At 70.9% G+C, this 57,263-nt stretch carries 54 protein-coding genes and 1 pseudogene (2 of these 55 only partly in view); 22 read left to right on the top strand and 33 right to left on the bottom strand.

Features of this window, described 5'->3' with window-relative positions; all coding sequences use genetic code 11:
* The 5 genes and pseudogenes from narI to KZ829_RS08180 form a co-directional block, all read left to right on the top strand.
* Positions 1-527, top strand: the 3' portion of a protein-coding gene (gene narI / locus KZ829_RS08160; protein ID WP_220143221.1) for a respiratory nitrate reductase subunit gamma. Its footprint begins 277 nt before the window's first position; only the last 527 of its 804 coding nucleotides appear in the window; the start codon falls outside the window, past its left edge; the stop codon is at positions 525-527.
* Positions 527-685, top strand: a pseudogene (locus tag KZ829_RS08165) (carboxymuconolactone decarboxylase family protein); the annotation flags it as partial. The gene narI and the pseudogene KZ829_RS08165, both read left to right, overlap by 1 nt.
* A complete protein-coding gene (locus tag KZ829_RS08170; protein WP_220143222.1) occupies positions 682-1,269 on the top strand; it encodes a class I SAM-dependent methyltransferase in 588 nt (195 codons plus the stop codon). The pseudogene KZ829_RS08165 and the gene KZ829_RS08170, both read left to right, overlap by 4 nt.
* 113 nt (positions 1,270-1,382) lie before the next feature.
* Positions 1,383-2,576: an MFS transporter gene (locus KZ829_RS08175; protein WP_220143223.1), complete on the top strand. Its 1,194-nt coding sequence runs from the start codon at positions 1,383-1,385 to the stop codon at positions 2,574-2,576.
* Positions 2,577-2,785: 209 nt separating this feature from the next.
* Entirely contained in the window at positions 2,786-5,626 is a 2,841-nt protein-coding gene (locus KZ829_RS08180; protein WP_220143224.1) for an RCC1 domain-containing protein, read from the top strand.
* Between the two features lie 93 nt (positions 5,627-5,719).
* On the opposite strand, the gene KZ829_RS08185 is transcribed toward KZ829_RS08180, so the two are convergent.
* Positions 5,720-6,634 (bottom strand): aminoglycoside phosphotransferase family protein, encoded by a 915-nt coding sequence (locus KZ829_RS08185; RefSeq protein WP_220143225.1) that lies wholly within the window; start codon positions 6,632-6,634, stop codon positions 5,720-5,722.
* Between the two features lie 373 nt (positions 6,635-7,007).
* Here KZ829_RS08185 and KZ829_RS08190 point away from each other — a divergent pair, with 373 nt between their 5' ends.
* The 3 genes from KZ829_RS08190 to KZ829_RS08200 are packed head-to-tail and all read left to right on the top strand — an operon-like array spanning position 7,008 to position 9,975.
* The gene (locus KZ829_RS08190; protein ID WP_220143226.1) at positions 7,008-8,105 is read left to right on the top strand and encodes a radical SAM protein; all 1,098 of its coding nucleotides are present in this window, start codon (positions 7,008-7,010) and stop codon (positions 8,103-8,105) included.
* Between the two features lie 44 nt (positions 8,106-8,149).
* The gene (locus tag KZ829_RS08195) at positions 8,150-9,268 is read left to right on the top strand and encodes a serine/threonine protein kinase (protein ID WP_220143227.1); all 1,119 of its coding nucleotides are present in this window, start codon (positions 8,150-8,152) and stop codon (positions 9,266-9,268) included.
* A complete protein-coding gene (locus KZ829_RS08200) occupies positions 9,268-9,975 on the top strand; it encodes an HAD family hydrolase (RefSeq protein WP_220143228.1) in 708 nt (235 codons plus the stop codon). The genes KZ829_RS08195 and KZ829_RS08200 overlap by 1 nt, the downstream gene beginning before the upstream one ends.
* A 2-nt stretch (positions 9,976-9,977) precedes the next feature.
* On the opposite strand, the gene KZ829_RS08205 is transcribed toward KZ829_RS08200, so the two are convergent.
* Complete coding sequence (locus KZ829_RS08205) at positions 9,978-11,297, bottom strand: N,N-dimethylformamidase beta subunit family domain-containing protein (protein WP_220143229.1); 1,320 nt, start codon at positions 11,295-11,297, stop codon at positions 9,978-9,980.
* Positions 11,298-11,409: 112 nt separating this feature from the next.
* On the opposite strand from KZ829_RS08205, the gene KZ829_RS08210 reads away from it, so the two are divergent.
* From KZ829_RS08210 to KZ829_RS08230, 5 genes are read left to right on the top strand one after another with little or no spacing between them, the layout of a single operon-like run.
* A complete protein-coding gene (locus KZ829_RS08210) occupies positions 11,410-12,219 on the top strand; it encodes a class I SAM-dependent methyltransferase (RefSeq protein WP_220143230.1) in 810 nt (269 codons plus the stop codon).
* Entirely contained in the window at positions 12,216-13,001 is a 786-nt protein-coding gene (locus tag KZ829_RS08215; protein ID WP_220143231.1) for a glycosyltransferase family 2 protein, read from the top strand. Before KZ829_RS08210 ends, KZ829_RS08215 begins: the two co-directional genes overlap by 4 nt.
* A complete protein-coding gene (locus KZ829_RS08220; RefSeq protein WP_220143232.1) occupies positions 12,998-13,723 on the top strand; it encodes a hypothetical protein in 726 nt (241 codons plus the stop codon). Before KZ829_RS08215 ends, KZ829_RS08220 begins: the two co-directional genes overlap by 4 nt.
* Positions 13,720-15,651: an NAD-dependent epimerase/dehydratase family protein gene (locus KZ829_RS08225; RefSeq protein WP_220143233.1), complete on the top strand. Its 1,932-nt coding sequence runs from the start codon at positions 13,720-13,722 to the stop codon at positions 15,649-15,651. Before KZ829_RS08220 ends, KZ829_RS08225 begins: the two co-directional genes overlap by 4 nt.
* Positions 15,624-17,180 (top strand): hypothetical protein, encoded by a 1,557-nt coding sequence (locus KZ829_RS08230; protein ID WP_220143234.1) that lies wholly within the window; start codon positions 15,624-15,626, stop codon positions 17,178-17,180. The genes KZ829_RS08225 and KZ829_RS08230 overlap by 28 nt, the downstream gene beginning before the upstream one ends.
* Here KZ829_RS08230 and KZ829_RS08235 read toward each other — a convergent pair.
* The 8 genes from KZ829_RS08235 to KZ829_RS08270 all read right to left on the bottom strand — a co-directional run bounded on the left by KZ829_RS08235 (position 17,114) and on the right by KZ829_RS08270 (position 23,437).
* Positions 17,114-18,022 (bottom strand): mevalonate kinase family protein, encoded by a 909-nt coding sequence (locus KZ829_RS08235; protein ID WP_220143235.1) that lies wholly within the window; start codon positions 18,020-18,022, stop codon positions 17,114-17,116. The genes KZ829_RS08230 and KZ829_RS08235 overlap by 67 nt on opposite strands.
* A complete protein-coding gene (locus KZ829_RS08240) occupies positions 18,019-18,894 on the bottom strand; it encodes a glycosyltransferase family 2 protein (protein ID WP_220143236.1) in 876 nt (291 codons plus the stop codon). The genes KZ829_RS08235 and KZ829_RS08240 overlap by 4 nt, the downstream gene beginning before the upstream one ends.
* A 64-nt stretch (positions 18,895-18,958) precedes the next feature.
* Positions 18,959-19,576, bottom strand: a complete 618-nt coding sequence (locus KZ829_RS08245; RefSeq protein ID WP_220143237.1) for a DUF6518 family protein — start codon at positions 19,574-19,576, stop codon at positions 18,959-18,961.
* Between the two features lie 124 nt (positions 19,577-19,700).
* The gene (locus KZ829_RS08250; protein WP_220143238.1) at positions 19,701-20,318 is read right to left on the bottom strand and encodes a 4Fe-4S single cluster domain-containing protein; all 618 of its coding nucleotides are present in this window, start codon (positions 20,316-20,318) and stop codon (positions 19,701-19,703) included.
* Positions 20,311-21,177, bottom strand: coding sequence for a ComEA family DNA-binding protein (locus tag KZ829_RS08255; protein WP_504739910.1), 867 nt, complete (start codon positions 21,175-21,177; stop codon positions 20,311-20,313). Before KZ829_RS08255 ends, KZ829_RS08250 begins: the two co-directional genes overlap by 8 nt.
* Positions 21,158-21,373, bottom strand: coding sequence for a DUF2997 domain-containing protein (locus KZ829_RS08260; protein ID WP_220143240.1), 216 nt, complete (start codon positions 21,371-21,373; stop codon positions 21,158-21,160). The genes KZ829_RS08255 and KZ829_RS08260 overlap by 20 nt, the downstream gene beginning before the upstream one ends.
* Positions 21,370-21,810 (bottom strand): hypothetical protein, encoded by a 441-nt coding sequence (locus tag KZ829_RS08265; RefSeq protein WP_308285385.1) that lies wholly within the window; start codon positions 21,808-21,810, stop codon positions 21,370-21,372. Before KZ829_RS08265 ends, KZ829_RS08260 begins: the two co-directional genes overlap by 4 nt.
* Before the next feature lie 40 nt (positions 21,811-21,850).
* Positions 21,851-23,437, bottom strand: coding sequence for a Ycf46 family AAA ATPase (locus KZ829_RS08270; RefSeq protein WP_220143322.1), 1,587 nt, complete (start codon positions 23,435-23,437; stop codon positions 21,851-21,853).
* A gap of 37 nt (positions 23,438-23,474) precedes the next feature.
* Between KZ829_RS08270 and KZ829_RS08275 the strand changes: the two genes are divergently transcribed.
* Positions 23,475-24,008: a GrpB family protein gene (locus KZ829_RS08275; protein WP_220143242.1), complete on the top strand. Its 534-nt coding sequence runs from the start codon at positions 23,475-23,477 to the stop codon at positions 24,006-24,008.
* Here KZ829_RS08275 and KZ829_RS08280 read toward each other — a convergent pair.
* The 4 genes from KZ829_RS08280 to KZ829_RS08295 all read right to left on the bottom strand — a co-directional run bounded on the left by KZ829_RS08280 (position 23,995) and on the right by KZ829_RS08295 (position 27,393).
* Positions 23,995-24,717 (bottom strand): nucleotidyltransferase domain-containing protein, encoded by a 723-nt coding sequence (locus KZ829_RS08280; protein ID WP_220143243.1) that lies wholly within the window; start codon positions 24,715-24,717, stop codon positions 23,995-23,997. The genes KZ829_RS08275 and KZ829_RS08280 overlap by 14 nt on opposite strands.
* 240 nt (positions 24,718-24,957) lie before the next feature.
* Positions 24,958-25,560 (bottom strand): hypothetical protein, encoded by a 603-nt coding sequence (locus KZ829_RS08285; RefSeq protein ID WP_220143244.1) that lies wholly within the window; start codon positions 25,558-25,560, stop codon positions 24,958-24,960.
* Between the two features lie 23 nt (positions 25,561-25,583).
* Positions 25,584-25,820 carry a hypothetical protein gene (locus tag KZ829_RS08290; RefSeq protein ID WP_220143245.1) on the bottom strand — a complete coding sequence of 79 codons (237 nt, stop codon included), beginning with the start codon at positions 25,818-25,820 and terminating at the stop codon, positions 25,584-25,586.
* Positions 25,821-25,842: 22 nt separating this feature from the next.
* A complete protein-coding gene (locus KZ829_RS08295) occupies positions 25,843-27,393 on the bottom strand; it encodes a DUF2079 domain-containing protein (RefSeq protein WP_220143246.1) in 1,551 nt (516 codons plus the stop codon).
* 170 nt (positions 27,394-27,563) lie between these two features.
* Here KZ829_RS08295 and KZ829_RS08300 point away from each other — a divergent pair, with 170 nt between their 5' ends.
* The gene (locus KZ829_RS08300; RefSeq protein ID WP_220143247.1) at positions 27,564-27,938 is read left to right on the top strand and encodes a DUF2203 domain-containing protein; all 375 of its coding nucleotides are present in this window, start codon (positions 27,564-27,566) and stop codon (positions 27,936-27,938) included.
* Between the two features lie 6 nt (positions 27,939-27,944).
* On the opposite strand, the gene KZ829_RS08305 is transcribed toward KZ829_RS08300, so the two are convergent.
* A complete protein-coding gene (locus tag KZ829_RS08305) occupies positions 27,945-30,500 on the bottom strand; it encodes a tetratricopeptide repeat protein (protein WP_220143248.1) in 2,556 nt (851 codons plus the stop codon).
* A 303-nt stretch (positions 30,501-30,803) separates the two neighbouring features.
* Positions 30,804-31,565 carry a carbon-nitrogen hydrolase family protein gene (locus KZ829_RS08310; RefSeq protein ID WP_220143316.1) on the bottom strand — a complete coding sequence of 254 codons (762 nt, stop codon included), beginning with the start codon at positions 31,563-31,565 and terminating at the stop codon, positions 30,804-30,806.
* 143 nt (positions 31,566-31,708) lie between these two features.
* Here KZ829_RS08310 and KZ829_RS08315 point away from each other — a divergent pair, with 143 nt between their 5' ends.
* Positions 31,709-32,626 carry an ADP-ribosylation family protein gene (locus tag KZ829_RS08315; RefSeq protein WP_220143249.1) on the top strand — a complete coding sequence of 306 codons (918 nt, stop codon included), beginning with the start codon at positions 31,709-31,711 and terminating at the stop codon, positions 32,624-32,626.
* A gap of 99 nt (positions 32,627-32,725) precedes the next feature.
* Here KZ829_RS08315 and KZ829_RS08320 read toward each other — a convergent pair whose 3' ends face one another.
* From KZ829_RS08320 to KZ829_RS08330, 3 genes are all read right to left on the bottom strand, one after another.
* Entirely contained in the window at positions 32,726-33,370 is a 645-nt protein-coding gene (locus KZ829_RS08320) for a ThuA domain-containing protein (protein ID WP_220143250.1), read from the bottom strand.
* Positions 33,371-33,530: 160 nt separating this feature from the next.
* Positions 33,531-34,553 (bottom strand): zinc-dependent alcohol dehydrogenase, encoded by a 1,023-nt coding sequence (locus KZ829_RS08325; protein WP_246635231.1) that lies wholly within the window; start codon positions 34,551-34,553, stop codon positions 33,531-33,533.
* 98 nt (positions 34,554-34,651) lie between these two features.
* Positions 34,652-35,794 (bottom strand): MFS transporter, encoded by a 1,143-nt coding sequence (locus KZ829_RS08330; RefSeq protein ID WP_220143251.1) that lies wholly within the window; start codon positions 35,792-35,794, stop codon positions 34,652-34,654.
* Here KZ829_RS08330 and KZ829_RS08335 point away from each other — a divergent pair.
* Together KZ829_RS08335 and KZ829_RS08340 are read left to right on the top strand one after the other, a co-directional pair.
* Positions 35,793-35,969, top strand: a complete 177-nt coding sequence (locus KZ829_RS08335; protein ID WP_220143252.1) for a hypothetical protein — start codon at positions 35,793-35,795, stop codon at positions 35,967-35,969. The genes KZ829_RS08330 and KZ829_RS08335 overlap by 2 nt on opposite strands.
* 70 nt (positions 35,970-36,039) lie before the next feature.
* Entirely contained in the window at positions 36,040-38,628 is a 2,589-nt protein-coding gene (locus KZ829_RS08340; RefSeq protein ID WP_220143253.1) for a tetratricopeptide repeat protein, read from the top strand.
* A 241-nt stretch (positions 38,629-38,869) separates the two neighbouring features.
* Here the strand turns inward: KZ829_RS08340 and KZ829_RS08345 are convergent, their stop codons facing one another.
* On the bottom strand, positions 38,870-39,697 hold the full coding sequence (locus KZ829_RS08345; RefSeq protein ID WP_220143254.1) for a helix-turn-helix transcriptional regulator: 828 nt from the start codon (positions 39,695-39,697) through the stop codon (positions 38,870-38,872).
* A gap of 104 nt (positions 39,698-39,801) precedes the next feature.
* Between KZ829_RS08345 and KZ829_RS08350 the strand changes: the two genes are divergently transcribed.
* Positions 39,802-40,662: an NAD(P)H-binding protein gene (locus tag KZ829_RS08350; protein WP_220143255.1), complete on the top strand. Its 861-nt coding sequence runs from the start codon at positions 39,802-39,804 to the stop codon at positions 40,660-40,662.
* 6 nt (positions 40,663-40,668) lie between these two features.
* On the opposite strand, the gene KZ829_RS08355 is transcribed toward KZ829_RS08350, so the two are convergent.
* Positions 40,669-41,064: a hypothetical protein gene (locus tag KZ829_RS08355; RefSeq protein WP_220143256.1), complete on the bottom strand. Its 396-nt coding sequence runs from the start codon at positions 41,062-41,064 to the stop codon at positions 40,669-40,671.
* 31 nt (positions 41,065-41,095) lie between these two features.
* Positions 41,096-43,105 carry a DUF8224 domain-containing phage-derived protein gene (locus tag KZ829_RS08360; protein ID WP_220143318.1) on the bottom strand — a complete coding sequence of 670 codons (2,010 nt, stop codon included), beginning with the start codon at positions 43,103-43,105 and terminating at the stop codon, positions 41,096-41,098.
* A 307-nt stretch (positions 43,106-43,412) separates the two neighbouring features.
* Here KZ829_RS08360 and KZ829_RS08365 point away from each other — a divergent pair, with 307 nt between their 5' ends.
* A complete protein-coding gene (locus tag KZ829_RS08365) occupies positions 43,413-44,105 on the top strand; it encodes an Ltp family lipoprotein (RefSeq protein WP_220143257.1) in 693 nt (230 codons plus the stop codon).
* Between the two features lie 155 nt (positions 44,106-44,260).
* On the opposite strand, the gene KZ829_RS08370 is transcribed toward KZ829_RS08365, so the two are convergent.
* From KZ829_RS08370 to KZ829_RS08395, 6 genes are all read right to left on the bottom strand, one after another.
* Positions 44,261-45,337 carry an FAD-dependent monooxygenase gene (locus tag KZ829_RS08370; RefSeq protein ID WP_220143258.1) on the bottom strand — a complete coding sequence of 359 codons (1,077 nt, stop codon included), beginning with the start codon at positions 45,335-45,337 and terminating at the stop codon, positions 44,261-44,263.
* A gap of 216 nt (positions 45,338-45,553) precedes the next feature.
* Positions 45,554-46,591 carry a glycoside hydrolase family 26 protein gene (locus KZ829_RS08375; protein WP_246635232.1) on the bottom strand — a complete coding sequence of 346 codons (1,038 nt, stop codon included), beginning with the start codon at positions 46,589-46,591 and terminating at the stop codon, positions 45,554-45,556.
* 195 nt (positions 46,592-46,786) lie between these two features.
* Positions 46,787-47,980, bottom strand: coding sequence for an ABC transporter permease (locus KZ829_RS08380; protein ID WP_220143259.1), 1,194 nt, complete (start codon positions 47,978-47,980; stop codon positions 46,787-46,789).
* Complete coding sequence (locus KZ829_RS08385; RefSeq protein ID WP_220143260.1) at positions 47,977-48,633, bottom strand: ABC transporter ATP-binding protein; 657 nt, start codon at positions 48,631-48,633, stop codon at positions 47,977-47,979. The genes KZ829_RS08380 and KZ829_RS08385 overlap by 4 nt, the downstream gene beginning before the upstream one ends.
* Positions 48,630-49,664 (bottom strand): peptidoglycan-binding protein, encoded by a 1,035-nt coding sequence (locus KZ829_RS08390; protein WP_220143261.1) that lies wholly within the window; start codon positions 49,662-49,664, stop codon positions 48,630-48,632. The genes KZ829_RS08385 and KZ829_RS08390 overlap by 4 nt, the downstream gene beginning before the upstream one ends.
* Positions 49,661-50,209, bottom strand: coding sequence for a hypothetical protein (locus KZ829_RS08395; protein WP_220143262.1), 549 nt, complete (start codon positions 50,207-50,209; stop codon positions 49,661-49,663). The genes KZ829_RS08390 and KZ829_RS08395 overlap by 4 nt, the downstream gene beginning before the upstream one ends.
* Positions 50,210-50,317: 108 nt before the next feature.
* On the opposite strand from KZ829_RS08395, the gene KZ829_RS08400 reads away from it, so the two are divergent.
* On the top strand, positions 50,318-50,974 hold the full coding sequence (locus KZ829_RS08400) for a response regulator transcription factor (protein WP_188122252.1): 657 nt from the start codon (positions 50,318-50,320) through the stop codon (positions 50,972-50,974).
* Entirely contained in the window at positions 50,971-52,206 is a 1,236-nt protein-coding gene (locus tag KZ829_RS08405; RefSeq protein WP_220143263.1) for a sensor histidine kinase, read from the top strand. The genes KZ829_RS08400 and KZ829_RS08405 overlap by 4 nt, the downstream gene beginning before the upstream one ends.
* 14 nt (positions 52,207-52,220) lie before the next feature.
* Here the strand turns inward: KZ829_RS08405 and KZ829_RS08410 are convergent, their stop codons facing one another.
* From KZ829_RS08410 to KZ829_RS08430, 5 genes are all read right to left on the bottom strand, one after another.
* The gene (locus KZ829_RS08410) at positions 52,221-53,195 is read right to left on the bottom strand and encodes a tachylectin-related carbohydrate-binding protein (protein WP_220143264.1); all 975 of its coding nucleotides are present in this window, start codon (positions 53,193-53,195) and stop codon (positions 52,221-52,223) included.
* Between the two features lie 107 nt (positions 53,196-53,302).
* The gene (locus tag KZ829_RS08415; protein WP_220143265.1) at positions 53,303-54,343 is read right to left on the bottom strand and encodes a helix-turn-helix domain-containing protein; all 1,041 of its coding nucleotides are present in this window, start codon (positions 54,341-54,343) and stop codon (positions 53,303-53,305) included.
* A 161-nt stretch (positions 54,344-54,504) separates the two neighbouring features.
* A complete protein-coding gene (locus tag KZ829_RS08420) occupies positions 54,505-56,310 on the bottom strand; it encodes a choline/carnitine O-acyltransferase (RefSeq protein WP_220143266.1) in 1,806 nt (601 codons plus the stop codon).
* A gap of 22 nt (positions 56,311-56,332) precedes the next feature.
* Positions 56,333-57,184: a class I SAM-dependent methyltransferase gene (locus KZ829_RS08425; RefSeq protein WP_220143267.1), complete on the bottom strand. Its 852-nt coding sequence runs from the start codon at positions 57,182-57,184 to the stop codon at positions 56,333-56,335.
* 17 nt (positions 57,185-57,201) lie between these two features.
* Positions 57,202-57,263: the 3' portion of a HalD/BesD family halogenase gene (locus tag KZ829_RS08430; RefSeq protein ID WP_220143268.1), read on the bottom strand. 781 nt of this gene lie beyond the right edge of the window; only the last 62 of its 843 coding nucleotides appear in the window; the start codon falls outside the window, past its right edge; its stop codon occupies positions 57,202-57,204.

Raw genomic sequence — 57,263 nt, forward strand, 5'->3', positions numbered from 1 at the left:
TGATCACCGGCGTGATGCTGGTCGCCGGCCTGTCGCTGCTGATCGCCCGGCGGTTCGTCAGTGGCCGGATCCGGCGGGTCACCACGACCATGGACAAGGTGCTGTACGCGGCGCTTGCCGCCATGGTCGTGCTCGGGATGAGCGGGACCGTCGTGATCAACCTGTTCGGCGAGGGCTACGACTACCGGGAGACACTCGCTGTCTGGTTCCGGCAGATCTTCTACCTCCAGCCCGACCCGTCACTGATGGCCGACGCGCCACTGGTGTTCCAGCTGCACGCCATCGGCGGGTTCCTGTTCCTGGCCATGTGGCCGTTCACCCGGCTCGTGCACGTCTGGTCGGCGCCGCTGGCCTACCTGTGGCGGCCGTACGTCGTCTACCGCGGCCGCCGGGGTCCCGCCCCCGCGCCGCAGCCCGCCCCGTCGGTGGTCCGGACCGTTTCCACCGCCCGCCCGTCGGCCCAGCCGTCCGTCCGGCCTGCCGTTCAGCCTTCCGATCGGCCGGATCGTCCTACCGTGAAAGCATGAGCGAGGACGCGGTACGCTCCACCGTTCGCAAGGCACCACAGCACGGCGCGAGCCTCGACGAGGTCCGCGCCGTCGCGCTTGCCGCCGTCACCACCCGCGGCTTCCCCGCCGCGATCGCCGCCCTCGGCCGGATAGAAGAGGTAGCAACCGCGCCATGACCAGCACCGACAACCTCTGGCTGCGGAAGATCGCGGAGAACCCGGGCCACTCCCGGTGGTACATCGACCGGTTCCGCGAGATGGCGGCCCGCGGCGACGACCTGGCCGGCGAGGCCCGCATGATCGACGCCATGGTGCCGCGCGGCGCCCGGATCCTGGACGCAGGCTGCGGCACCGGCCGGGTCGGCGGCCACCTCGCCGCGTCCGGCCACGACGTCACCGGCGTCGACCTGGACCCGGAACTGATCGCCGAAGCGCAGGCGCAGCATCCCGGCCCCCGCTGGCAGGTCGGCGACCTCAGCGAACTCGACCTCCCGGACCGGTACGACGTGATCGTCTGCGCCGGCAACGTGATGACGTTCGCCGGCCCGTCCAGCCGGGTGGAGATCCTGCGCCGCTTCAGCGCCCACCTGGCCGACGGCGGCCGGGCCGTGATCGGCTTCGGGGCCGGGCGCGGCTACGAGTTCGACGAGTTCCTCGCCGACGCGGCCACCGCCGGCCTCACCCCCGATCTGCTGCTGGGCACCTGGGACCTCCGGCCCTTCGGCCCGGGCTCCGACTTCCTGGTCGCCGTGCTCCGCTGAGCTGACGGTCCCGGGGATCAGGGCCCCCTGTGAACGGGTCCAAGGTCCCTGTCCGGCGTGGTTACGGACCGGAAGTCTGGTGTTGTCGGAACACCGGACAATGGAGTTGGATCATGAGCGCACCCCAGGCCCGCCACCGCTCGGCAGGGCTGATGCTCGCCCTGGCGACGATCGGCTTCGCCGTCAACTTCTGGGCCTGGGCGCTGCTCAGCCCCCTCGCCACCAAGTTCCAGGCGGCGCTCGACCTCACCCCCTTCCAGCAGGCGCTGCTGGTGGCCGTACCGGTCGTGGTCGGCTCCGTCGGCCGCATCCCGGTCGGCGCGCTCACCGACCGCTACGGCGGCCGGATCATGTTCCCGCTGATCTCCCTGACCACCATCGTCCCGGTCCTCTACCTGGGCCTGTTCGGCCACGACGCCCTCGTCTCGCTCCTGGTCGGCGGCTTCTTCCTGGGCATCGGCGGCACCGCCTTCGCGGTCGGCGTCCCGTTCGTCAACGCCTGGTTCCCGCCGTCCCGCCGCGGCTTCGCGGTCGGCGTCTTCGGCGTCGGCATGGGCGGCACCGCGATCAGCGCCCTCACCACCGTCAAGCTGGTCGACGCCAACGGCACCGCCACCCCGTTCGTCATCACCGCCACCGTCCTGGCCGTCTACGCCGGCGTCTCCTGGCTGGTGCTGCGCGACGCCCCCGACCGGGTGGTCCCCACCACCTCCCTGGGCGCCCGCCTCGGCTCGGCCCTGCGCCTGCGCGTCACCTGGCAGGCCTCCGCCCTGTACGCGGTCGCCTTCGGCGGGTACGTCGCCTTCTCGGTCTACCTGCCCGCATACCTGAAGACCGCCTACGGCCTCACCCAGGCCGACGCCGCGAACCGGATGGCCGGCTTCGTCCTCCTCGCGGTCGTGATGCGCCCCGTCGGCGGCTGGCTCTCCGACCGGGTCGCCCCCAGCCGCGTCCTGGCCGTCTCCCTGGGCGTCGTCGTGGCCGGCGCGATCGTGCAGTCCTTCACCCCCGGCCTGGCCCCGCTCGGCACCATCGCCTTCCTGATGATGGCCGCCGCCCTCGGCGCCGGCTCCGGCGCCACCTTCGCCCTGGTCGCCCAGCTGGCCCCGGCCAACCAGGTCGGCGCGGTCACCGGCATCGTCGGCGCGGCCGGCGGCCTCGGCGGCTTCATCCCGCCGCTGCTCATGGGCGCCATCTACGGCCACTTCCAGTCGTACGCCCTCGGCCTGGCCCTGCTCGGCGTCGTCGCCACGGCGGCCCTCCTCCTCGACGTCCTCTCGGTAGGCCGCCGCCCCATCCCCGCCTGAGACCCTCCCCACGACCCGCCACCCACTACGCACGGGTGGCGGGTCGTTTTCGTCTGCCTCTGTCCGGGGCCGCGGCAACGGGGTTGCTCCCGGACGTGTACCGGGAAGGCGCCGGACCGCGGACATCGTGGGTGCATCCCCCTGGGGGCATCTTTCGCGGTGTCTCCGTCACGCGCTCACATCCCGTGTTCAGGTTGAGGTGGCCATCGATGTCGCATCGTCCCGGTCGGTTCGGATTCCGCATCTCTCAGGTGCTGGGATCGGCGGTGGCCGTCACCCTGCTCGGAACGGCGGCAGCCCCGGCCGCGGCGGTGTTCGCTTCCGCCCAGGACGCCGGTGGGACAGCGCCGGGGCGTTACATCGTGATGCTGCGCCGCGACCGGGCCTTTGCGCAGGGTGTCTCCGGGGCGGCCCGCGCGCTGGCGGGCGGCCGGGTCGACCGGGTGTTCGGCGCGGGCACGCCGGGCTTCACCGCCTCGCTGTCGGCAAGTCAGGCACGCCGGCTCGCGGCGGACCCGTCGGTGGCGGTCGTGGAGCGCGACCGGCGCGTCCGGCTTTCGGCGACCCAGCGCAAAGCGCCGTGGTCGCTCGACCGGATCGACGCACGATCGTCGAAACTGTCCGGCACCTACACGCCGTCGAGCGGCGGAGCCGGCGTGCGGGCGTACGTCATCGACACAGGTATCCGGACCTCGCACCGCGAGTTCGGCGGACGGGCGAGTTCCGGCTACGACTTCGTCGACGACGACGCGAACGCCGCCGACTGTGACGGCCACGGCACGCACGTGGCGGGCAGCATCGGCGGGGCCCGGTACGGCGTCGCCAAGAGCGCCCGCCTGGTCTCCGTCCGGGTGCTCGACTGCGAGGGCAGCGGCTGGAACAGCGACGTCGTCGCCGGCATCGACTGGGTGACCGAGAACGCGATCCATCCGGCAGTGGCGAACATGAGCCTGGGCGGCTCCTACAGCGCCGCCATCGACGCCGCGGTCAAGAACTCCATCGACAGCGGCATCACCTACGTCGTCGCCGCGGGCAATGAGGACGAGAACGCCTGCTACGGCAGCCCGTCCGGGCTGAAGCCCGCCATCACGGTCGCCGCGACCGACTACCGTGACCGGCGAGCGTCCTTCTCCGACTACGGCAGCTGCGTCGACATCTTCGCGCCCGGGGTCGACATCACGTCAGCGGGCGTGTACAGCAACACGGCGACCGCCACCAAGAGCGGTACCTCCATGGCTTCCCCGCACGTCGCGGGGGCCGCCGCGCTGCTGCTCGCCGCGAACCCCGGGCTGTCGCCGGGGGCGGTCCGGGACGCGCTGGTCCGGCAGGCCACGACGGGCAAGGTACGCGACACCGTCGGTTCGCCCAACCGGCTGCTCTACGTGCCCGCCCCGCCCAAGAAGGCGGTCATCGCCACCAAGACGCTTCCGGCGGCCGCTACCGGTCGTCCCTACCAGGCACGGTTGAAGCTCACCGCGGGCCGCCGGGGCAGCTGGAAGCTGGCGTCCGGGACGCTGCCCGCGGGGCTGCGGCTCTCGGCGAGCGGATTGATCTCCGGCACGCCCACCGCGGTCGGCAGCCGGCGCTTCAAAGTCCGGTTCACCGACTACGTGCCGCAGCACACCGACCGCCAGATGGCCCTCACCGTGGTCGATGGCCCGCCGGTCATCGCCACCCGCTCACTGCCGGCCGCGGAACTCGACACCGCCTACCGTGCACAGCTGGCCACATCGGACAAACGCGCCGGCACCTGGTCGGTCGCCGCCGGCACCCTGCCGACCGGCCTGTCACTGAGCACCGCCGGGCTGATCACCGGCACCGCAACAGAAGCGGGCACCACCACCATCACCGTGCGGTTCACCGACACCAAACGCCGGACCACGACCGCGAACCTCACGCTCAAGGTCGAAGCTCCTGACCCGGGACCTACACCTGGACCCAGCGCGCAGCTCGTGCAGGTGACTGCCGGCGAGGACCACACGTGTGGGCTGGACAGCGACGCCAAGACCTACTGCTGGGGCGCCGGCTACTACGGTCAGCTGGGCAACGGCGACACCGCGGACCATCCGACTCCAGTGCCGGTCACCACCCCGGACGGGGTGAGCTTCACGCAGCTCACCGCCGGCTGGTACCACACGTGCGGGCTGGGCAGCGACACCACAACTTACTGCTGGGGCAGCGGCTGGGACGGCAAGCTGGGTAACGGCGGCACGGAGGACCAGTTGACTCCGGTGCCGGTGCTCGCCCCGGGCGGGGTGAGCTTCACCCAGCTGACCGCCGGTATCAGTCACACGTGCGGGCTGGGCAGCGACACCACAACCTACTGCTGGGGCGCCGGCGACTACGGTCAGCTGGGCAACGGCGGCACGGAGGACCAGTTGACTTCGGTGCCGGTGGCCGCCCCGGGCGGAGTGAGCTTCACCCAGCTCACCGCCGGCGCCAACCACACATGCGGGCTGGGCAGCGACACCACAACCTACTGCTGGGGCCTCGGCCGGTGGGGTCCGCTGGGTAACGGCGGCACGGAGGACCAGTTGACTCCGGTGGCGGTGGCCGCCCCCAACGGGGTGAGCTTCACCTATCTCACCGCTGGCACCGACCACACGTGCGGGCTGGGCAGCGACACCACAACCTACTGCTGGGGCAGCAACTACAACGGGCAGTTGGGAACCGGCGACACCGCGGACCATCCGACTCCGGTGGCGGTCACCGCCCCGAATGGGGTGAGCTTCACGCAACTCACCGCCGGCTGGGCTCACACGTGCGGGCTGGGCAGCGACACCAAGACCTACTGCTGGGGCGGCGGCGCCACCGGTCAGCTGGGCAACGGCGACACGGAGAACCAGCTGACTCCGGTGCCGGTGGCCGCCCCCAACGGGGTGACCTTCACCCAGATCGACGCCGGTCTCCAATACACCTGCGGCCTGGGCAGCGACACCAGAACCTACTGCTGGGGCCTCAACATCGTCGGTCAGTTGGGTAACGGCGGCGCGTGGGACCAGTCGACTCCGGTGGCGGTATCACCGCTCCCGCCGCTGGTCGGCCCGTAGCGTACGCCGGAGAGCCTCGCTCGCGGCCTGGCGGGTGATCTGAGCGGGAGCGCTGCCCGGAACGGACTCGTGGGACCGCTGGGGTGATCCTGTTCAACCGAACGTGCGGATCAGATGGCCGAGGTGGCGTTCGAGCGCGCGGGCGAGCACGTCGGGGGTCAGGTCGTGGCGGCCGAGTCCGCGCCACGCCTCCCCGGCGTTGGGCGCGTCGGGTGCGAATGACAGGGCGTCCAGCAGCCGCCAGTAGAGGTGGGTGGCGCGATCCGTCGCGACCTGCCCGCCGGCCGCGCGGTAGGCGTCCACGAACGCGTCGGAGAGCGCGTCGCCGTGCAGCAGCGCCAGCATCGTCGCGCAGTGGGCGACGTCCAGGTCGGCCGGTCCGTGCGAGGACTCCGTCCAGTCGATGACGCCGGTGAGGGCGCCCGTGTCGTCGAAGAGGACGTTGCCCGGGTGGAAGTCGCGGTGCAGGAACCGGCCCGGGTAGCGCGGCGGATTCCTCGTGATCAGGTCTTCGGCTCGGCGCCACAGTTCGGCGTGGACGGTGTGCTCGGGGTATTTGATCTCGCCGGGCCAGGCCCACGGAACGTATTCCGGCAGCGGCGACGGTGACCGGAGCCGGTGGATCGCGGCGAGCCGGCGGGCCAGCGCGAGCGCCCGCGTGCCCGCCGCGCCGTCGTCGCCGATCTCGACTCGGCCCGGCAACCGTGTCATCAGCAGTGACGGCCATCCGCACTGGTCACCGGACAGGTCGGTGCCGAGCGTGCGCGGCGCGGGGAAGCCGGCCGATTCCAGCATGCGCAGGACGAGCGTCTCCCGGGTCAGCATGTCGTGAGCGCGCTCGGCCAGTTCGGGGCGCGTCATGCTGCGCAGGACGTAGTCCCCGTCGCTGGTGTGCAGGCCGCGGACGAGGGAGGACCAGCCGCCGCGTAGCTCCTCGACGGCGAGGATCTCGGTGCCGGGAGGCAGCCGGGTGAGTGTCCACCGTTGCGTCTTCGGGTCCAGTTCCACGGTGTGAGCGTATGGCAGTTATTGCCGGGGGATATGCGCCCGGAAACTATTGACGACCCCTACTCCCGGCAATCTCCGTGGCATCGTGTACAACAGCCGAAATGTCGGTCGTTTGGCAATCCTCCGACATTCCTGACCGGGAAAGATGCGGGGTATACCCAGGTCAAGCGGTTGTATTCGCCTCCTGTCAAACGCGTTTTCGCGAGGGATCGTAACCGGCCGCCACCCGGATTCCGGCAATTCCCCGCCGCTGACCGCAACTTTTCGGAACCGCTACGCCGGTTCTCCGGCGGTCTCTAGGGTTGGGTCGCCGGATGACTCTCAGTTCCGCGACTGTTTATGCGGATTCATTTCTGTGAAGGGCGGCAAGCGCGTGACCATTGACCGGATGGACCTGGTGGCCAAGCTCTACCAGCCCAGCATCTTTCCGGTGGTCGCCCGGGTCGCGACCGGCCGGCGGTCGGCCGGCCCGCTCGTAGTCGACCTCGACCCCACCACTTTCTGCGACCTGGCCTGTCCTGAATGCATCAGCGGCAAGTTGCTGAACCAGGGACGTTTCTCGCCGGAGCGGCTCGCCGAACTCGCCGGAGAGCTGGTGGAGCTCGATGTGCGCGCGGTCATCCTGATCGGCGGTGGGGAACCGCTGGCGCATCGCGGCACGCGCCGGGTCATCACCACGCTCGGTGAGGCCGGCATCGCGGTCGGCGTGGTCACCAACGGCACGATGATCGACCACAACCTCGACGAGCTCGCCGCGTACGCGGACTGGGTCCGGGTCTCGGTCGATGCCGCCACCCCGGAGACCTTCCGGCTGGTGCGCCCTGACCGCCGGGGCGGCAGCGCTTTCGACCGGGTGATCGACAACATGCGCAAGCTGGCCGAGGTGAAGAAGGGCGCGCTCGGCTACTCCTACCTGGTGATCGTCAGGAGCGGGCCGGACGGCGTGATCGAGGGCAATCACGGCGAGATCCTGGCCGCCGCGGAGCTGGCGCGCGACATCGGTTGCGACTTCTTCGAGGTGAAGGCCCAATTCGACGACGAGCATCACCTCATCGACCTGAGCCCGGAGATCCTGCGGGAGGTGAACGCGCAGATCGATGCGGCACGCCGGCTGGCCGGTGACGGCTTCGAGGTCGTGAACTCGTCGACGATCGACTCCGTTCAGCGCCGCGCCGGTCCGGTGCAGCCCAAGGAGTACCACCGCTGCGGTGTGACGGAGCTGCGCACCCTGGTGACCCCGTCGGGCGTCTACGTCTGTCCCTACCACCGGGGCAATCCGGCCGCCCGGCTCGGTGACGCCGTGACCGAGCCGTTGCCGGACATCTGGCGCCGCTCCGACCGCGGCATCATCGACCCGTCGCGTGACTGCCGGTTCCACTGCGCCCGGCACGCGTCCAACCTCGAGCTCGACGAGATCGCCGACGGCCGGGTCCAGCCGGTGCTCGAGCAGGACCACGACCTCTTCATCTGAAAGCGCCGAGCCATTTCTCTGCAATCGCCGAGGGAGACACGACTGTGCGAGTGAACTCATGGAACGGATGGGACCCGCTGCGGCATGTGCTGGTCGGGCGCGCCGACGGCACGATGGTGCAGGCGCCCGAGCCGGCCGTGCAACGGGACTTCCCGGCCGATGGCTTCCCGCTCGGCACCTACGGGCCGATGCCCGAGGAGATGACCGCGGCCGCGAACGAGCAGCTCGACGCGTTCGCGGTCCAGCTGGCCGCGCGCGGCATCCAGGTCTCCCGGCCCACCCCGATCGACTTCTCGCAACCGGTGTCCACCCCGGACTGGGAGCATCCGACCGGCTTCGGCTGCATGCCGCCCCGGGACGTGCTCATCACGGTCGGCAACGAGATCCTCGAGGCCACCATGTGCTACCGCAGCCGCTGGTTCGAGTACCTGTGCTATCGGCCGGTACTGCAGGAACTGTTCGAAGCGGACCCGGACATGCGGTGGGAGGCCGCGCCCAAGCCCCGGCTCACCGACGCCAGCTTCACGCCGGGTTTCTGGAGCGAGTACCAGACGCTGTCCAAGGCGGAACAGCTCGCCCGGGTGGCCGAGCACGACCTCGTGCTCACCGAGGAGGAGCCGCTGTTCGACGCGGCCGACATCGCCCGCTTCGGCGTGGACCTGTTCGTCCAGCTGTCGCTGGTCACCAACCGCAAAGGCGTGGACTGGCTGCGCCGGCACTTCCCGGACCATCGGGTGCACGAGGTGACCTTCACCAACACCCATCCACTGCACATCGACGCGACCTGGGTGCCGCTGCGTCCCGGTCTGGTGCTGCACAACGGCGAGCGCCCCGCCGACCCGGAGCTGGTGAAGTACTTCGAGGTCAACGACTGGCAGGTGGTCGAGGCCGTGCAGCCGGCCAGCTGGAAGCACCACCCCCGGCTGTCGTTCTGCAGCCCCTGGCTCGCGGTCAACATCCTCAACCTCGACCCGAGGACGGTGTGCGTCGAGGCCGAGGAGGTACGCCTCGCCGAACAGCTCGACGGCCTCGGCATGGAGGTCGTGCCGGTGCCGTTCCGCGCGGTGGGACCGTTCGGTGGCGGCCTGCACTGCGCCACCGTCGACATCTGGCGCGAGGGAGGTCTCGAGGACTACTTCCCCAACCGCTGTGGACGATTCTGATGCCGCGTGGCGTGGTGTTCGACTTCAACGGGACCCTGGCCCGGCCCGGCGCCTGGCGCTCGCATCGCGAGGTGTTCGCCCGGCACGGCCTCGCCGAACTCGCCGCGGCGTGGGGCGAGTCCTGGGACCACTCGCCCGCGGACGGCGAGTGCCACGAGGACGCGTCCCGCACGGAACGGACCTACCGGCGCTGGGAGCTGAGCCGGTGGCGTACGCATGCCGTCCGATGTGGTGTGCCCGAATCACGCGCCGACGCCCTGGTCGCCGATCTCGACCGGGAGACCAAGGCCATGACCATGCAACGGTACGCCGACGCGCTGCCCACTCTCACCGAACTGCGCCGCCGGGGTTTCCGGACGGCGGTCTGCTCCAACTGGCATTGGGACCTGGACGCGGCGCTGCGGGAGAGCGGCCTCGACGGACAGTTCACCGTCGCGGTGACCTCGGCCCGGGCCGGCATGCGCAAGCCGGATCCACGCATCTACCGGGCGACCCTCGGGGCCTGCGGGCTCGTACCCGAGAAGGCGTTGTTCGTCGGTGACATGTGGGGCCCGGACGTCGCCGGGCCCCGTGCGATCGGCATGCCCGCCGCGCTGCTGTGGCGTGCCGCCGAGCGGGCCGGTCAGACGCTGCCCCCACGCGCGAGCGCGGTGTGGCGCATCGGCGGTCTGGACGAGGTCGTGCCGCTGGCGCGGGAGCTGCTGTGACCTCAGCCGCCCAGCCGGTCCAGCACGTTGCGGGTGACCTGTTCGACCGCGGGAGCGGCGCCGCTCGCGGTCACCACCGGCCAGTCGGTGGACGCGCCGGTGAAGACCGTGCCGGCGCCCAGGGTGTGTACGCCCATGGTGGCCGCCCGGGGTCCGTCCGCCTCGCGTTCGGCGCAGTTCCAGTGGCCCGCGCGCGGGTGGTGGAGGTCGTCGTGGACCGGGGTCAGTTCGGCGATGCCGAGGATCGTGAAGTCCGGTGGGGTGCCGTCGACACCGCTTGGACGTGCGACACCACGCTCGTCGCGGACGAACGCGGCGCCGTCGCACTCGTACCCGATCAGCGGGGTGCCCTCGCCGAGCCGGTCGCCGTCGCGCAGGCCCGTGCCGGCGAAGGCCCAGTGGTCCGCGTGCTGCACGGTGAAACCGGTGCGTGGCCGGTCGCCGGGCCAGCCGCCCGGCCACATGCCGCCGTTGCGGAAGCTGACGCCGGTCAGCGCGTTCTCCGGCGTGATCGTCCACCACAGGTCCGGCGCGGGCAGCCGCGGACAGATGTCGCCGACGCGATGGTCGGTGTCGGAGACGAAGGCGGTGCCGCCGTCGGTCACCCGTACCCGCCACCAGCAGGTGTTGCCGCTCAGGAAGGCCACGTTGCCGCCGTTCCCGGCGAAGGCCGTCGTGTGCGTGCGCATCTCGGCGCTCCAGTACTCGTCGTGCCCGACGCTCAGCAGCAGGCGGTAGCCGGTGAGCAGGTCCGGGTCCTCGTGCAGGTCCCGGTCGGTGCAGAGGTCCACGGTGTACCCGTTGTTCTCGAGCCAGGCGAGGAACGGCGCGTCCCAGTACGCGAGGAAGTCGATGCCGCCCGCCCGGCGGAAGCTGACCTTGTGTCCCTGCCCGGGGATGTGGACCGGGTCGTCGTAGAGGCTGGCCCCGCCGGTGAAGCCGGCGCCGTCGCCACGGTTGTAGGCGTGCCTGGTGAACGTCGAGACCTTGCAGAGCACACGGTTCTCCGCGCGGTGCGGGCGTACCACCAGGCTGTCGCGGCCGAAGCCCTTCAGGGGCCGCAGGGCCGGCGTGACGTCGGTGGTCTCGAAGAAGGCGGCGTACAGGCCGGGCTCCCAGTCGCCGGCGGGAGTGAAGGGGTAGGCGTCCCAGCCCCAGTCCACCGAGGGATCGGCGCGGCCTCCGGCGAGCGGCCGGGGCCGGTACCGCCCCGGCAGCCAGGGCGTGCTCCCGGCGTACCGCGGCTTGGCTCCGAGCTTGAAGAAGTCGACCCGGAAGCGTGGCGCGGTGGTCGAGGCATGGATGCGGATGGTCTCGTCCACCGCCACACTCTCTCGACCGAAATAGCCCTCAATTTCATGAGAAGTCATGATCTATTGATATCGGATGGATGGAAGCGGGATGGCGCATCGAGCTCGCATTCGTGAATTGACGATGGGCGTCGTGGGGCTGGCCCTGCTGCGCACCGCGACCACCGCGGACGACGGTTTCGTGGCCGCCCGCACCGCCGAACTGCGCCGCCTCGCGCAGCCCGAGCCGGCCGGGCCGCCCGCCGGCAAGCCGCTCACCGAGTTCGCCCCGGTGGAGGGGTACGCCGCATGGGCCGCTCGCTACGACACGCTGCCGAACTTCGTCATCGCCGCCGAGGAACCCGTGGTCGCCGACCTGATGGCCGGACTGCCACCCGGATACGCGCTCGACGCGGCCTGCGGCACCGGGCGGCACGCGGCCCGGCTCAGCGCGCTCGGCCACGACGTGGTCGGCGTCGACCAGTCGCCCCAGATGCTCGCCAAGGCGGCCGAGAAGGTGCCCGCCGCCCGGTTCGAGACCGGCTCCCTGGAGAAGCTGCCGCTGCCGGACGCGTCGTTCGACGTGGTCGTCTGCGCGCTCGCGCTCGCCCACGTGGCCGAGCTGGGCCGGGCTGTCGGGGAGCTGCGCCGGGTCCTCGTACCGGGCGGCCGCCTGATCGTCACCGACCCGCACCCGTTCATGACGCTGTTGCAGGGACCGGCGATGTTCGTACGCCCGGAGGGCGGCCTGGGGTTCGTGCCCTACCACGTGCACCTCGCGAGCGACTACCTCGCGGCCTTCGCCGACCACGGGCTCGTCGTGCGCACCTGCCGGGAGCCGTTGTTCGCGGGCCCGTTGCCGCCCGGCGGCTACGAGGAGAAGGTCGCCGACGCGGCCATGGCGGCCTGGAAGAACATGCCGGCCGCGATCGTGTGGGAGGCGGTGGCCTCTTGAGCTCGTCGGTGAGCTGCCTGATGGTCACCCGGGACCGGCCCGAGCTGGCCGACCGCGCGATCCGCTGTTTCGCCGCGCAACGCCACCCCGACCGGGAGCTGGTCATCGTCTCGCAGGGCGACCGGGCTTACGCCGCCCGGTTGCGGGCCTCGCTGCGCGCGTACGGCGTCGACCGTGCCGTGCTCATCGGCGCGGATCCGGGCCTGAGACTCGGAGCGCTGCGCAACCTGTCGCTCGACGCGGCCGGCGGGGAGCTGGTCTGTGTGTGGGACGACGACGACCTCAGCCATCCCGACCGGCTCGCCGTGCAGGTGGCGGCGCTGCGGGCCGCGGGAGCGCACAGCTCGTTCCTCGGTGACCACCTCCAGCTGTTCGCCGCCCGCGGCGAACTGCACTGGATCGACTGGAACCGCCCGCCGGCCGCCGAGTATCCGCTGCTCCCGACGACGATGCTGATGACACGCGAGGCACGTTTCCGGTACCCGCGGACCGGCCGGTACGAACACTACGGCGAGGACTGGCAACTGCTGATGGACCTGCACCGGGAGGTGCCCGTCCAGCATCTGCACGGACAGGGCCACCTCTACATCTACACGTTCCACGGCCGGAACGTGTTCTCCGAGGGCCACCACGGCCACCTGCGATCCCGGTCCCGGCCCCGCACCGAGATCCTCGAACACTCGTCGCTGATCCGATCCGCTCTCACCGCATATCCGCCGCTCGGCCCGGTACGCGTCCACGGCTGCGACGGACCGGCCTTCACCGTGGAGGGTTCGTCATGACCGTGGTCGATCACGCCTCGCGAGCCGAGCTCTGGGATCGGATCCCCGCGCTGTTCGACGGGGTGCTGCCCGAGTACAACCTGCACGGTGACGTGATGGCCGGCTACTGGAAACGGCTCTTCGCGGAGTTCGGCGACCATCAGCTCGCGCTCGTCGACGACGAGAGCGACGAGGTGCTCGCGGTCGCGCGTTCCATCCCTGTCGCGTGGGACCCGGCCCTGCCCGGCATCGACGCCGCCATCGTCGAGGGGTTCTCCGGCCGCCCGGCCACGGCGCTGTGCGCGCTCGGCATCGAGGTCGCGCCCGCCCACCGCGGTCGACGGCACGCCTTCACCATGCTCACGGCCCTGCGCGACCTGGCCGCCTCCGCCGGGCTCGGCACCCTGGTGGCGCCGCTGCGCCCCACCTGGAAGGAGCGCTACCCGCTCACCCCCATCGAACGCTACGCGGCCTGGACCACCGAGTCCGGCGAGCCGTTCGACCCGTGGATCCGCACCCACGTCTCCCTCGGCGGCACACTCGGCGCCTCGGCGTCCCGCTCGTCGCTCATCACCGGCACGTTGGGTGACTGGGAGCAATGGACAGGCATGGCGTTCCCCGAATCCGGCGAGTACGTGTTCCCGCACGGTCTCGCCCCGCTGCACATCGACCGGAGCGCCGACCTCGGCACGTACTGGGAACCGGGCGTCTGGGTCGTGCACCCGGCGGGGAGCCCCCGATGAAGCGGCTCGCTCTCGTCGGCTGCGGCGCGGTCACCGAACTGTGCCACCTGCCCGCGCTGCTCAGCCCCGACCCGCCGTTCCGGGTCACCGCGCTGGTCGACCGGGACCCGTCCCGCCTGCGTGCCGTCGCCGGCGCGCTCGGTCATCCCGTGGACGTCTTCGCCGATGTCGGCGAACTTCCGGGCCGGGTGGACGCGGCGCTGGTCGCCACCGGCCCGGCCAGCCACGCCGCGATAGCCGGGCGGCTGGCCGCCGCCGGCACTCCCGTGCTGGTGGAGAAGCCTGTCGCGCTGACCGTGCCCGCCCTCGCTCAGCTGCGTACGAGCGGCACTCCGGTGGTCCCCGCCCACGTCCGGCGCCTCTACCCGGCGACCGGATGGGTCGCCGCGCAACTGGCCTCCGGCCGGCTGGGCCGCCTGCGCCGCATCCGCTGGCGGGAGGGCGCCGTCTACGCCTGGCCCGCCGCGAGCCCGTTCACCTTCTCACCCGGACCGGGCGGCGGCGTACTGGCCGACCTCGGCCCGCACATCCTCGACCTGCTCGCCCACTGGCTCGGCGGCCCCGGTGAGCCGCTGTCCTACGCGGACAACACCGACGGGGGAGCCGCCTCCGAGGCGGAACTCCGGGTGGCCTACGGCGACGTGACCGCGGAGGTGACCCTGAGCCGGCTGCGGACCCTGGAGAACCGGATCGTCTTCGAAGGCACGGCCGGCACCCTGACCGTCGGCACCGAACGCGCCGCGAACCAGGCGATCGACGGACGGCCGCCGGAGCCGATTCCCGCGCCCGACCCGGCGCTGCTCACCCGCGCGGGGCTCTTCCGTCACCAACTCGTGCTCTTCGGACGGGGCATCCAGGGCGAGCCGGTGCCGGAGCTGGCCACTCTCGCCGACGCCGAGGCGACCGTGGCACTCCTGGACCGCTGCCGGCCGACGTCCCGCGTGGCACGGCTCTGGGAGCCGGCCGAGCCACCCCGGCCGTCGTCGCCACTGGGCGCGATGCGGGTCGCGGTGACCGGGGCGAACGGGTTCATCGGCGCCCACGTCGTCGAACATCTGCTGGACGCGGGCGCACGCGAGGTCGTCGCGGTGACCCGTACGCATGCGGGCCGTGCCCGGCTGGCCCACCGCGCCCCGGACCGGCTGCGGTTCGCCCGCGCCGACACGCGCGACGCCGTCGCCCTGGAGGAGGCGTTCCGCGGCTGCGATGTGGTCGTCCACGCCGTCTACGGCAGCCGCGGCGAGCCGGCGGAGCGGTGGAACGTGACGGTCGACGGCACAGCGGCGGCGGTGACGGCCGCGGCCAGGGCCGGCGCGCGGCGTGTGGTCCACGTGAGCAGCGCCGCCGTCTACCGGCCGGACACCGGCCCGGTGCTGACCGAGGACTCGCCGGCGCTGGAGCCGGCGCCCGACGACCTCTCCTACGCCGCGCAGAAGGCCGCCGCCGAGCGCCTGGCGCTGCACCGGGCCGGCGGCCCGGCCGAGGTCGTCTGCCTGCAACCCGCCGCCGTGTACGGGCCGTTCGGCCCGGTGTGGACGGTCCGGCCGCTGCGGCTGCTGCGGGCGGACAACGCCTGCCTGCCCAGCGGCGGCGGCGGGACCTGCGACGTCGTCCACGTGCACGACGTCGCCGGTGCGATCACTCACCTGGTGACGGCGCCGGCCGTCGACGGGCGCAGATTCCTGCTCGCCGGCCCGGCGGCCACCACCTGGGGCGACTACTACGACAGGTACCGGGACCTGCTGGGACAGACGCAACTCGACCTTCCCGACAGTGCGAACTGGCCACAGCGCGAACGGGAGTTCTTCCGGCGTGTCACACGCATCGACGGCACACGCCTCGCCGAGACGGGTTTCCGCCCGGCGATCACGCTGGACGAGGGACTCGCCACGGTCGCCGCGTGGTCACGCTGGGCCGGGCTCTCATGAGCCTGGCCCGGGGGCCGTACCGCCTCGACGGCTCCGTCCTGACCCACCCCGGGCGGGGCGACGCGGGCGCCCGGACGGCCGCACAGGCGCCGCCCGGACTGCTCCGGATCGTGTCCGACCCCCAACCGGACGGCCCGCCGACGGTGCTGCGCACCGCGATCTCCGCCTGGGGGACGGTGCCTGAGGACAGCACCCACCATCTGGTGCTCCAGGACGACATGCTGCTGGCCGAGGGCGCGTGGGAGCGGATCCTGGACGCGATCGAAGCCGCCCCGGACGCCGCGCTGGCGCTGTTCGCGATCTGGGACTCACGGACCGGCGCGATGGTCCGGCTCGGTGCCCTGACCGGGGCGAACTGGGTGCCCGCCGTGGGCGAGTACATCCCGTGCGCCGCGCTGGTGCTGCCGCGCGACACAGCGATCGGCTACGCGCGGATGGCCCGGGACCACGCGGCCGAAGGCTGGCCGGACGACATCCTCATGCAGCGGCACCTGCGCGCGGCCGGGATCCGCTGCCTCGTCTCGGCGCCGAACCTGGCCGAACACCTGGACGGGCCCAGCATCGTGGGCAACGCCTTCCGGGGACCACGCCGGTCGGCGTGCTTCCTGTCGGTGGCGCCGGACGAGCCGCCGCGGATCATGCGGAATCCACCGCCGCTGGTGCCGTTCCTGAAGAACGGTGTGGCGCAATGTCTGGAGCGCTCACCGGACGGCGACTGGCTGCACCTGGAGACCGGGGCGAGGCTGCGGCTGCTCGGTGCTCCGGAGGCACGCCTTCGCGCCGCCGCGGACCACGACGTCCGGCTCACGGCCTACGCGCTGGGCCTGCTCTCCCGCGGAGGCCCGTCATCCGGCCCCGTCGTGGCCGAGGCACTGCGCACGATCGGACCGGGCGGCGCCAGTCAGCGCGGCGGCGACGAACTCGACGAGCCCACCGTACGGCGACTCGCCGAACACGCCGCCCGCGCGGTCGAGGCCGGCCGCGGCGATCCGCTGCATCCGCCCCCGGCCCGGCGGCGCATCGCGTTGCGGCCCGGCGACCGGCCGCTGACCGCGCACCTCGCCGCCTACCTCGCCGAGAGCGACACGGCGGTGACGATCGCGGACGACGGCGCCGACCCCCGGGCGGTCGACGGCGACCTCTACGGGCCCGGCTGCGGACCGGACGGCCTGATCGGGTCGCTGGTGTGGCAGGCGCTGCGGTCCCGGCCGATTCTGCTCACCGACGCCCATCCCGCGCTGGTGCGCCCGCTGCACGTTCGAGAGCTGGCCGGCGACCTCACGCGCGAAGCCACGGCGAAACGGCCACCCGCGTATCCGCTGCGGGAATTCGCCCTCGCCGTCGCGGAGGCGGTGCGTCCCGTTCCGGTCCGCGACCTCAGACCGGCGCCGGCCGCGCACGGCACCTCCACGGTGTCGCCGGAGATCCGCTTCCGGCTGCACCACTACGCGCAGTGGCTCGCCTACGAATGGTTCGGCGGCGCCGCGACCGTCTCCAGCACGACGGCGGCGGAACCGTCCGCCCGGTAGGCGTCCCGGATGGCCTCCGCCACGGACGGCGCGTCCTCGGCGCGGCAGACGCCGACGAGAGCGCCTCCACCGCCCGCGCCGGTCACCTTCATGGCCAGGCCCCCGGCGTCGCCGGCGAGCGCGCGCAGCCCTTCCAGCAGCGGCGTGGACATCCGCTGGTGATCGCGCATGGCCCGGTGCGCCTCGGTCATCGCCTCCCCCAGCGCTCGCAGGTCGCGACGGCCGATCGCCGCCCAGGCGACATCGGTGGCGACGTCGCAGCGGCGGATGTAGGCGGCCAGCTCCGGATCATTGCCCTGTTGCTGCGCGCGGACGTTCCTGATGTGGTCCGGGGTGGACTTCGGGGACCGTGAGTCAACGATGATCAGAGCCCACTCGCCCGGGAACGCGACGTGCCCGGCCACCCGTGGCAGTCCGGTGGGGCGTCCCTCGAAACAGGTGACACCGCCGAGGTCGATGGCGAGCTGGTCCATGCCACCGCCGTTGCAGAACGCGAACTCGAACTCGTACGCCCACCGCACCCGGTCGCTGCGGGGCGCGTGCGGCGCGTACACGTCGAAGATCGCCATGATGAGGGCGGTCGAGCTGGACAGCCCGCTGGCGATCGGGGCCTGGCTGGAGGCGAGGACCGGTGTGGGGGCGGGTGCCAGGTGCTCGACACGCGGGCGGAGGAAGTCCCATACGGCGTCGGCCCACGGGGTGTGCTCACCCCCCGAGTCGTCAGATGGAGAGATGCTCACCGTGGTCCGCAGATCGAGCGCCACGCAGAGGGCGCGGCCGCCGAGCCAGTCGAGATCCTCGCCCGACAGGCATGCCCGAACCGGCCGGGACGCGCCGCTCACGGGCACCACACCCGCTGCTGGAGGCTTCCCCGCAGCCGCCCGGCCCGCCACGCGGCCTCACACACCCAGAGTCCCGCCCGGTCGGGATCACCCAGGACATGCGCTCTGAGCAGGAGTCCGAGCCACCCCCGGGCGGCCTCACCGGTGCTGTTGACGGTGAGCCCCCGCCCGCGGAAATCCCGGAACAGGCGTGCGTCGGCGCGACCGTACCCGAACTGCTGACGGGCGATCTGCCGCAGCCCCTCACGCAGCCGGTATCGCATCACCGCCCCGGGCGCGAACGCGACGGTGTGCCCGGCGAACTGGGCGCGCAGGCAGAGTTCGACGTCGTCGCCGCCCCCGTCCGCGTACGTCTCGTCGAAGCCGCCGAGCTTGTCGAACACCGTGGCGCGGACCGCCATGCAGGCGCCGGTCGCGTACGGAAGCCAGTCCATGATCAGCGGCAGCCGGTCGGTGGGGTTCGCGAGCCGGGACGCCTGCGCGCGCGGGCTGTTGAGCGCCGCCTGGTCGAGGTAGCCGCCGGCGATGTCGGCATCCGCGCAGGCCGCGACCAGCTCGCCCAGCCACGACGGGGTGGCCACGTCGTCCGCGTCGCAGAACGCCAGGATCTCGCCCCGCGCCACCCGGGCGCCGGCGTTGCGCGCGTAGTTGACGCCGAGCCTGTCCTCACGAATCACCCGCAGCCCGGGGAGCCGGCCCGCCCAGCGCAGGGCAACGGTGGCGGTGTCGTCGGTCGACCCGTTGTCCACGACGAGGACCTCCCAGACACCGTCGTACCGCTGGGCGGCGAGCGCGGCGAGCTGGGCGCCGATCTGAGCGCCCGCGTCGTGGGCGGGGACGATCACGGTCGCGTCGCAGAGGAGATCCTCCATGGCGCCGACGATATCGCGTACCTTGCATGGTTTTGCGAGGTTTCATGGACCGCTGCGCCGTCGGTCAGCGGAATCCGCTCGCAAAGAGCAGCACCCCTCCGGCCGCGGTCAGCGGCACCGCGCACGCCAGGACCTGCGCGCGTACCCGCCAGGCCGGCGCGACGACGAGGGTGACCCCGACCGCCGCCGCCACCAGGACCCCGACGTAGCCGAGCGTCTCCGAGACCACGACGCCGGGATCGCCGAGACGGAACAGTTGAAGGACGGCCTCGGCGAACAGGACCGCGGCGGGCAGCGCGAGCGCCGGAATCCGCCGGCGCGAGGGGGTACGGGCGATGCCGCCGCCCGCGCCGAACACGGCACCGGCGACCACGCCGAGCAACATCCACAGCAACGAGTAGGACGAGTAGACGTTGGCCCAGTCGTCGTTCTGGATCAGAGCCGCCGCCACGTAGTAACTCGGCACGGCCACGACGAGGAAGACCACCGCACCGACGGCGGAACGCGGCAGACTCCAGCGAGAATGGAACGTGAGCAGGAACGCGGCCACGGCCCAGACGGCGATCGAGTTCCCGAGCCCGCCGAACGGGAACGGAACGTACTTGATCCAGACGAAGTCGAGGAATCCCAAGAGGAAACCCGCGACCGGAGCCGTCGTCCCCACGCCCTGGCTGATCTTCATGGCGCCGACCATAGGCGGGCCGGCGCCTGGCGAGGATCTGTCTCCAGCACGATTTCGGAGCAGCCGACTCGGCCGAAAGGTGGAAAGGCGCCGGGGCCGCGGTGGTCGTCTCCAGCCGGCCGGGTCAGTGTGCTGACGGGCGGGCGCGGCCGGCGGGGAGACCGGCCAGCAGGGCGTCGAGAGTGTCGGAGTCGGCCCAGCCGTTGACGGCGATGTCCCCGGTCGCCGACACGGTCACCTCGACGCGGTCCGGCCCGGTCACGTCGGAGAGACGGCCGGTCAGGTGGAGGAACTCCTGGTTGGTGGAGCCCACCCACGGCCGGTCACGGTCGATCAGGTCCTGCCGGAACGGGCCCGCGACCAGGAGATCGGTCGCGCTGAGCAGGGCGGCCACATGCTCGTCCGCTGACGATCGGAGGTACGCGTACTCGTACCCCGTGAACGTCATGACGGTGAGCCCGGCCCGCCGCACCCCGGCCGCCACCGCCGCCAAGCCGGCGGCCTGCTCGAACGGCTCCCCGCCCAGCAGGGTCACGCCGGAGGTACCGGCCGCCACGACCCGCTCGACCAGGCTCTCCGGTGTGGTGGGTGTGCCGCCGCGCGTACCGAAAAGGTGTGGGTTGAAACAGCCCGCGCACCGGATGGAACAACCCTGCACCCAGATCGCGCTCCGCTCGCCGGGGCCCTCGGCGGTGGTCCGGTCGAGGAAACGGGCCACCCGCACGAGCGGCGTCTCAGACATCGACGATGCGCCCGAACGGCTGATCATGATTCTGCTGCGGCGCCACCGGCGGAGGGGCGCAGGTCAGCCGGCCGCGGACGGCGACGAATTCGTGCGGGGCCAGCGACGCGGCGGCCGCGAACTCGGTCAGCGACACGAAGCCGCCCCGCGAGTCGCGGGCGGACACCGCTTGGGCGGCCCGCTCCGGACCGACGCCCGGCAGCGCGGCGAGTTGCTCCACCGTGGCGCTATTGACCTCCAGCTGTGCGGAAGGAGCAAACGGAGCGGAAGGAACTGGCGGCGCGAAGGAAGCCGGCGGCGCGGAAGGAACAGGCGGCGCCACAGGCGCGTGCGGCACCGCAGACGCCTGCGGGGGAACGGCATACGGCTGGGGCGTCGATGGCTGGGCGCCGTAGAACTGGTCCGGTGGAGGCACGATACCCTGCACCTGGGGCGGAACCGGCCCGGGCCCCGGAACGCCGGCCCACGGCGCGGCGGTCTGCTGGGCATACCAGGGCTGGTGGCCGGCCCGCCATTGCAACCACGAGTTGTTGATGACCAGCGCGTGGACCACCGAGATCATCCAGACGATCAGCAGCGCCACGAAGGCCAGGTCGGAGGCCAGGGACTCCTTCGGCAGGGTCGGCCCGGTGAAGAACGCGGCGTTGGCGATGACGCTGTAGACGATGCCGGCGATCGACCACGCGTGGCGGCGCGCCCGGACGCCGACATAGAGGAACCCGGCGCCGCTCAGGCAGCCGAAACTGAGGATCGGCAGAAGCACCCAGGCGCTGTGGCCGAGGCGCCACGAGAGCCGCGCCGGGCCCTGCGGCTTCGGCGGTGGTGGTGGGAAACCCTGGCTAGGCGGGGTCCACGTCACGGTTCACCTGCTGTTCCTGTGCTGTGTGGTGCTGGCGCGTGTAGTCGTCGGTGAAGGCGCTGGACTCGACCTTCCCGCCGATCAGGTCTTCGAGGACGGCGATGTAGTCGAGGCACTTGTCACCGAGGACGTCGAGGGTCTCGGCACTGACCGTGCCGTCGCCGTTGACGGTGACGACGATCCGTGGACGGCTCATGCCCGCTCCCGCTCCACCTCGAAGACCAGCTGGACCGCACCGTCGGTGACCGATTCGGACTCCAGCCGGAGCCCGGCCGCCGGCGCCTGATCGCGCAGCCGCTCCAGAACCGCCCGCTGCACCCGGCGACCGTAGGCCTCGTCGACCGCGGTGACCAGCTCGACCGCCCGGTCCTGCTGGATCCCGGTGAAGTGCGCGCCCCAGATGCCCTCGGCGTCACGGGTGAACGTGGCGGACGCCTTCGTCTCACCCCAGACGGCGGTCAACGTCTCGCCGGACGTGACGACGGTGGCGCCGGTGTCACGCAGCGCCTCGCCCAGCAGGGTGACGTCGCGCATCCGGGTCCGGACGTCGCAGACACCGTCGGACCGCCCGGCGGCCCGTGCCTGAACAGCGGCCGCGCCGGCCATCGCCAGCGGGACCAACAAAAGCGACACGCTCACGAGACCCCCCGTTCATCGTTGGTGTGCGGACACCCTACCGCCCCGATGCTCCGGGACGGTCGGTCAGATCCCAGTCATCGGTGCTGGTCGCGGCCACGGCACGGTTGCGAGCCCAGGCCCGCAGACCGTCGATGCGCTCGGCCTGGGTCACGCTGAGCGGGACGATGCTCATCACGGCGCGCACCAGATCGTCACGGCTCAATGGCCGGCGCTCGGAGAACGCGTCGAACAGGGCGACCGTGACGGCCTGCTCGATCTCGGCGCCGGAATATCCGGTGGTCAGCCCGGCCAGCTCGTCCAGCAGATCCGCGCCGACCGGCAGCTCGCCCGCGGCCCGGGGATGGCGCAGCGCCCGCAGCAGGTGCACCCGCCACACATCCACCCGTTCCGCGCGGCTCGGCAGGTCGACGAAGAACGTCTCGTCGAACCGGCCCTTGCGCAGCAGCTCGGGTGGCAGCCCGTCGAAGTCGTTGGCGGTCGCGATCACGAACACCGGCCGGCTCTTCTCCTGCATCCACGTGAGGAAGGTGCCGAACACGCGGGCGCCGGTGCCGGAGTCGCCGGTCCCGCCGGCGAAACCCTTCTCGATCTCGTCGACCCACAGCACGCACGGCGCGACGGCCTCGGCGATCCGCAGCGCGGTCCGCATGTTGTGCTCGCTGGACCCGACCAGCCCGGAGAACACCCGGCCGATGTCGAAGCGCAACAGCGGCAGACCCCACACCGTCGACATGGCCTTGGCGGTGAGCGACTTGCCGCACCCCGGCACCCCCGTGATCAGGACGCCGCGTGGGGCGGGCAGGCCGTACTCGGCGGCCTCGGGCAGCCACGAGCCGTTGCGTTTGACCAGCCAGGACTTGAGATTGCCGAGCCCGCCGACGTCGTCGAGCACGGTGCCGGTGGCGATGAATTCCAGAACACCCGATTTCCGGACGGTCTGGCGCTTCTCGTCGTGCACGATGTCGACGTCGCCGAGGTCCAGCACCGCGTCGTTGGCCATCGCCCGGGCGTACGCGTTCTCCGCCTCCTGCATGGTGAGCCCGGCCGCCGCCGCGACGAACCGCTCCCGCCCCGCCTCGTCGAGTTCCACCCGCAGCCGCCCGCTCGCGCTGTTGGAGCGGATCATCGCGTCCAGCAGTGCCCCTCGCTCGGCCTCGCCGGGCAGCGGGAAGTCGACGATCGTGATGTCCTTGGCCAGCTCGGTGGGCAGACTCAGCACCGGCGACAGCAGCACCAGCGTCCGCGGGTGCCGCCCGGTCCGGAAGGCGTGCGCGATGTCCCGCAGCATCCGCACCACCTCCATGTTCTGCGGATACTGCCCGTCCACGGTGAGCGGGTGCAGGTCACGGAAGACGAACACGCCCGGCTCGTCGAGCCGGTGCACGATCTTGAGTACGTCCATGACCCGCCCGGTGTTGGACCGGACCTCCCCGTCCGGCTGGATCAGCCCACCGGTGATCGTCCACGACCAGACCGGGCGCGGCACCCGCACCAGTTCCGGGTTCCCCGCGATCAGCGAGATCTTGTGCAGGGCGCGCTGTTCCTCATGCGTCTCCAGGTAGAGCACCGGAAACCGGGCCTTGAGCAGCTGCGCGAACGTCTCCGGGAACGACCTCTTCACCGCGCTCACGTTAGCCCAGCCCCGATATGGTGACCGGATGCCGCCGCAGCACAGACGCGATCCGATCCGGATGGTGCCGCACCGGGCGGCCTGGGCGGACGACTTCGAACGCGAGCGCCGACGGCTGACCGCCGTGCTCCGGCCGTGGCTGGCCGGTGACATCGAGCACATCGGGAGCACCGCGGTCCCCGGCCTGCCGGCCAAACCGATCATCGACATGGCCACGCGGATCGGCGCCTACCCCGACGGGGTCGCCGCGATCGCCCCGCTGGCCCGGATCGGCTGGGCGCACGCGCCCGAGCCCGGCGACGAGACCGGCCGCAAATGGAGTTTCTGCTTTCCGGACCCCGGCCTCCGGACACACCACCTGCATGTGTACGAGGAAAGCGATCCGCTGGTGCCGAAACTGATCGCCTTCCGTGACCACCTGCGCCGATGCCCTGAGGACGCCGCCGACTACGCCCGCCTCAAGACGGCGCTGGCCGCCGCCGACCCCCAGGACCGGCCCCGTTACCGGGCGGGGAAGGCCCCGTTCATCGAGGGCGTGCTCGCCCGCCTCAACGACCGCTGACACCGGAACGCCTCGCCTGCCGCAGGATCAGGGCGATGTCGGCGCCCCACCCGTCGAGGACATCGCCGTGCCCCCGCTCGCGGGCCAGGTCGGCGACCGCCGGAAAGAGGCTCAGCGCACGGCCGGGCAGCCGCCCCGGCTCCAAGGCGGCGTTCCACCGGCCCGGCAGCGGGTGGGTGGCCAGCTCCCAGGCCAGATACTTGTTGTACGGCCGCAACCGCCCGTGCAGCGCGAACACCGTCGACAGCAGCCACGGCACGCTCTCCAGCTCGTCCAGCTTGCCGGCCGCCGCCGCGCCGTCCCGGTGGCTCTTCACCGCCCGGTAGAGCTGGTTCACATACGCATCCAGGAAGTCCCGAGACCAGGCCCGCGTCTCCTCCGCCGTGGGGATGGCCTGCCGCTCGACCAGGTCGGCGATGCCACCACCGAGCCGGTCGAGCAGGACGCGGGCGCCCCGGTAGCCGTAGCGTGGCCAGTGCACCGATGTGTCGGAGAGTGCCTCGACCGTGACGACCGCCTGGTCCAGCTCGGCCGACCGCACCCGCTGCCACCGGGCCAGCGCCGACCCGGTCACCACGACGGTGACGTCACAGTCCGAGTGGGCGGTGACCATGCCCCGGGCATGCGACCCGGTCAGCACGACCCCGCGCACGTCAGGATCGGTCTCCGCGTCGGCCACCAGCCGGTCCAGCACCGCACTTCCATCCATGCCCGCCATCGTGGCACGCCCCTACGACACTTTCCGGAGCCGCCGGATCGCCTCCCGGATGGGCATGGGCCGAGCGTGCCCGGGTGGACGCTCGCCAGCGCGGGGGTAAGGACACTCTTAGTGGCAGATCGGGCGATACCCGCACTCTGCGCATGCGGGGATCTTCACCGGACCGGATCATCGAGGTCTCGCTGTTGGACGTCGGCCGGTTCCGGCAGGCGCTGGCCCGGCCTCCTGAGGTCAGTCCCAGAAGCATTCCAGTTGGTCGGACGTCTCGATGGCGTCCGCGTCGGCGCAGAATTCGAGGGCGTCGGCGCGCAGCGCGTCGTCGATCTGGGGTGCCCAGATGGTCTCCAGCGATATCCGGTAGTCCTCCCGGTCCGGGCTGATCGCGTAACCCTGCGCGTGGGTGCCGGGGTGGTCGCAGACGAATTGGAAGATGTCCCAGGCGGGCGGCGCGGCGTTCTGCCGGTCGTCGGGGTCGAGCCACTTCCCGTCGAGCAGTGCGGCCAGTCCGGCGGCGTCCAGCGGACCGAAGAATCCGGCGCCGCCGGTGAAGGTCTCCCCGTTGCCCAGCAGGTCGAGGAAGGGCAGCAGGCGGTCACGGCGGGCGGCATCCCGGTTGTACGGGAACGGGTCCAGCGTGGCCGGTCGTTCGGCGTCGCAGAGGGCCGGCCGGGCCGGGACGCTGGTGTTGACCGGCGTTCCGGTGGTGGCCGCGGCCACCGCAGCCGGGCCGGCCGCGGGCTCGGCAGGACCCAGCGAGTCGCTGACGACGACGGCGGCCAGCCCGCAGACGACCGCGATACCGGCGGAGACGGCGAGGTTGATCGAACGGCGCACCGGAAGAGTATGCCGCTCGATGATCAACTACCGCGACCCCGAAAGTGCCACGACATGGTGTAACCGGCGACGGCGCCGATTGAAGCGATGATCTTCTTCGGGCTTGACGTCCTCTTGGCGGCGTCCACCCGGCGTCCCGGGCTGCCGTTGAGCGGACGCATCAGTTCGCCACTCCGGCGGCTGCGGCGGTCGGAGGGGATGGCGATCCAGGCCATCGCCCGGCGGTTGAAGATGTCGCGGAATACGGAACGCTTTCGCACGACTCCCTTCCCATCCGCCTGGTCAGCTGGCGGTGCCGGTGCCGCGGATGGGCTGGGTGGCGGGGGCGGTGCGCTGGAGGACGATGATGCGGCCGCCGTGGTAGACCTGGCGGAAGCCCATCTGGTCGAGCTGCTTCATGATCTGGGGGATCTCGGTGCGGCCGATCGGGCAGCTCGGGTTCCAGATGTCGACGACGGCCCAGTCGCCCTTGTCGACGTTCGAGCCGATCAGGGTGACCTCGTTGGTGGGCAGCAGCGGGATCAGCAGGTTGTTGCTGGCCCGGACGGTGACGCCCGTCGGGATGCGCTCGAGCGCGTCGGTGGCCTCCGCGACCACGGTGGCGTTGTTGAACGGGGCCGCTGTCCCCTCGTACCAATCGACGATTTTGTGGTCTCGAAGGTCTTGGACGGCGAAGAAGATGAACACCGGCGCGGCGATGGCGGCCATGACGGTCGCGGTGCGGAACTGGTACCAGGGCCGTTTCGGTTCCTCGACGGGTGTGCTGCGGGGTGCCATCGCGAGGTCCGGGTCGGGGCCCAGGCCGCGGGCCCGGTCGACCAGGCTGCCGATCCGGCGGAAGCCGTCGGCGACGGCGGCGAACAGGATCGGGATGAGCGGCATGTCGTAGTACAGGTCGGAGGACCACTGGGTCTCCCGCGACGACAGCATGCGGCTCAGCATCACCGGCGCGATCAAGAGGATCAGCGGGGACGCGAGCGCCGCGAAGCCGACCGGGAGCAGCAGCTGTTCCCAGGTGGTGAGCTTGGCGGGCTCGTCGGTCATCAGATTCAGGATCTCGAGCGGGTGCGTGATCATGTACGGGATGCCGGCGAAGATGCCGTCCGCGTGCAGGTTCTCCTGGTAGTCCTTGGCGTAGGTGAAGCCGCCCGGGTTCAGGTTCGGGATGATGAACTTGAGTGTCACCAGGAACCACGAGGCGCCCCAGGCGATCAGGAACCCGCCGTGCTTCCACCGCCGGTTGAGCAGGGCGTAGAGGCCGAGCATGGCGCACAGCAGGCCGCCGTCCTCCTTGACCGTGACCAGCGCCGCGAACAGGATCGTCGCCTGCGTCCACTTCCCGGCGAGCATCCGCTCCAGGCCCCAGGCCAGGAACAACGCGCCGAACATCACCTCGTGTACGGGGAAGGCGACGGTGCCGAAGACGGCATGACTGCACAGGTACGCGATGAGCATCCCGGTGCCGACCGCGATGCCGTGGCGGCGGCGGAAGATGTGGTAGATCGGGATGCCGGACAGACAGATCAGGACGATCTGGGCGTACACCAGGGTGATCGCCGAGTCGTGGATCCACACCAGCGGCGCCAGCAACGCGAAGACCGGTGAGAAGTGGTCGCCCAGCTGCACGTACCCCTTGATCGGCACCATCGGCCAGGCGCCGTTCGCCCAGCCCTGCACGGCCTGGTAGAAGATGCCGAGGTCACACGCGCCGACGCTGAGAGCGTCGTATTGGGCCTGCGCCCACCGGGCGAACAGATAGATCGCCACCCCGACGATCCATCCGCAGGGGGACAGGAGCGTCCGGATCGCGGTGTCCCGCACTCTGATCAGCACGGATGCACAACCTAGTAGATCTCCTCCAGGCGGCTGGGCGGGGGCATGCAAGGGTTATCCCGCTGCGCCATCGGCTCCTGGACCCCTGACGGTCTGATCTCTCCATGTTCACCGAACGGCTCGGCGGGTGTTCGCCGGGCCGTTCCCTCCTGGGTGACAGACTCTGCGGTATGGGGTTGTTCACGCTTGGCGAAGCACGCACCGAACTGGCCCGGCTGCGACCGGTCCTCGACGAGGTCATCACGCTGCGCGCCGACATGGTCGAGCTGTCCGCCGCCCTGGTCCCCGGTGGTGAGCCGACCAGCCTGGGTGGCCTGCCGGAACGCAAGGCCGCCGAGGCCCGCCTCAACGAGCTGATGACCGAGATCCAGGAGACCGGCGCCGAACTCAAGGGTGTCGCCCCGCTGCTGGTCGACTTCCCGGCCGACCTGGACGGCGTCCCGGTCCTGCTGTGCTGGCTCGAAGGGGACACCGACATCACCTGGTACCACCGCGCCGACCTCGGCTTCGCCGGCCGCCGCCCGCTCCCCGCCGACGCCGCCTGACCCGGGCTACTCCCGGGCACGCCGGGCGAATTCGGCCCGGAGACGCCGCGCCCCGTCCAGCCTGGCGGCGAAGACTCCCGGAATTCGCTCGGCCATCGGCTCCAGATACCCGATCGCCTCGTCGACCGCGGACAAACCCCGTTCCGGTACGCCGACCCCCGCGCGGAAGACGGCGAGGTTGAGCAGGGAGCTGGCGAGAACCGGCAGGTAGGCACCGGGATTCCGCTGGGCGAGCGCGCGGCGGATCGCCACCGACTCCTCCACGGTCGCGACGGCCTGCTCCCCGTCGCCGAGAAGAAACTGGTGCCTGCTCAGGTTGAGCAGGGAGTTGGCGAGATCCGCCCGGTACGAGCCCGGATTCGCCCGGGCCAGACGGCGGTAGATGCCGACCCCCTCCTCGGCCGGCGACCGTGCCGCACTCGTCCGGCCCACCTCCGCCAGCCGGATCGCCAGATTGTTCAACGACTTGGCGAGCTCCGGCAGGTACACCTCGGGATTGATGTCGGCGAGCCGGCGGTCGATGCGGTTGGCCTCCTCGGCCGGGGGCAGCGCCTGCTCGTGACGTCCGAGTTCGGCGAGCCGGTTACTCAGGTTGGTCAGCGCCGCGGCGAGGAACCACAGTTGCCGCTCGTCACCGCTCTCGGCCAGCTTGCGGTAGACGTTGGCGGCCTCCTCAGCGGGCGGTAGCGCCTCCTCGCTGCGCCCGAGTTCCGCCAGACGGCTGCTCAGGTTGGTCAGCACCATGGCGAGATCTCGTCGATAGGTGTCCGGATCGACGCTGGCGAGCCGACGGAAGATCGTGACCGCCTCGGTCGCCGAGACCAGGGCCCGTTCGTTGTGGCCCAGCAGCGCCAGATGGATGGCGGCGGAGTTCAGCGCGTCGGCGAGCCCCGGAAGGGCCCGGTGATCGTCGCCGAGGACGTCCCGGAACGACTCGATCGCCTTCTCATTCTGGTCGAGCGCCTCGGCGTACCGGCCGACGTTGGAGAGCCGGATCGCATACACGCTGTGGTGCAACCCACGCGTGATCGGGTCGGAGGCATGCGTGAGCCGGTGCTCGGTGAGCTGGGCGGTGAGCGCCGCGGCGGCGACGTCCAGGTCGATGTGCCGGTCCGGCGGAAGATGCGGTTCCAGCGCCGCCAGCACGTCCGGCTCGATGCCGGGGATCGCCGCGAGTCGGGTCAGGGTGGCGCCGCCGGCGGCCGTGACCAGGGCCGGACGGCTGCGGACGAGCGGATACAACACGTCGGTGGCGATGTGCCGCCAGCGGTGCGCGGTCTCCACGAGCGTGGTGATCGCCGCCGGAGTCCACGGTCGAGGATCCCCACTGTCGAAGAGTGACTCCGGCGCGGTCAATGTCCAGTCGTCGGTGAGTGGGGACGGGTCGTAGCCGGGCGTCGCCAGGGCCAGAAAGTCCTCGGCCAGGCGGTCGGGGAGCAGCGGCTCCAGGACGGTGCGCCGGTCGGCTGCGGGATAGCAGACCTTGTGGTCGTCGATGAGCTGGTCGGCAGTGGGCGGGTCGCCGGCCAGGGCGACCTGGATGAGGGCCTGCCGGGCCTCCGGCCGCGGCAGTGACCCGGTCAGGACGGCGACGTAGGTGGCGCGTTGCATGACGGTGGGCGCGGTGGTCAGCGGGCTTTCTCGGCGGGCGTGCAGTTCCTGCCAGTGGGCCTGTTCGCGGCCGAGCAGGTAGGCCGAGATGGCGTGCGGGTGGGCCGGGGGCTCACTGCCGTGGCGGTGGGCGTCGACGGCCGCCAGCGCGGCCATGTGCACGGCCAGGACCTGCGCGAATCCGGGACCGCTCAGATCCGGGGCGGGCCACGGGCCGGGGTACGCCGGATGCAGCGCCTTGCCGAAGTGGGACGCGGCCGTGGTGAACAGGGCGAGGCGGTCGTCGTCACTGTCGGCGGCCAGGGCGGGGAGCGCGGTCGAGCCGGTCTCGATGCTGTCGGACTCGGCCTGCTGGGCGACCGCCTGCCACCAGAAGCCGGAGGAGCGGGACAGCAACAGCACCCGTACGGTCGTGCCGGCCCGGGCGTGGAGCCGCCGCAACTGGCTGAGCAACGCCTGGAGCGCTGAGACGGGCCAGCGGTCGGCGTAGTCGACGACCGCCAGCAGGGCGCCGCCGGGCAGTTCGACCCGGGAGCCGGGGACCGGCGTCGCGGTGTGGGTGACCGTCCACACCGTCCAGCCCGCGGCGGCGCACTGCCTCGCCACCTCGGCGGCGAGGCGGGTCTTGCCCTGGCCGCCGGCCGCGTGCACGAGGCGGGCCGCCACCGGATCCGGGCCGGAGATCCACGTGTCGAGGTCGTCGAGGGTGCGGGTGCGGCCGGTGAACGGCACGACCTGGTAGCGGGCCAGCAGCAATCGGCTCGGCTGGGCTCGGGCCCGGTCGGGGGTGAGTTCGGTGGCCTCGGCGGTGGCCGGTTCGACCCGGTACGGCCGCGGGGACGGGTTGACCGTGACGTCACCACCGACGTCCGTGATCTGGACGACGTCGCCGAAGACGACGCTGCCGGTCACCACCTGGCCGGACGGGCGCGGTCGCCATCGACGGAGCATGCGGCCCATTGTGGACCCTCCGGGCCGGACGGCCCATACGAAAGCCCGGCCCGGCAGCTCAGCCCGGCGGGCGCGGCACGGGCGCGGGTGGGCGGCGCCTCGCGTGGCCGCCACGGTTCTGGTCGCCGCCCGTACGAAATAGGGGGGAAGGTCTCGCTGCGCTCAGGGTGAGAGATAAGTGGGGGTTTCTACTTGACGCGGCGGTTCAGTGCGATGAAGGGGTGCCGGGGTTTTGCCGAGCTCCGGACCGCAAGGGGGCCGGCCGGCGGCCGTGTGTGGGATCGGCCGCCGGTGGGGGCGGTCTCAACCGTGATATGTCAGCGAGATCACGTCCCGGCGGCGCTGGCTGAGATACCAGTCGCCCGACTCGGCCGGGTCGAAAGTGTGCCGGAGCAGGCCCTTCTCCCCCATCGGCAGCTCGGCGAGCGCCTCACCGCGCGGAGAGACGATCATGCTCGGGCAATGCTGCGCCGGATCGGGGATGTTGGCGGAGAGTACGAAACGCTGGTTCTCGGCGGCCCGGCTGACCAGGTGGGAACGCCAGACGCCGTCCGGCTCGCGGGGGTTCGCGGCGTTGGTCAGATAGACGAGGAATCGCGCGCCGGCGGCGGCCAGATACTGCCACTGCTCCGGGAAGCGGATCTCCCGGCACAGCTGGATCGCCGCGGTGACGCCGTGCACGGTCGTCGTCTCCAGACGGTCACCCGGTGTCATCCGGCCGCGCTCGTTCATCGCCAGGTTGATCTTCCGGTAGACGTGCGGCGGGCCGTCGGGGGAGAGGTGCAGGGCGGCGTTCGACCAGCCCTGCTCCTCGGGCAGCACGGACCCGCAGAACACGTGGACCTGCTTCTCCCGGGCCAGGTCGGCGGCCTGATCGACGGCGGCGCGGATCTCCGCGGGATCGATGGTGTCCAATGGCGACAGGTCCTCGGCATAGCCGGACAGCATCCCCTCCGGGAGCAGGACCACGTCGCCGGGCCGGGCCTCGGTCAGGACCTCACGGTAGGTGGCCAGATTGGTGGCGACGTCCCAGACGGCGGGGACCTGGGCGATCAGTACGGACATCTGCACCCCGACATCTTGTCGTACCCCCGGTCTAGCCTTCGTGGTCCAGTGATCGAAGCGGGGGATGTCGTGCTGCCGAACGAGAATCTCCGTCCTTCAGGGGGCGGAGAGGATGTCAACTCACGACTCTCTAGGATCCGCTGATGACGACACGGGAATCGGCTCTCGCCACCATGACCGAGCGGTTCCCGCTGGTCGCCGAACGCGTCCAGCGGGTGTACGGGCTGCGCCTGCCCCGGCACGTGGCGGTCTTCGCCGCGCTCTGGGCCAGCGACCAGGCCGCCGTCCTCGAGATGGAGCACTCGGCGTGGGGCGTCACCGACTACTTCCGTGACGGCGGCCTCGACCTGGTCGGCCGCGACGGACTCGACGAGCGGTTGCACGTCCGCTTCCGGTGCGACCCGGCCGAGTTCGTCACCGTCATGGGCGGCGGGTCGGACGGGCTGCACTACGGCCTCTGGTACGACGACCCCGCCGAACTGCCCACCCTGATCGCCCACAACTACGCCCGCGACAGCGCCGAGACCTGGGCGTCCCGGCCACCGACCCTGCTCGGCGTGCTCCGCGAGCAGGCCGGGCGGTTCCTCGCCGACTACGGCGACGAGCCGGAGGACGCCGAACGGGCCGTGCCGCTGATCGAGGCCCTCGACTGGTATGCGGACGCCGACGCCGAGGCGCTCCGGCAGGATGGGCGGCCCCGCTGGGCGTCCAAGACACGGCGGCGCACCGCGGTCTCGCTGTTTCCGATCCTGCCGCCCCGCAGCGGCAAGCCGCACCTGCCCTCGTCGGGGATGCGCCTGGAGGCTTTCCAGAAGGATCCGGCCAAGGCGGCCGAGTGGATCGCCGACGCCGGGAGCGAACTCGCCGCGGGCCGGCCGGCGCTCGCCCTCTCGGTCGGGAGCGAACTGCACTGGGTGGACCGTGACGAGTACCGGGAGGCCGGTCTGGCCCTGCTGACCGGGGCCTACCGGGCGCTCGGACGGGATGCGCTGGCAGGGATCGCCGAGGTGCACGCCGCCCACCGTGACCTGCGGTCGGTGCGGGTCCTGACCACGCCGTGAGCCGGAACTCTGCGCCGCCCAGCGTGATGTGCGGTCGGTGTGAGACCGCTACTACTCCGCCGCGCACGGGATGCCGTCGACCACGCGGTGAGTGGGGGCCTATGCCGCCGCCCACCGGATGCCGTTGACCACGTGCGCCAGGAAGAGGGCGTCCGACCAGGCCTCCTCCCGATGGCCGAGCCCGGTGTACCAGGAACGGCCCGCGCCAAGCTCGCGGAACCACGCCTGCGGGTGCGGCGACGGCATCCCGAACTCCGCGGGGGCGTAGGTGGCCTCGTCGACGCCGAGCAGCAGGGTGGAGCCGGGGCGGACGTCGGAGAAGGCGTACCACTCGTCGGTGAAGCGCCAGGCCGGCGGCAGATGCGCGGTCGACGGATGACCGGTGGGAACGACGTCGACGGTCGCGGGCTGCACACCCTCGGGATGGCCGGCGAAACGGGCGCCGAGCAGATCCGGCCACCAGTCCCAGGACGGCTCGGTGGTGGCGGCGGCGTGCACCCCGGCGAACCCGCGGCCGCCCTCGACGAACGAGCGCAGGGCGTCCCGGGCCCGCTCGCCGAGCACATCGCCCGAGGTCGAGACGAAGGCGACGGCGTCGAAACGGTCGCAGGCGGCGACGTCGGCCGGATCCTCGGAGGCGGTCACCCGGAGGTCGTCCCGCCCGGTGAGCGCGGCGATCGCGGACGGGATCGAGTCGTGCCGGAAACCGGTCGTGCGGGTGAAGAGGAGTACGTGTGGCGGCATCGGTCCATCCTGATCCCTCGGGATGAGAGCCGTGAGGAACCGGAGCACCGCGCGTGTCGTGGTGATCACCGGCGTGAGCCGCGGCTTTCGGCGGAACCTCACCCGCGGGGCCGGCATTTGAAGCGGATGTCGGCCCATCTACGCGGGGCGGCTGAGGGCGTCAGCGTCGCCCGTACGCGATCCGGGGGTTGATCTGGATCTTCGGACCGGGCCCCGCGCCCGGCGGGCGTGAACCGGACAGGACGGCCGCGGCCTCCTCCAGGCCGACCGTCGCGGCGACCAGCGGCCGCGGATCGATCGACCCCGCCGCGAATGCTGCGATGGCGTCCGCGAGGCCGGCTGACGCGCCGAGGATCCCGACCGTGGTGACATCCTTCAGCACGGCGTCCCGGGTGTCGATCATGCTGGGTGTTCCGGACAGGCCGATGTAGACCACCCGGCGTCCCGGTTCGACGAGCGACATCGCGAGGCCCGGCATCGACGGCGCGTTGGTGGCGTCGACAACCGCGTCCCAGGACAGCGTCGGCAGGGATGCCGCATCCCAGGATTGCGCGAACCCGAGTGACCGGGCGAACTCCAGTTCCTGGCCGAGCAGGTGCACCTCCAGCCCGCGCGCCCGGGCCAGCATCGCGGTGAGCAGGCCGATCGTGCCGGTGCCCAGGATCAGCAACCGTTCCCCGGCCGCGAGATCGGCGGCGTCGACGCAGCGCTGGGCGTTGCCGGCCGGCTCGACCATCGCGCCGGCCACCGCGTCCACCGAGTCCGGGAGCGGGTGCAGGTAGGCCGCCGGAAACGCCATCCGCTCGGCCAGCGCTCCCGGGAGCCCGTCGCGAATGCCCAGCTCATGCCGTTCGGGACAGACGTGATGTCGCCCCGCGAGGCATCGCCGGCAGCCCCCGCAGCCGATCATGGTGTCGCCGGTGACCCGTCGCCCGATCCACGACTCGCCGACGCCCGCCCCGACCGAGCGCACCGTTCCGGACCACTCGTGTCCGGGTCGCAGCGGGTACGACGACACCCCACTGTGCAGGTAACTCATCTCGCCGGTGAACAGTTCGACGTCGGTGCCGCACACACCGACCCGCTCGACGTCGACGATCACCTGCCCGGGCGCGGCGACCGGCACAGGCACCTCACGTACCTCGGCCTTGCCCGGAGCAGTGAGAACCAGCGCCCGCATCATGATCAGGATCCTAGGACCGGGCTCCCATGAGCCCTGCCCCGACCTGCCCCAACCTGCCCCAACCTGCCCCAACCTGCCCCAACCTGCCCTGCCCCGGCCTACCCTGCCCCGACCTGCCCTGCCCCGACCTGCAACACGCCCAACCCCACGAGCATGACCAACGTCGCGTCCCATGCGCCGGTCTGCTCGGCGAGGACCCCGGCCGCCACCGGCCCGGCCGCCGCGAGCAGGTACCCGAGCGACTGCGCCATCCCGGACAGCCGGGTGGTCTCCGCCGCGGTCCGCCCACCCAGGCTGATCAGCGTCAACGCCGTCACCAGCGCGGCACCCTGCCCCAGCCCGGCGATGCCCGCCCACACGACGGCCAGCTCCGGCGCGGCCAGCAGCCCCAGCACCGCGACGATCACCGGAAGGCTCGCCACGACCGTACCCAGTCGGCGGGTCCCGGGATCACGCAGCAGCAGCGGGATCGCCAGCCCTCCCAGGATCCCCATCCCCTGGAACAGGAACAGGTGCAACCCCGCAACCCTCTCCGGGAACCCGGCCGCGATCTCGATCGTCGGCAGCCATGTCACCAGTACGTAGAAGCACGTCGACTGCAGACCCATGAACGCGGTGATCATCCAGGCGCGCGGCTGCCGCCAGACCGCCACCGAACCGGTGACCGCGACCACCTCAGCAACGGGAGAGATCCGAGCCCGGGGCAGCCACACCGCCGCCACGGCCAGGGCCAGCCCGCCCCACACGGCCAGCGACAGCCGCCAGTCCACTGCGTCCGCGATCGGCACCGCGACCGCCGAAGCCGCCGACGCCCCGATCGTGATGAATGCCGTATAGAACCCGGTCGCCCGTGACACATTCGACGCGTAGTCACGTTTCACGATGGCCGGAACCAGCACGTTCCCGACCGCGATCGCACACCCGATCACCATCGTGCCCACCCACAGCCCCGCATGCCCCGTGCAGGACCGCACCAGCGTCCCCACCGCCAGCACCAGCAGCGCCGCGAGTATCGCCCGCTCCATCCCGAGCCGCCCGGCCATCCGGTGCACCTGCGGCGACACGAACGCGAACGCCAGCAACGGCAGCGCCCCCAACAGCCCCTGCGCCGCCTCGCCGAGTCCGACGTCCACGCTGATCTGCGGCAACAACGGCCCGACCGCGGTGATCGCGGGCCGCAGACAGAGCGCCACCAGGAAGACGGTCGCGGCAGTCGCCGCGGTCCCGGTCAAGGCAGGCATGACACGTTTCATCCGGGTGAGCTTCTTACGCGATGATCCACTCGGTCAAGAAAATCGGGTGGCCGAGATCGAGGATCTTCCAGTTGACCAGGTGCGAGACGGCGCGTTCGACGGCGGCACGCAGGCTGTTCAATGCCCGGTCGCAGCCTCGCCCACGCATTCCTCGCCGCCGTGATCACGATCCCCGGCTGGAGTACTAGCCTCGAACCCGCCACGAAGTCGAGAACGATCTCCATGGAGGTGCCATGCCGCGGGACACCTTCGCCGCGCCGCCCGATCCTGCCGAGGCCGGCACCGTCGACGACCTCGTCGAACGGTTACGCCTGCTGAAGGTCTGGGCCGGCGACCCCTCGTACGAGACGATCAAGGAGCGGGTCAACGCGGCCTGGACCGCGCAGGGCCGGCCGGCCGGCGAGCTGGCGCGACGGTCAACGGTGGCGAACTGCTTCCAATCCGGCCGGCGACGGCTGAACACCGACCTGGTCGTCGCCGTGATCCAGGCCCTCCGCGACGACACCGGGTACGTGACGCAATGGCGGCAGGCCCTGCGCGTCATCGGCGGAGAGGTCGAGGCGGTCTCCCAGGTGCGGGTCCAGGACGCCCTGCCGCGGGATCTGGTGGGGTTCACCGGCCGGACCGGTGAGCTGAACCGGCTCAGCGACGCCGTCCGGCAAGCCACCCGGGCCGGCGGCGCGGTAGTGATCTCGGCGATCGAGGGCATGGCCGGGGTCGGCAAGACCCAGCTGGCCGTCCACGCCGGTCACCTGCTCCTTCGGGAGGAACAGTTCGACCGGGTCCTGTTCGTCAATCTGCGCGGCTTCCACCCCGATCCCACCCAGCCGCCGGCCGACCCGGCGGCTGTCCTCGACGGATTCCTGCGGCTGCTCGGCATGCCCGGCCATCAGATACCCCACCAGCTGGCCGCCCGAGCCGGCGCCTACCGCAACCTTCTCGCCGGCGCCCGCGCCCTGATCGTGCTCGACAACGCCGCCACCGCCGAACAGGTCCGTCCGCTCCTGCCCGACATGTCGGGCTGCGTCACCCTGGTCACCAGCCGGCGCAGCCTCGCCGAGCTGCACCCCACCGCCCAGCTCACCGTCGACGTCTTCGACCCGGACGAGGCGACGGCCTTCCTGACCGCCGCCGTGTCCGAGCTGCCCATCGGCCCGGATCCGGATGCGATCGCCCGGATCGCGCGGCGCTGCGGCCACCTACCCTTGGCGCTGGGCCTCATCGCCGGCCACATCCGCAACACGGCGGGCTGGACACTGACCGACCACGCCGATCGGCTCGACGAGCGCCACCGTGACCGGCGCCTCGAGGCCGGCGTCGAACTGGCTCTCGACCTGTCCTACCGGCACCTCCCCGCCGACCAGCAGCGTCTGCTCCGGCTGGTCGCCCTGCATCCCGGCCAGGACTTCGACGCGTACGCCGCGGCCGCCCTCACGGACACCGCCCTCGACACCGCCGAAGCCTGCCTGGGCGCCCTGTTCCGTGATCACCTCATCCAGCAGGCCACGGCGGGCCGGTACGTGCTCCACGACCTGGTCCGCGCCTACGCCACCGCGCGCGCCCACGACCATGACTCCCCACCCGCACGCCGCGCCGCCCTCACCCGCCTGTACGACTACTACCTGGCCACCACCGCGGCCGCGATGGAGATCCTGCTGCCCGGCGAGGCGAACGTCCGACCGGACGTCTCCCCGGCCGGCACCCCCGTCCCGCTCCTGACCGATCGCCCGGACGCGCTCGACTGGCTGGACACCGAACGGCCCAGCCTGGTCGCCGTCGCCACCCACACCGCTACGCACGGTTGGCCGGACCACACCAGCCGACTGGCCCGCACCCTGTCCCGCTACCTTCAAGGCGGCCACCACAACGACGCCCTGACCATGCACGGCCACGCCCACCGCGCCGCCCGCGACAGCGGTGACCAGAAGGGGCAGGCCCACGCCCTGAGCGGTCTTGCCATCGCCCACCTGCGGCTGGGCCGGCCCGACGCGGCCGACGACCACCTCCGGCAGGCGCTCGAGCTGTTCCGGCAGACCGCCGACACGGCTGGGCAGGCCCGGGCTCTCTTCAACATCGGCCTCATCGCGGAACGGGCCGGCCGATACCCGGATGCCATCGAATACAAGCAGCAGGCCCTGGAGCTCGACCGGCGCAACGGCGACCGCATCGGAGAGGCCACCACGCTGGGCGGGCTCGGTGCTGTCATGGAACGGGCGGGCCGCCTCGACGAGGCCACCGACTACTACCGTCAGTCGCTGACCGTGTCCCGCCAGACCGGCAACCCGCGCGGTGAAGCCGTGGCGCTGCACGGCCTCGGCGAACTCGACGTTCGCATGGGCCGATACGAGCCGGCCGGCGACCACCTCGAGCAGGCCCTGGGGCTGTACCGGCAGATCGGCGACCGCACCTCCGAAGCCGGCGCGCTGGAGAGCCTCGGCTCACTGCACACCCGCCTCGACCGGCTCGACGAGGCCACCGAGTACTACCAGCAGGCCCTGACCGTCTTCCAGGAGACCGGAAACCAGGACAACGAGGCATGGGTGTGCAACGGGCTCGGCGAGGTATCCCGTGCCGCCGGACGGACAGCTGACGCACTGACCCACCACACCGCCGCCTGCGCCATCGCCGGCGTCACCGGCAACCGTCATCAGCAGGCCCGTGCCCACGCCGGTCTCGGCGACGTCCACCGTGCCCTCGCCGACCCCGGGCGGGCCCGCGACGAGTACCGGCAGGCCCTCACCCACTACGTCGACCTCGGACTGCCCGAGGCCGACCAGATCCGCGTTCACCTGGCCGAGCTCGACGCACCCGATCAGAGCTGACCGTGACACCAGCCGCGCGCCGCGCGACCGTCCAACGCCTCACCGACTCGGCGGTGCGCCACGCCACCCTCGCGTCCAAATTCGTCCAGACTCCGCCCACGCCACCTCGTCGAGGTGGACGCTCGACAGCGCCGGATCTTCCCAGGGATGGGCGGCACTGGTCACGGGGGTCGAGGAGCGCAGAATCCTTGGCCGGCCAGCCACAGGGATCGGCCTCGCGCCTCGCCGCCGGGCCGATCTCTCATCCGGTGTCCACGGTGGTTGCCGTGCATGCCCCGGTGATGGGCCAGCGTCGCGTGGTGAAGGCGTACGGGGTCGTGCCCATGACGCGGTGGAATTCGGCGGTCATGTGCGACTGGTCGTAGTAACCCGCTCTGGTCGACACCTCCGGCAGCCTCTGCTGAATACGGGCGAGCACCGCCCGAACGCGGTCGAGGCGCACGAACTGGCTGGGCGTCAGGCCAACTCCATCGGCGAACACCGTACGAAGATGTCGCTCGCTCACATTGAGGCGCCGCGCGACGCGATGGACGGATTCGCGCGGCGAGCCGTCGCCGATGGACAGCAGCGCCGTCGCCTCGGCGACAATGTGCCGGCGTAGAGCGGCGCGGTCGCCATGCGCCGACGGGGCATCCGGCAACGCTGCGGTCAGCGATCGCAGTCGTGCCGCGTGCGACTGCGACGTGACCAGCGAACCGCTGTCGGCGATCGCTTCGACGAACGCTGTCAACGACCTGCTGTCCAGATCGGCAGCGGCAACGGCCCGGTCGGCAAGGTCGCGCAGGGGAAGGCCGAGGAAGTCGGCAGCCCACCCTGGCCGGAAACTTAGTGGCAGGCAGTCCCGGCCGGGCCGCCCGAGATGGTACCTGGCTCGAGTCCGGGGTCCCATGATCACGATGTCATGCGGGTCGTCGGAGCCCACCCGCCACGTCAGTGCGGCGGCATGGTCGGGCTGTTCCAGTACGGCCGGCGCATCGTGGATGACAGGTTGCGCTCCAACGGTGACACCGGAGAACCATGGCCGAAGCAGGTGGGCCATCTCCGGGGTGATCAATCTGTCGCGCTGCACAGTTCAGCACCGTACTTCCTGGTGCGGGAGAACAACGGGGCCCACATCGGGCTGTGCCGAAAGTTCCTAGGCCTGGCCACGGTCGTCCTGCAACGGTGACACCCATGATCCTCGTTACCGGTTCCTCCGGCACCATCGGCCGCCACGTTGTGCGGCTTCTGCGGCAGAGCGGGCAGCCCGTTCGCGCGATGACCAGGACGCGGCCCGGCCGCACCATGCCGCCGGGCGTCGATGTGGTGCAGGCCGACTTCGAAGACCCTGCCTCTCTGCGCCGGGCGGTGGCCGACGTCCGCGCCGTGTTCCTGCTGACCGCTCCGGCCACACCCACACCAGATCATGACTTGGCGTTGCTGGCGGTCGCCCGGGCGGCGCGGGTCAGCTCAGTGGTGAAACTCTCCGCGATCGGCACCGGCGAACGATTCGGCGGCGCAACCGTCGGCGCCTGGCACCAGACGGCTGAGGACGCCGTCCGCGCCAGTGGCCTGACATGGACGGTTTTGCGGCCGTCGAGCTTCGCCTCCAACTGCCTCCACTGGTCGGGCGCCATCCGCGCCGGGCAACCCGTACCCAACTTGACCGGCGACGGCGCGCAGGGCGTCATCGATCCACGCGACATCGCCGCGGTCGCGGTCGCCGCCCTCACTGATTCCGCGCACGCCGGCAAGACCTACACGCTCACCGGTCCGGAGTTGCTCAGCGTTCCCGACCAGGCGCGTCAACTCGCCGAGGTCATCGGTCGCCCCGTCGTCAGCGTCGACGTCCCCTCGACCAGCGCATCCCAACAGCTGCTCTCCTCAGGGATGCCCCCGGCCGCAGTCGAGGCCACCGTCATCGGGACCGCCTGGGCGCGTGCCGGGCACAACCGCATCCTCACCGAGGACGTAGCGACGGTGCTGGCACGCTCCCCGGCGACCTTCCGGGACTGGGCACAGCGTCATCGGGAGGCCTTCACCGGAACCCCCTGATGACAACTACAGGTTGTTGATCCGGGCCAGCAGCTCCGCCTCGGTCAGGTTTTCCAGGACCGCGTCCTGCTTGCGGCCCAGGACCGCCAGCAGCTTCTCCTTCTCCAGCTTCTTGGCCGCCGCCGCCTTCGCCGCCTGCTCCTCCGCGAGGCGGAAGGCGATGACGTGTTTGACGACCTCCAACTTGGTCTCCAAGGTTGCCTTGGCCGGATTGGTCGCGGTGGCCACGAACGACTCGGTGTCGATGGCCTTGAGTTCGGCGTTGACGGCCTTGGCCACGTCATCGAGGCTGAAGCCGGCCTTGGCGGTCAGCGGAAGGTCCCACAGCTGTTCCGTGGTCAGCAGGCCCTTGGTCGACGGGTAGCGAAACTTCTCCCGCGTGGCCTTCTCGAAAATGGTCACGGTGGCCTCTCTCGGATGTCCGGGTAGGGATTCAGAACTGGATGCTGAGGAGGCGGCGCCGGCCGCCGGTCATCGTCACCTTGGCGACCACCGAGTTGCGGACCGTGGAGCTGAAGCCGAGGCCGGACAGCTGATCCTCCGACGGCTCGCACTTGGTGCGGTCGCCGAGGACCTCGAACACCTTTCGGTGCGGGTACAGGTCGCCGCGGAGGAACTCGTTGTAGATCCCCCGGGCCGGCTGGTCGTTCACGCACCCTTTCAGCATGAAGAAGTAGTGGCGGTTGCCGACCTCGTTGTCGTCGAAGTAGTTCGGCGAGTACATGACGGTGGACACCGGCACGAACTGTTCGGTGGTGATGCCCCACAGATCCTTGCCGGCGCTGCCCGACCGCATGTCCTTCCCCGGCCGGAAAGCGGTGATCACCTCGCTGGCGACCGTCATCCGGCCCACCTCGACGGTCTCCTTCTGGCCGACCGCTCGCTCGTGGCTGTAATGCTCGATCTTTCCGTTGCTCTCGGTCTCGATCACGAAGCCGACTCCGGCGCTGTCCCGCTTGCGGAACTGGTTCACCTCGATCCGGTACTCGCCGTCGGCGATGTTGTCGGCCCAGGTCACGTTCTCCACCGGCTCGCGCGAGAGCGGCCCGTGCGCGTTCATGTCGACGTCCAGTTTGTTGCGCTTGTCCTGGTACCAGATGTGGTCGCCGTTGGGTTCGAACACGTGCAGGTCGAGGTCGTCGTGGTTGAACCAGGACAGGCTCACCCGCAGCTTGCCGGTGACGTTGCCGCCGGCCCGCTTGACCTTCTCCTTGATCGAGTCGGTGACGTTGCCGCCGTACGACCAGCCGAAATCGTTGTCCCAGGTGAACAGCCGCGGGGCGTCCGGGTTCCGGCCGGTGGTGAGACTGACGAAGTGCGGTTCGTGACTGTTGGCGACCCACAGGTCGATGGACGCGGCACCGGGCAGGACGTCCTTCATGAAGGCGATCACGGGGATCTCCTCCGGCTTCGCGTCCCGAAGGCGCGCACCTGCCGAACCGGTGGTGGCCGCCTGCATGAGCAGCCCTTCGATGCCGTCCTTCATCCGCGACTGCGTGTCGTTGTCGACCCACAGCACGTTGGTGACCGACACGTCGGACAGCCGGGCGAACCGTCGCTGCAGCGACTCCTCGATGCCCAGGTCGCCGATGGTCTTCATGGCGGCCTTGACCATGGCCGGGGTGATCAGCGCCGTGGGGCGCTGGTAATTCTGCGGCGCCACCTTCGCCTCGAACGACCGGACCGCCTGCTCCAGGTCGACGCCCGCGGAGAGATCCTGGACGAGGGTGCCGATCACCGTGTTGCGGAACCGGGCCGCCGGGTTCATGGCGTTGGCGAAAACGAAGGCCCGTCCGTCGGCCGCCTGCGTCCACCGGTTCCGCAGCGACCGGAACTCGGTCACCGCCCGGCGATGCTCCGTGCCGCGGTAGAGGGCGTTGTCGTCGATGAGGTCGACGACGGTGTCCAGAGCGTGCTGGGTCAGCTCGGCCAGGCCGCGCTGGAACACCTGCACCGCGGCATCGAAGGTGCCCCGTGCCGCGCCGACGTCCCTGGTGTGATGCCGCTCCTCCACCCGGCCGTGCAGGTGGTGCCACACCTCGACCTGGCCGTCGCGCAGCGTCCGGGTCGTCCCCGTCCCGTACTGCGCCTCGGCGGACCGGAAAACGCCGGACAACGGCAGCGAGCCGACGAATTCGTCCATTGCGGCGGCGACGACGGAGAAGACCGGGTCGGATGCGGAAACCCCGGACCAGACGGTACGGACCTGCCCGTCGTGGATTTCGACGACGTTGCCGAGGCTTTTGACGAATCCGCGGCAGGTCGAGCAGTCGTACTCGGACCGCTCACGGAACCGAAGATTGGTGCCGGCGGGGAAGGAATCGAGAAAGGTGAGCCAGAGTGAGTCCCGGTCGAGACCGTCGCCGACGACGTACAACTCGCCCTTGGACATCGCGGACAGACGTGTAGTCACATCCGCTACGAACTGCTGGAAATCGCCCACCGTGTCATCTCCCTTGATCACCGGAGATCCTATGGAGCGCACGCAATCGGAGAAACGTATTTCCAGCCGTCCGCACGGTCTCCGTTGTCTCCAGGGGAGCGAGGACAATGGGCGGACGGCTGTCGCCGGTCGCCGATCGGTTGTGGATGATGCCCGAAGTCTTGATCGGCCTGACCGGTCAGAGTGGGGAAGCAGCCGAATGACTCACCCGTACTGAACTGCTGATTCGTTTAAATCTTGACGCGGTGATGACTGCGGACGGTGGTCCGGCATCACGCGAGTTTCGTTTCCGTCGTGAGGGATTATGATGTCTTACTCCGGGCCGCCCACGAACGAGCAGCCGTTTGACCCCAACCGTCCCGTCCCGCAGCCGCCGCCCGGCTGGTCACCGCCGCCGGCCGGGTACCAGCCGGTCGGGGTGCCCGGTCAGCCCGTTCCGCCCGGTTACGCGAGTTTCCCGCCGCCGGTCGCGCCGCCGAAGAAGAACACCGGAAAGATCGTGCTCGCGGTCGTGGGCGGGTTGGTCGGACTCTGTTGCATCGGTGCGGTGGCCGCCGCGGGCGACGACGCCGCGAAGGACAACGCCGCCGCGACGACGGCGACGACCGCGGTGACGACGACCGCGGCCACGAAGCAATCGACCACCGAGCCCACGACCGACGTCACCACCAAGGCCGTTGCGGAGGCGACCACCCAGGCCACCAAGAAGCTGACCGTCGCCCAGGAGAACGCCGTTGAGAAGGCAGCCGACTACCTGGACTACACCGCCTTCTCCCGTTCCGGGCTGATCAAGCAGCTCAAGTTCGAAGGCTTCTCCACGAAGGACGCCACCTTCGGAGTGGACGCGCAGAAGGCCGACTGGAACGAACAGGCCGCCAAGAAGGCCGAGGATTACCTGGACTCAAGCTCGTTCTCCCGTTCCGGGCTGATCAAGCAGCTCAAGTACGAGGGATTCACCACCGCGCAGGCCACCTACGGCGTCAAGAAGGTCGGCCTGTAGCCCGAACGGGCGAACGATCAGCCGAAGGCGCGCCACCGGGGAATCGGCAGCAAGCGGTAACGGCGTCGACCGTCATGATCCACCAATGATGGTCGAACGATCGTGGCCGAGCGCCGGTGCTGATGATCGACGGGTTCAGCATGGCGGCGCTACGGCTAACCCGCGGCGGCCGCGTCCCCGGGGTGGATGCGCCGGCTCATCTGCGCGCTTGCCGCAACAGTCTGTTCCGTTGGTTCCCGGCGGATCGCCTCGTAGGCGGCGAAGGCCGCGGCGGCGTCCGCCTGCTCGCGGAGGCAGCGCGCCAGTGCCACCGCGTCCTCCAATGCCATCGACGCGCCCTGGGCCGCCGCCGGTGACGCGGCGTGTGCGGCGTCACCGGCGAGCACCATGGATTCGCGATGCCAGATGGGCGTGGTCGGTACGTCGTACGAGTCGCCGCCCGTGACATCGTCGCCGGTGGCACGGATGACGGCGGCGGCCGGAGACGCGTCGTCGGCGAACGCCCGCAACGCCCACTCGCGCCACTGCGCGGCCGTGGTCGCGGACGGTCCCGCCTGCGGTCCGGGAATCCGCGCGAACCACCAGGTACGCCCGTCGGGGGCCGCCGTGTAGCCGAAGAACGCCCGGCTACCGAAGATCATGTGGTACGCGTCCGGGGCGGTGGGTGCCGGCACGCTGGACGCATAGCCGTAGACCACCGCCTGGCCGGTGTAGCGCGGGCGCGGGGCATCCGGGTCGATCAGGGGGCGGGTCGCCGAATGGATGCCGTCCGCGCCGACGAGGATGTCGCCGGCAACGGAACTGCCGTCGGCGAAGGTCGCCTGCACCCCACCACCGGCGATCATCCCGGCCCGGACCAGCCGGCGCCCGTGCTCGATGCGCACTCCGCGCGACACCGCCTCGCCCTGCAGCGCCCGGTACAGCGTGGACCGCAGCAGGGTGCGCGGACCCGTGTCGCCCGCGTCGCCGATCCCGCGGGTCTCCAGCAGGCGCCCTCCGGCGTCGTAGATCTCCACACTGGCGGCCGGGTACGACCCGGCGATCACCGGTCGGTGCGCGTCGAGGGAGCGCAGCGCCGCCATGCCGTTGCCCATCACGGTGAGGAACGCGCCCGCATCGTCCCCGCCGGCCGGATACGCCTCGTACACGACGGGCTCGTACCCCACCGCCTGCAACGCGATGGCGGTTGCGCAACCGGCGATGCCGCCGCCGATGACAAGAGCCTTGGTCATCAGTCTCCTCCCGTGAAACGCCCGGTGCGGCGGCACCCGTCGGGCGCTCCGGCAGCAGACGTTACCCCGGCCGCCGATGGAAGCTACGCCATAGAGCAAGCTGTACGCCGCCTACGGCGAACCGACCGTCACCAAACGGTTCGATCTCGGCTTGGGTACGAGAAGCGCCGCCCGGCGGGGACCGGGCGGCGCTTGTCGTACCGGGGAATGTTCGGGTCAGCCGATTTTGACGTTGAAGATGGGGTCGGCGGCGAGCTTTTTGAACGAGGTCAGGCTGGCTTTGGTGCTGTCGATGCTGATGTCGCGGTCGCCCTGGTCGTCCTTGCGGGTGTCGAAGTGCACGATCGCCTTGATCTGGGGGCGCTTCTTCAGCTCGGGGACGACGTTGTTGTACAGGGCGGACTTGTCGGTGTTCTTGCCGACGCGGTGGTAGGCGCCCCATTCGGCGACCATGAACGGCTTGTCGGCGTGCTTGGTGGCGGCCCAGTCGTAGAAGCCCTGACCGCCGTTGGTGGGCTTGCGGTCGAGGAGGCTGGCGAAGTTGCCGTGGTGGTAGTAGCCCTTCTCGACCGAGGAGTAGGAGTCCAGGCCGATCCAGTCGACGACGTCGTCGCCGGGGTAGAGGTCCTTCCACCAGGACTGGGCCATCCACTTCTCGTTGCCCATGTAGGCCATCACGTTGACGACGTTGGTGACGCCCTGCTGCTCGAGGCGCTCGATGGTGTGCCGGTACATGGCGGCGAAGTCCTTGGCCTCCCAGCCGGAGCCCTTCTTCGCGATGACGTCGTTCTCCGGCTCGTGGTTGAGGGCGAGGAAGAACGGCTTGTCGTAGGCCTTCGCCCGCTCGGCGAACGCGTCGATGCGGGCGTCCTGCTCGCCCTTGGCGACCTTCGCCCAGGTCGAGCCTTCGGCGACCTTCCAGTTCTCCAGCAGGATCCGCGGGTTGGCCGGGTCCTGGGTCATCGCGATCTCGGCCTTGGTGGGGAAGACCTCGTCGCCCTTGTGGTACTGGTGGAAGATCGTCGCGGTCCGGCCGGACGCCTTCTCCCAGCTCTTGAGGGCCTGGTCACGCGGGGTGCTGGTGAAGCCACCCGCGGCACCGCCCCACAGCACGCCGCAGGTCGGGACGAGCTTGTCACCGGTGGTGCAGGTACGCGGCGCGGCGGATGCGGACGTCGGCGCCACGACAGCGGTGGCCCCGGTGATCACGGCGGTCAGAGCTGTCACGAGCATCGGCAGCTTGGCACGTCGCAAAATGAATCTCCCCCGCTGGTCGGCCGCGTTTCGGCCGGCATGTGAAAGAGATTCCAGGACCGCCGGAGCAGGCCCGGGACTCAACCGGGTGCCACCCGGTTGCCCTACTTGAGGAAACCAACGGTTGCATTCCGGTTGCCGAACCGGACGTCCTACGAGCGCCCCTGGACGGGTACGACAGAGCAGCCCGCCGCGTCAATGGGTCAGTGCCTCGGTGGGTGCGAGGCGGGCCGCTGCCGCCGCGGGGTAGAGGCCCGCCACCGCGCCGACCGCGATGGTGGCGGCGAGGCCGCCCATGAGCGCCCAGCCGGGTATCACCGCTGGCCACGTCCGGTACCAGGCGTAGCCGGCGGTGGCGATGGAGCCGAACAGAACGCCCGCGCCGCCGCCGAGAGTGGCCAGCAGCAGCGATTCGCACAGGAACTGCAGGCGGATCTGTCCGCGGGTGGCGCCCAGGGCCCGGCGCAGGCCGATCTCGGCGCGGCGTTCGAGCACGGAGATCACCATGGTGTTGGCGACGCCGACCCCACCGACGATCAGGGCGACCGCGCCCAGCCCCAGCAGCATCCCGTTGAGCGTGTTGTCGGCCACCCGGGCCGCCGACAACGCGTCCGAGGGCCGGGAGACCTTCACCTCGTTCGGGGCCTGCGGGTTGACCGTCGCGGCGAGTACGGCGCGGACCTGCTCGACCGACGCGTCCGCGGTGCGGGTGTAGATGGTGGTCGGTGATCCGTCGAAGGCGAGCAGGCGCTGGGCCGCCGGCCAGCCGACGAGCGCCGCCGAGTCCAGCTCGGGCGCGAGCGGGATCGGCGCCAGGATGCCCACCACGCTGAACCAGCGGCCGCCCAGCCAGACCCGGGGGCCGGGTGAGCCGATGCCGAGGCGAAGCGCCGCGCCGGCGCCGAGCACGACGGTCGGCCCGTCGGCCCCCTCGGTGAGCCAGCGTCCCGCGGTCAGCCGGGCGCCGACGTGTTCGAGCAGGTCCGCCCGCGCGGCCAGCACGGAGATGCTGCCGTTCTGCCCCGCGGGGATGTGCTCGTTGCGGTAGACCTTCGCCGCGAGCCGGCCGGTGGCGGTGACGCTCTGCACGGGACCGATGCGCCGTACCATGGCCGTTGATTCGGGCGGCAGTTTTGCCTGCGCGCCGGCGAGGGTGTTGCCGGGCGCCACCGTCAGCAGGTTGGTGCCCAGGGCGCGCAGGGTGCGGTCCAGTTCGGCGCGGCTGGACGCGGAGATCCCGACGACGGCGAGCATCGCGGCGATGCCGATCGCGATGCCCAGCGCCGACAGGACGATCCGCAGCGGCCGGGTACGCAGGCCGGCGGCCCCGACCCGGACCACGTCGCCCGGGGCGAGCCGGGCGGGTACCGGTCTCGTCGGCGCGCTCACGACTCACCCAGCCGGCCGTCGCGCATCGTCAGGCGGCGGGGGAGTCCCGCGGCGATCTTCTGATCGTGCGTGATGACCACAACGGTGGCGCCGTCCGCGTGCAGGCCGTGCAGCAGCGTCATCACCGCGGCGCTGGCGCTCGAGTCGAGGTTGCCGGTCGGCTCGTCGGCGAGCAGCACCGCCGGGTCGCCGACGACCGCGCGGGCGATCGCCACCCGTTGCCGTTCTCCGCCGGACATCTCGTGCGGCCGGTGGCCCGCCCGGTGGTCGAGGCCCACCCGCTGAAGGGCCAGGGCCGCGCGGCGGCGCCGTTCGCGCCGCCGTACGCCGCAGTAGAGCAGCCCGTCGGCGACGTTGTCGAGCGCGGACACCCCCGGCGCAAGGTGGAACTGCTGGAAGACGAAGCCGATGGTGCGGGCCCGCAGGGCGGACAGCGACCGGTCGGGCAGGTCCGCCACGTCGTGGCCGTCGATGCGGACGGTGCCGGCGGACGGGCGGTCCAGCGCGCCGAGCAGGTGCAGCATCGTCGACTTCCCGGAGCCCGAGGGCCCGACGATGCCGACCAGTTCGCCGGCGGCCACGGTGGCCGAGACACCGGCGAGCGCGGTGACCCCGCCCGGGTAGGTCTTCTCCACGTCGATCATCCGGATCATGCGGGCATCCCGACGGTCATGCCTTCGGCCAGGCCGGAGCCGCTGACCTCGGCGCGTCCCTCGGCGAACATGCCGACCCGCACGGCCAGGTACCGGGATGTGCCGTTCTCGACGACCTGCAGGCCGTATCCGCCGTCCGCCAGCGCGAGCAGGGCGGGCACCGGCACGGTGAGCACGTCGTCGCGCTGCCGGCCGGTGTAGGTGACCTCCACCGGGGATTCGCGTGGGCCGCCGGTGTCCGGGCGGCCGGTCAGCGCGATGGTGACCGGCACCGTCGGGTCCTCGCCCTCGGCGCCGGTCGCCTTCGCGCCGACGTGCTTCACCTTGCCGGGCGCACGCTTGCCGCCGGGCAGCGCAACGGACACCGTCACGCCGGGTGCGGCCCAGGCGGCGTCGGCGGCCGGAGCCTTGACGGTGACCACCGGAGCGGTGCCGGTGTAGGTGAGCACCGCACCGGTCCCGGGATCACCGATCCTTACCTTGAGCTCGGCGATCCGGATGCTGCCGGGCGCCACGACCGCCCAGGACGTGGTGACGGTTCCGGTTCGTGGGAGGCCGAGCCGCTCCTGCCAGCGCCGTACGGCCTGGGCGGTCGACGCGGTGTACTCGTCGTCGACGGTGAAGCCGTCGTAGCCGAGCGCGCGCAGGTTGCGCTCGAACTGCCGCACGTCGGGGCCCTCGGTGCCGGGCGCCAGCGGGCGGTACAGCGGCAGGACGCCGCGCAGCAGCACCACCGGCCGGTCGTCGACGCGTACCAGGGTGCCGCCGGGCCTGATCGTGGCGGTCTCCTTCGGCAGCCACGTCACGGTGCCGGTGGCGCCCGACCTCATCGGCACCGGTTCCCCGTACCCGAGATTGCCGTTGATCTTGATTTGCTCGGCGAGGGTCTGGCGCCGCACCGTGGTGGTGGCCGCCGGGCCGTCGGGGGCGGGCTCCGGTTCCTTCTCGCGGCCGAGGGTCACCGCGGCCGTGCCCGCGGCGCCGAGCGTCACCAGCGTGACCAGCAGCACCGCCGTCGTCCGGCGGGTCATCCGTCCACCCTGATGGCCGGCATGCCGGCACCCCCGCCGAACTGCCGGCACTTCGGCGCCGCCGCGTCCAGCTTGTCGAAGACGTCGTCCTTGTCCTTGTCGATGCGGAACTCGCCGGTCTCGGGATCGGGGTCCGGGAACTCCGGCACGCCGTTCTCCCGCAGGCATTCGGCGTATTCGCGGCGTTTCGCGACGTCCTCGGCCGACATCTTCTCGGGCTCCCCGCCGTTGGGCAGGAACTCGCGGCACTTGGCCGACGCGGCCGTCAGCTTCGCCTCGTTCGCCTTGGTCACCTCGAGCCCGCGCATCATGCCGTCCGGGCCGGGATCCTCCATGTCGACGCCGTTCTCCCGCATGCACTGCGCGAATCTGCGGCCCTGCGCGGCCGCGTCCTGCGCCTGCGGCGCGGTCGCGCCGGCACTGGCCGTCGGTTTCCCGCCGGCCGACGCCACCGACGGCTCCCGCTTCTTCTCCGCGCAACCGCTGAGCACGGCCGCGATCAGCACCGGTACGACGATCAGCCGGGTCCTGTCGGCGAATGTCATGGTGGTTCCTCCCTTGGTTCGGGAACCACCACACCAGTTCGCCCGTTAGATGATCATTAGTGCTGGCGCTAACAGCTTTCTAACGGGTCCGCGCGGCAGGATGGCCCGATGCGTGTACTGGTGGCAGAGGACGAGGTCGTGCTGGCGGACTCGATAGCCGAGGGTCTGCGACTGCAGGCCCTCGCCGTGGACACCGCCTACGACGGCGACGCCGCACTGCGGCGCCTCGCCGTCAACAGCTACGACGTCCTCGTCCTCGACCGGGACCTGCCGGTGGTGCACGGCGACGACGTGTGCCGGGCCGTGATGAACGCCGGCTGGGACGTGCGCATGCTGATGCTGACCGCCTCCGGGGGCCTCACCGACCGGGTCGCCGGCCTTTCGCTGGGCGCCGACGACTACCTGCCCAAGCCGTTCGCGTTCGCGGAGCTGGTCGCCCGGGTCCGGGCGCTGGGCCGGCGCGCCCGCCCGGCCGCCCCGCCGGTGCTGGAACGCGCCGGCATCCGGCTCGACACGTCGCGCCGTCAGGTGTACCGCGACGGCCATCACGTCGCGCTGTCGCGCAAGGAGTTCGCTGTGCTCGAGGAGTTGCTGCGCGCCGACGGCGCGGTGGTGAGCACCGAGCAGCTGCTGGAACGTGCCTGGGACGAGCACACCGACCCGTTCACCGGCGTGGTCCGGGTCACCATGCTGACCCTGCGGCGCAAGCTCGGGCCGCCGCAGGTGGTGACCACCGTGACGGGAGTGGGGTACCAGATCCCGTGACGGCGCACCGGCTGACCATCCGGGCCCGCCTGACCGCCCTGTACGGAGGACTGTTCCTGCTGGTCGGCGCCGTGCTGCTCGGCATCACCTACCTGCTGCTCGCGTCCGCCCTGAGCAACCCGAGCTTCGGTCGCACCGCCTTCGTCGCGGCGATACCCGGAGTCGCGATCACCGCCGTCGAGACCGGCGTAGCGGAGCCGTCGGACGACGCCGCGGGCGCCGCCCAGCCGACGGGCCCCGACCCGACCTGGACACCCGAGCAGCAGCGGCAGGCCGAGGAGACCATGCGGCTCGCGAACGCGCTGCAGGCGCAGTTCCGTCAGCAGACCCTCACCTCCCTGCTGCGGCAGGGCGGCCTCGCCCTGGCCGGGGTCGGCGTCATCGGTGTCTGGCTCGGCTGGCTCGCGGCCGGCCGTACCCTGCGACCGCTGCAGGAGATCACCGCGACCGCCCGCCGGGTCGCCGAGAGCAACCTGCACGAACGCATCGGCCTCAGCGGACCGCAGGACGAGCTGCGGCAACTCGCCGACACCTTCGACGGCATGCTCGCCCGCCTCGACGTCGCGTTCGGCGCACAGCGGCGCTTCGTGGCGAACGCCTCCCACGAGCTGCGTACCCCGCTGACCATCAACCGGACCCTGATCGAGGTCGCGCTCAGCCACCCCGACCCGCCCGCCGAGCTGCGCCGGCTGGGGACGTCCCTGCTGGCGATGAACGCCCGGCACGAGAAGCTGATCGAAGGGCTGCTGGTGCTCGCCGGCTCCGAACAGCGGCTCACCACACGCGACCGCGTCGACCTCGCCGAGATGACCGGTCGCCTCGTGGACGCCGCCCGGCCCGGTGCCGTCGCCGCCGGCGTGGACCTGCGGTTCTCCGCGGCACCGGCACAGGCGATCGGCGATCCGGTGCTGCTCGAACGCGCCGTGCAGAACCTGCTGCAGAACGCGATCGCCTACAACGTGCCGGACGGCGACGTGACGGTGACCTGCGCCGGACCCGTGGTCACTGTCGCCAACACCGGGCCGGTCGTCGCCGCCGACGAGATACCCGGCCTCTTCGAACCCTTCCACCGCCTGTCCGGCCGCACCGGCTCCGTCGACGGCAGCGGGCTCGGCCTGTCGATCGTCCGGTCCGTCGTCACCGCGCACGGGGGCGAGATCACCGCCGAGCCCCGCCCGGCCGGTGGACTCCGTGTCTCCATGCGGTTCCCCGTGCCTCCGCGACCCCGGTGATCCATGATCAGTTATCACATCCAGCCGGTGCCGATGATCCGGCCGCCGCCGGTCGGATAGCGCCAGTTCGGCGCGCCCCCGTACCAGTCGAGGTGTTCGTTCCAGCGCAGGCTGCCGTTCTTGTCGACCATGTAGAGGCCACCGTTGGCCCCGACGCCCGAATCCCAGTCGACGCCGGCCGACTGCACCGTCTGGTAGCCGTAGGTGCCGCCGTACCAGCCTGATCCGATGATCGCGCCGGAGCCGGGTCGCCAGGTGTCGCCATTGCCGGACGTCGGGTACTCGTACCGGTACCAGCGGATGTTGCCGGAGCTGTCGACGCCGTACATCGCGCCGCTGGGAGAGGCGGTGACGTAGCGGAACGACTCCCAGCCCCGACCGATCTGGCGGCCGCTGTTCGCGGCCCAATCGCCGCCCTCACCGGGCACACCCTGGAACTTGTGCCAGTACAACCGACCGTAGAAGTCGATCGTGTAGAACGTGCTGCCGCCCGGGACATTCGATTCCGCGACGTAGCCGCCGCTGATCAGATTGCCGAGGTCGCCCCACCCGCCGCCGCTCGAACCAGCGATCCGTACGGGCGCTCCGCCGTTCGCCCAGGCCTGCGGGCCGGCCTTCCAGTAGTAGCCCCAAACTCCGGAACCGTTGACGCAGACGTACAGGTTGTCGTAGGAGTAGCCGACACCGCACGACGCGATCCAGCCGAACGCATCGAAGCCGTTGCCGTTGTGGAACGGCCCGAGGAATCCCCCCGAACCGGTCTGCCAGCTTTGCTGGTAGTACATGAGCATCGCGCCGCCCGGCGTCACGATATTCAGATTTCCGTTCTGCCCCACGACAACCAGATTTTTCACCTGTGCCGCATGTGCTGCGCTCGGCAGCGCCAGTCCGGTCACCGCTCCTGCCGTGGCGCTGAGCTTGAGCAACGACCGTCGCGTCATCGTTGTCATCTGTACTTCCCCCGTAATCCGTTGGCCGAGCAGGGCCACGCCACGCGAGCGAGGCCTTGCCTGCTGACATCTACCGATGGTTGCGAGTGGCGGGTGGGGACGTCGTTGCTGATGCGCGCAGACCGGTTGCCATCGCGCGCAGCGATTCACCTGTGGCGGTGGTGCTGCCGCCAGTCGCGTGGGGAAAGACCATAGGTGGAGCGGAACAGCCTGCTGAAGTGGGTGTAGTTGAGGAACCCCCATCGCGCCGCGATCGCCGTGATGGAGCAGCCACCCTGGAGCGGGTCGGCGAGGTCGGCGCGGCAGCGTCGCAGCCGGGCGTCGCGGATCGACCCGGCGACGGTGGCGCCCTGGTCATGAAACAGTTGGTGCAGCAGGCGAACGGAGATGTGGTGTGCGGCCGCGATCCTCTCCGGTGTCAGGTTCGGATCGCCCAGTCGCCGCTGGATGTAGGCGTGGATCGCGTTCTGCAACACCCGCCGCCGGGAATCCGGCGACGCCGATCGTGCCGTGTCGTCGCCCAGCTCATGACCGATCACCGCGGCCATGAGATCGAGGACCACCGTGGACAGCCGGGCCACGTCAGCGCTCGTGTATCGCACCGAGTCGGTCAGCAGCCGATTGACGACGTCGACCATCAGGCCGGCCACGTTCTGGTGGCCATTGATCGGCGCTCCGATCAGGCTTCGCACGAGATTGTCCGGAACCGGCAGCACGCCGCGCGGAAAAGTCAACGTCGCCATGTGAAACTGCCCGTTTACGGCCTGCCGCCAGCCGTGAAATGGCCGGGACGTGTCATAGAAGGCCATGTCGTTCGGTGCGAGCCGTGGGCCACGATCTCCTTGCGTCATCTGGATGTGACCGCGCAGTGAGACCAGGAGCCGGAAGGCCTCCGGGTCACTGCGGCGGATGAGCCGCTGCGGCCGGTGGATCTCCACGTGGGTGTCGTCGGTGGCGCGCACGGAGGCCACTTCGATCGGGCCGAGCATCATCACGCCCATCTGTACGCGAATCGCTGCCCCCGGTTCGGCGTGGACCGCGATGGGGACCGGGATCCGCGAGACGGCCTCACGATAGCTGTCCAGTCGCTCACCTACCGGAACATCGTCACTGCGAAACACCACGCGCACGGCTGCCCCCTCGTAGCTTGCATCAACCACCGTCGATGCTTGCTGTCGTCGCGTCAAGCAGGGCTCCATCGACGCGGGCAGCGGCCGACCGTCAGGATTCGATGTGGAATGGGAATCCGACCGGCGCCTACGGGTTCTCGGCACACGCGGAACCGGGGGGACCGGGTCCGCCGTCAAGCCGACCTCAGATGGTGGAGACGGCGGACCCGTGACCCGGGCTACTGCTCGTCGAGCAGGTCGTGCAGCTCACGCAACGCTTCGCGGAGCCGGTCGGCAAACGTGTACATCATGCCGGCGACCGGGCGAGGTGTGCTGAGGTACAGGTTGAACCGGTCCGGCAGCAGCACGTAGGCGATCCCGATGCAGCGGCTGCTGGTGGCCCCGAACCCGAAGTAGCGGATGCTGGTCGACGGCGCCGAGCTGGTGCTCAGGTAGTCGTCGCGCATCGTGAGCCACCCCGGCGTCTCGTACAGCCGGGACGACTCCGGCACGCCGAGCGCGGGCCCACGCCGCTTCTGAATCAGCTGCAGCTCCCACAGGTGCTGTTCCGGTGCGGCACCGGCCTGGCACTGCTTCGCCCGTTCGACATGCTTGTCGGCCGCGGCCCGGAACGCTGCCCGCCGTTCGTCGGGTGACGCGGTGGGGTCGTCGATCGTGGACACGAACCGCAGCACCTCGGGCGTGACGACGCGCATCGCCTCGGTCCGTCCCCGCCGGTACTGGCGGGTGGCGATGGACTCGTACGTGGCACCGATGAAGCCTTTGGCCCGCTTGTGCGCGAGCTGGTAGGCCATCTGCACGAACGCGTCCGGCGACATTCGCAGCCGCTTGACCTCGTCCACCCCGAACTCGTCGAAGGACAGCGTCGCGGTGGCGGTGTCCGCGCCGTATCGGGCGAACGACCGTGCCGCGGCGGCGATGTCGGCCCGCAGCGCGTCGTCGAGCACGAATGTGACCGGCTCGATCGCCGGCACCCCCTGCGCGGCCGCACCCGACTTCGCGGCGTGCTCCTCGGGCGACGCGGCGAGCAGCGCGTCGACGAAGCTGAGGATGGTGGTGCCGTCCAGCTCGCAGTGCTCGACGTTGATGCCGGCCGTGCCGTCGGCGAACACGATGAGCGACACCGCCTTGTCGAACCACCGGTTGCCGCTGTCGCCGTGCAGCAACTGATCGCCGGCCGCCAGGTCGTCGGCCGGCGTCAGGTCCTCCAGGCACACGCAGAAGAGCGCCGTCTCGATGGTGTCCAGCGTCGCCGTGTTACCGGGATCCAGCGCCGCCAGCCGGTCCCTGGCCGCCGCCCACTCGGCCCGGGCCATCGTGGTGAGATGACCGACCGCGGTGTCCGTCGTGGCCCGCGCGGCACCGGCCTTCTGCACCTCACGCAGGCCGGCCGTCAGGTCGTCGAGGGAGTACGGGCGCCCGTCCGGACCGATCACGTTCATCCGGAACACGTTGCCGCGCTGGAACACCACGATGTGCCGCGCCGCCGACGGGCCCGGCCACTCGTCGCTGTACGGCGCTCGGACGGTGTCCTGCACCGGCCCCGGGATGCGGGTGGTGGAGAACAGGAACCTGTGCTGCGCCATCGACAACGGCTTCCCGCGCGTCGCGATCGGCGGGATGCGTTCGCCGTCGAGCTGGGTCTTGTAGTTCACAGCGGCGGCGATGAGCCCCGCCGCGCGCTCCACCTGCGGCTCGGCGAACCCGTGCAACGGCGTTTCGCGGAACAGGAAGAAGAAGTTGGCGTTCAACGCGATCCGGTCCCGGCGACCGAGGTAGCGCGCCGGCCAGAACGCGTCCAACCAGCTGTGCGTGGCCGGATCCGCGTTGTACCGCACCAGGTCGGCGTGCAGCTTCGGCCCCGGACCATCGGGCCGTCCGAACTCCCGTACCGCGGCCTCGGTGTCGGCGAATTCCGCCTCCGTCAGCAGCGGCGTACACCACTCGAGGAACCGGTCGCAGGTGTCCTCCAGCGTGGGCAACGGCACCCGCGACAGCGTGTCCTCGTTTTCGAACGTGCTCACTCGGTCTCCTCGAATTCGATGCTCATCGGGCGGCCTCCTGGGTCATTGAATCGTCGACGTCGAAGGTCAAGGGGCCGGGAGTGCCGACCGGCCGGGAAACGTAGAGCTGAGCGTGCAACCAGCCATCGGTCTCCAGCCCGTCCGGATCAACACCGGCGGCGGACATCGTCTCCAGCACCTGCCGTTGTTCCCGGTCGGACGCGAAACGGCGCTGCCGGAACGTCCGGTCCACCCGCATCGTCTCGTAACCGAGGGCCGCAAGGCGATCGGCGATCGGCTCGAACGGGAACATCCGCAGCACGAAATGCGCCATCCACGGCCGCCGGTCCCGGCGGGAGCCGACCACGCGCACGAGCGTTCGGGCGGTGACGTAGCCGAGGCACCCGGTGGACATCACGATGTCGGCGTCGGCGAACAGGGCGCTCTGCCTCGGCGTGGGTTCGCGCGCCTCCAGGTCGGCCTGCACGACATCGTCGAGGAACCCGGCCGCCGATGCGTACGCCAGCGCCGGCCGGGACACGTCCAGCCCCACGAACCGGGCCGGGGACCGGTGCGACCGGACCAGCTCACGATCGCGCTCCAGCAGTTCCTGCCTGGTGCGCCCGGTGTCGGCGTAACGGTCGTACAGGTCGTCCATGGTGGCGTCACAGCGCAGCAGCGCCGCGTTGATGCCGTAGGAGCAACCGACGTCGACGACGGTCGGGACGGCCACCTGCCGCGATTGGCGATACTGCCCGATGATTTGCTGGAAATAGGGCTTGGCGAGTTGGGGAATGCAATAGCCGAGCTCACGCAGGGTGGTGAAATAGGCGCGGGGATCGGGTTGCGTGTAGATGCCGTCGAGCGAAATTTTTCCGGTCCGGTCGAAACGCACGGGGCTCCTCGCGATTGTCAGTCCAGCAACTGGTCGACCCGCACGGCATTGCGCTCGGCGTCGAGGTGCGCGGGCAGGA

The sequence above is a fragment of the Actinoplanes hulinensis genome (assembly GCF_019429605.1).
Classification (GTDB): domain Bacteria; phylum Actinomycetota; class Actinomycetes; order Mycobacteriales; family Micromonosporaceae; genus Actinoplanes; species Actinoplanes campanulatus.

Excerpts from the sequence above, each read along its gene's own strand:
- KZ829_RS08310 (WP_220143316.1), bottom strand. The coding sequence starts at position 31,565 with ATGTCCGTACTGATCGCCCAGGTCCCCGCCGTCTGGGACGTCGCCACC.
- KZ829_RS08395 (WP_220143262.1), bottom strand. The coding sequence starts at position 50,209 with ATGACATTCGCCGACAGGACCCGGCTGATCGTCGTACCGGTGCTGATC.
- KZ829_RS08210 (WP_220143230.1), top strand. The coding sequence starts at position 11,410 with ATGGGCGTCGTGGGGCTGGCCCTGCTGCGCACCGCGACCACCGCGGAC.
- KZ829_RS08275 (WP_220143242.1), top strand. The coding sequence starts at position 23,475 with ATGCCGCCGCAGCACAGACGCGATCCGATCCGGATGGTGCCGCACCGG.
- KZ829_RS08315 (WP_220143249.1), top strand. The coding sequence starts at position 31,709 with ATGACGACACGGGAATCGGCTCTCGCCACCATGACCGAGCGGTTCCCG.
- KZ829_RS08340 (WP_220143253.1), top strand. The coding sequence starts at position 36,040 with ATGCCGCGGGACACCTTCGCCGCGCCGCCCGATCCTGCCGAGGCCGGC.
- KZ829_RS08350 (WP_220143255.1), top strand. The coding sequence starts at position 39,802 with ATGATCCTCGTTACCGGTTCCTCCGGCACCATCGGCCGCCACGTTGTG.
- KZ829_RS08260 (WP_220143240.1), bottom strand. The coding sequence starts at position 21,373 with ATGAGCCGTCCACGGATCGTCGTCACCGTCAACGGCGACGGCACGGTC.
- KZ829_RS08320 (WP_220143250.1), bottom strand. The coding sequence starts at position 33,370 with ATGCCGCCACACGTACTCCTCTTCACCCGCACGACCGGTTTCCGGCAC.
- KZ829_RS08365 (WP_220143257.1), top strand. The coding sequence starts at position 43,413 with ATGTCTTACTCCGGGCCGCCCACGAACGAGCAGCCGTTTGACCCCAAC.
- KZ829_RS08280 (WP_220143243.1), bottom strand. The coding sequence starts at position 24,717 with ATGGATGGAAGTGCGGTGCTGGACCGGCTGGTGGCCGACGCGGAGACC.
- KZ829_RS08385 (WP_220143260.1), bottom strand. The coding sequence starts at position 48,633 with ATGATCCGGATGATCGACGTGGAGAAGACCTACCCGGGCGGGGTCACC.
- KZ829_RS08390 (WP_220143261.1), bottom strand. The coding sequence starts at position 49,664 with ATGACCCGCCGGACGACGGCGGTGCTGCTGGTCACGCTGGTGACGCTC.
- KZ829_RS08245 (WP_220143237.1), bottom strand. The coding sequence starts at position 19,576 with ATGAAGATCAGCCAGGGCGTGGGGACGACGGCTCCGGTCGCGGGTTTC.
- KZ829_RS08220 (WP_220143232.1), top strand. The coding sequence starts at position 12,998 with ATGACCGTGGTCGATCACGCCTCGCGAGCCGAGCTCTGGGATCGGATC.
- KZ829_RS08325 (WP_246635231.1), bottom strand. The coding sequence starts at position 34,553 with ATGATGCGGGCGCTGGTTCTCACTGCTCCGGGCAAGGCCGAGGTACGT.
- KZ829_RS08330 (WP_220143251.1), bottom strand. The coding sequence starts at position 35,794 with ATGCCTGCCTTGACCGGGACCGCGGCGACTGCCGCGACCGTCTTCCTG.
- KZ829_RS08240 (WP_220143236.1), bottom strand. The coding sequence starts at position 18,894 with ATGGAGGATCTCCTCTGCGACGCGACCGTGATCGTCCCCGCCCACGAC.
- KZ829_RS08370 (WP_220143258.1), bottom strand. The coding sequence starts at position 45,337 with ATGACCAAGGCTCTTGTCATCGGCGGCGGCATCGCCGGTTGCGCAACC.
- KZ829_RS08305 (WP_220143248.1), bottom strand. The coding sequence starts at position 30,500 with ATGCTCCGTCGATGGCGACCGCGCCCGTCCGGCCAGGTGGTGACCGGC.
- KZ829_RS08175 (WP_220143223.1), top strand. The coding sequence starts at position 1,383 with ATGAGCGCACCCCAGGCCCGCCACCGCTCGGCAGGGCTGATGCTCGCC.
- KZ829_RS08170 (WP_220143222.1), top strand. The coding sequence starts at position 682 with ATGACCAGCACCGACAACCTCTGGCTGCGGAAGATCGCGGAGAACCCG.
- KZ829_RS08250 (WP_220143238.1), bottom strand. The coding sequence starts at position 20,318 with ATGTCTGAGACGCCGCTCGTGCGGGTGGCCCGTTTCCTCGACCGGACC.
- KZ829_RS08300 (WP_220143247.1), top strand. The coding sequence starts at position 27,564 with ATGGGGTTGTTCACGCTTGGCGAAGCACGCACCGAACTGGCCCGGCTG.
- KZ829_RS08400 (WP_188122252.1), top strand. The coding sequence starts at position 50,318 with ATGCGTGTACTGGTGGCAGAGGACGAGGTCGTGCTGGCGGACTCGATA.
- KZ829_RS08180 (WP_220143224.1), top strand. The coding sequence starts at position 2,786 with ATGTCGCATCGTCCCGGTCGGTTCGGATTCCGCATCTCTCAGGTGCTG.
- KZ829_RS08200 (WP_220143228.1), top strand. The coding sequence starts at position 9,268 with ATGCCGCGTGGCGTGGTGTTCGACTTCAACGGGACCCTGGCCCGGCCC.
- KZ829_RS08225 (WP_220143233.1), top strand. The coding sequence starts at position 13,720 with ATGAAGCGGCTCGCTCTCGTCGGCTGCGGCGCGGTCACCGAACTGTGC.
- KZ829_RS08335 (WP_220143252.1), top strand. The coding sequence starts at position 35,793 with ATGACACGTTTCATCCGGGTGAGCTTCTTACGCGATGATCCACTCGGT.